Source organism: Streptomyces sp. NPDC051218, from assembly GCF_044455475.1.
Classification (GTDB): Bacteria; Actinomycetota; Actinomycetes; order Streptomycetales; family Streptomycetaceae; genus Streptomyces.
In genome coordinates, this window is the sequence record NZ_JBITEU010000012.1 from 57,672 (window position 1) to 113,740 (window position 56,069).

Here is a 56,069-nt window from a genome sequence, read left to right on the forward strand (position 1 = left end):
GGGCCCCTCCCTGCTCGAACGGAGTTGAGAGCTTGGGGGAGGTCGGGCTCGTACTGCTCCATGCGCTTGGTTGCCCTTTCGGGAGGATGGGCGGCCACTGGTCGGGCGGCCTTCCAGCTGTCGGCTATCGGTCCCCGAAGACGGTGCGGTGCCAGTCCTTGCGGACGACCGCGGTGTTGTCGAACATGACGTGCTTGATCTGCGTGTACTCCTCGAAGGAGTAGGCGGACATGTCCTTTCCGTAGCCGGATGCCTTGTATCCGCCGTGCGGCATCTCGCTCAGGATCGGGATGTGGTCGTTGACCCACACACAGCCCGCCTTGATCTCGCGCGTCGCGCGGTTGGCGCGGAACACGTCGCGGCTCCAGGCGGAGGCGGCGAGACCGTAGGGGGTGTCGTTGGCGAGCCTGATCCCTTCCTCGTCGGAGTCGAAGGGCAGCACGACCAGGACAGGGCCGAAGATCTCGGCCTGCACGATCTCGCTGTCCTGCGCTGCGTCCGCGATGAGGGTGGGCTTGTAGAACGCCCCGGGGTGGGCGAGCGCCTCGCCACCGGTGACCACGCGCGCGTAGGAGCGTGCCCGGTCGACGAAACCGGCGACGCGGTCGCGGTGGACGTGCGAGATGAGCGGCCCGAGGTCGGTGTCGTCGGCGAACGGATCACCGAGCCGCACGCTCTCCATGAGCGCGGCGACACCGTCCACGAAGGCGTCGTACAGCGGGCGTTGCACGTACGCGCGCGTGGCGGCCGTGCAGTCCTGCCCGGTGTTGATGAGCGCGCCGGCGACCGCGCCGTGCACGGCGGCATCGAGGTCGGCGTCGTCGAAGACGACGAAGGGCGCCTTGCCGCCGAGCTCCAGGTGCAGCCGCTTCACGGTGGAGGTGGCGATCTCGGCGACGCGCTTGCCGACTCCGGTGGATCCGGTGAAGGAGGTCATGGCGACGTCGGGGTGCCCGACGAGCCGCTCTCCGGCATCCCGCCCGGCCCCGCTGATGATGTTGACGACGCCGTCCGGGATGCCCGCCTCGGTGGCGGCCTGCGCGAACAGGAGCGAGGTGAAGGGGGTGAGCTCGGCTGGCTTGAGAACGATCGTGTTGCCCGCGGCGATGGCCGGGAGCACCTTCCAGGCGGCCATCTGGAGGGGGTAGTTCCAGGGGGCGATGGAGCCGACGACACCGATGGGCTCACGCCGTACGTACGAGGTGTGGTCGCCGGAGTACTCACCGGCCGACTGGCCCTGGAGATGCCGGGCGGCTCCCGCGAAGAAGGCGGCGTTGTCGACGGTGCCGGGGACGTCGAACTCCCGGCTGAGCTTGATGGGCTTGCCGCACTGGAGCGACTCGGCCTGCGCGAACTCCTCGGCGCGGTCGGCCAGTACGCCGGCGAAGCGGTGCATGGCGTCGGAGCGCTCGCCGGGGGTCGCGCCGGCCCAGCCGGGGAAGGCCTTGGCCGCGGCGGCGACAGCGGCGTCGACGTCCTTCTCGCCCGCGAGTTGGTAACGGTGGACCTCGTCGCCGGTGGCCGGGTCGACGACGGCGTGGGAGCGCCCTGAGGTGCCCTCGGTCAACCGTCCCGCGATGTACTGCGCGCCGTCCGCGAAGTGGTCCTGCGCCTGGAAGTTGTGCATGACGCTCTCCTCCGCCGTCGCCCCCGTCCCTGGGGGGCGGCGTAGCTCCAGATCGATTTGAGTGCCGATCCTGACAGAGCAGTGGTACTCCAACAAGTGATTCCGTTGTTGCCTTTTGGTTACGCGACGGAATCTGTCGACCAGGTGTCGAGTCCTCCTGGAAAACCCAGGACGAAGTGTCAGTGGTGCGTGCCAGACTCGCGTGCATGGAGAAGATCGACTCGGTGAACACGCTGGTCGCGGCGGTCCGGGCGGGCGAGCGCGTGAAGTACCTGCACTTCTGGGGCCACCGGCCCCGGCGGGACGGGACGCTCGGTTCGAGCTGCCTGAGTCAGTGGTGGCTGTCGCCCTTCACCGTGGCCGGTGTGGAGTACGGGACGGCTGAGCACTGGATGATGGCCGCCAAGGCCCGCCTCTTCTCCGACGCGGAGGCTGAGGCCGCGGTCCTCGCCGCGCGTACGCCCGCGGAGGCGAAGAACGCGGGGCGCCTGGTGCGGGGCTTCGACGAGGCGATATGGGAGCGCGAGCGCTTCGGGATCGTGGTCGAGGGCAGCGTCCACAAGTTCGCGTCGACCGAAGCACTGCGCTCGTTCCTGGTCGGCACGGGGTCGCGGGTCCTGGTGGAGGCGAGCCCGATGGACCGCATCTGGGGGATCGGCCTGGCGGCCGACGACGAGCGCGCGCAGGATCCGGAGAAGTGGCTCGGGCCGAACCTGCTGGGCTTCGCGCTGATGGAGGCCAGGGAAAGGCTCCGCTGACCACGGCCTTCGCGGCCCGCCTCAACCGGACCCACGCCATGCCTTGCGGGGCGCATCTCTGAGCCGGGGAGCATCCCTGAGCCGGCGGTTCAGGAACCCGCGGCCACGGAGGCCGAATAGCTGCCGCCCTCCGAAGCCGACCCGTCCTCCTCGAACACGTCGTCCGGCACCAGGATCAGCACCACCAGCAGGGCCACGCCCAGGACGATGCCCGCGATCCCGCAGATGATCCCGGCCAGCGCTTGGCCGGGGTTCGTCGCCTCCCCGCGCCGCGCCCTGCTGCGTCCGATCGCCCCGAAGATGACCGCCAGGATGCCGAGCACGATCGCCACGGGCCACAGGCAGAAGACGACGGCCGCGATGATCCCGAGGACCAGCGCGGTCACGCCCATCCCGTTGGCGGGGGCCATCGGCATCGCGGGCCAGCCGTATCCGGGCGGGCCCTGCCCCTGGTAGCCCGGGTAGCCGGGATATCCGGGATGACCCTGGTACCCGGGGTGCCCCTGGGGCCCGGCATGACCCTGGTACCCGGGGTGCCCTTGCGGCCCGGGGTATCCGTACGGCACCTGCCCAGGCCCTTCGGGCCCGATCGGAGGCGGCGGCACCGGCTCCCCCGAGGCAGCCGCACCCGACGGCGGCGGCGACTGAGGCGCCGCCCACGGGTCCCGCTTCTCCAACGGGACGGGCGCCCCCTGCGGACCTTGCGAGCCGTACGGTCCCTGCGAAACCTGCGAACCCTGCGAGCCGTACGGACCCGGCGCCCCATGCGGGGCCGCGTCCTCGGGCGCCGCCCAGGGGTCCCGCTTCTCCGACGGAGCAGACGCCCCCGACGCGCCCTGGGCCCCTTGCGGTCCCTGGGCCCCGTGCCAGCCCTGCGAGCCGTGCGGTCCCTGGACCCCGCTCGCTCCCTGCGCCCCCTGCGCTCCCTGCGACCCCCGCGGAGCCACGTCCTCAGGTGGTGGCGCCCACGGGTCCCGTTCGGGATGGGCGTCCGGTGCGGGCCCCTCGGACTGGGACATGGCGGGTCACCTCTTTTCTACGTTCCGTCATGCTACGGCCCCCGCCCTCGGCCGAGGGCCCGCAGCCTACGATGATTCCGACCCACCCGATCAGCCGATCAATTCCGTTCCTGGGGAGGAAACCGTGACCGACCACCGCACCGCAGAGCAGCCACGCGACCCGCATGCCTTCATCGCAGGACTGCCCAAGGCAGAACTGCACGTGCACCACGTCGGCTCGGCATCTCCCCGCATCGTCTCGGCCCTCTCCGCCCGGCACCCGGACTCCAAGGTGCCCACGGACGTCGAGGCCCTCGTGGACTTCTTCCAGTTCACGGACTTCGCCCACTTCATCCAGGTGTATCTGTCGGTCGTCGACCTGGTCCGCACCCCGGACGACGTACGCCTGCTCACGTACGAGATCGCCCGCGACATGGCCCGGCAGAACATCCGCTACGCCGAGCTGACGGTCACCCCCTACAGCTCCGTGCGCCGCGGCATCGACGACCGCGCCTTCATGGACGCCATCGAGGACGCCCGCAAGTCCGCCGAGGCAGACCTCGGTGTCGTACTGCGCTGGTGCTTCGACATCCCCGGCGAGGCGGGGCTCGATTCCGCCGAGGAGACGGTCCGGCTCGCGACCACCGACAAGCTGCGCCCCGAGGGCCTGGTCTCCTTCGGGCTCGGCGGGCCCGAGATCGGCGTGCCGCGGCCGCAGTTCAAGCCGTACTTCGACCGCGCGATCGCCGCCGGCCTGCACTCCGTCCCGCACGCGGGCGAGACCACCGGGCCCGGCACCATCTGGGACGCCCTCACCGACCTGCGTGCCGAGCGCATCGGCCACGGCACGAGCGCCGCCCAGGACCCCCAGCTCCTCGCCCATCTCGCCGAGCACCGCATCCCGCTCGAGGTCTGCCCGACGTCGAACATCGCGACGCGCGCCGTCGCCGCCCTCGACGAGCACCCGATCAAGCAGTTCGTCGCCGCCGGGGTCCCGGTCACCATCAATTCCGACGACCCGCCCATGTTCGGCACCGACCTCAACAACGAGTACGCGGTCGCCGCCCGCCTCCTCGACCTAGACGAGCGGGGCATCGCGGCCCTGGCGAAGAACGCGGTCGACGCGTCGTTCCTCGACCCGGCGGGCAAGGCGAAGCTCGTCGCGGAGATCGACACGTACACGCAGACCTGGCTCGCCCCCTAGCGCGGCACCACAATGGGCCCATGCGCACCGTGACAGCCGTGGCCCACCGAGGCGATCCCTACCGCGTCCGCGAGAACACCCTCCCGTCCCTGCGCTCGGCGTTCGACCGGGGCGCGGACGCGGTGGAGATCGACGTCCGTCTCAGCCGTGACGGTGTCCCCGTCCTGCTGCACGACGCGACCCTCAAGCGCCTGTGGGAACTCGACCGCCCCTTGTCCGCGCTCTCCGCGGACGAGGTGCGCGGCCTCACGGAGGGCGGCGTACCCACGCTCGAGGAGGCCCTCGCGGCGACCGCGGGACACCGGCTCATGGTGGATCTGCCGGGCGCCACCCCGGATACCGTGCGCACGGTCGTCGGTGCCATCGCCGACTTCGGGGCGTCGGAGCGCGCGTACTACTGCGCGGGCGCCCGGACCATGCTCGCGGTGCGCGCGGCGGATCCCGCCGCCGAGATCGCCCTGACCTGGACGACCCTGGCCCCGCCGCGCCAGGCCGTGCTCGAAGCGATCAGGCCCCGCTGGCTCAACTACCGCTTCTCGCTGCTCCGGCGTGAACTGGTCGCGCAGGTGCATCGCCAGGGTCTGCTCGTCTCGGCCTGGACCCCGGACACCAAGCGCTCGATGCGCCGCCTCGTCGGCATCGGCGTCGACTCGATCACGACCAACCGCGTCGACACGTTGCACGCCCTGCGGGCCGGTGCCGACGGCGCAATCTCGTAGCCGGGCGCCCCCTCAACTAGCTTGTGCTCCATGGGGAACAGCGACGACGACAAGCGGGAAGAGCCGCTCTTCGTGTACGAGCGCGACGAACGGGGCTACCGCGGCCACCGCCTCAATCCTCGACATCCCGTCGGCCGCATGCTGACCCTCGCCCTCATGGTCGGCATCGTGCTGGTCATCCTGCTCATGGCGAAGTGACGGCCCCGGCCCGAGGAGCGCCCGCGGCATGGGCGAGGGGTGGCGCGGTGGCCTGCGCGTCCACCTTCTCGCCCACCCAGAGGCCGATGAACAGCGCCGCTGTCGCCTCCACGAGCCCGGCCCGCTCCAGACCACCCGCGGCGAACGGCACGCACCCGGCGTCCTTCACCAGTTCCCGTACGACATCCAGCGCGCCCCCGTCGTCCCCGCACACCGGGACCGCGAGCGGCCGGCCGTCGAAGACCGGGGGGTCCATCCGCCACACGTCCTCGTGGCAGAGGTTGAAGGCCTTGACGACATGCGCTCCCGGAGCCGCGTCGGCAAGCCGCCGAGCGGCCGACGGGCCGCCCTCGGTGAGCAGGGCGAAGCCGGGCCCCACGGGGTTGGAGCAGTCGATCAAAGCCCGTCCGCGCAGGGCCACTTGCAACTCATCTGCCACCGTTGCGCCCGCCTCGTACGGCAGGGCGAGCAGGACCGCGTCCCCGAACTCGGCCGCCGCACGCGGTGTCCCGTGCCCCGCCGCGCCCATCCGAGCGGCGAGCTCCGCCGCCCGGCCCTCGCCCCGCCCGCCGATCAGCACCTCGTGCCCCGCGCGCACCCAGTGCGTACCGAGCGCGTCCGCCATGCCGCCGGTGCCGATGATGCCTATGCGCATGCCTGTCTCCCTCTCGTCCCACATCCCCGGCCGTCGGGGTACGGAACGACAGTAGGAAAGCGCTCAGGCACCATTCGGTACGTGACGAACGACGACCTGCTCGCCGACTGCCGCGCCCGGCTCGCCTTCGACCTGCTCGCCAACACCTGGAACGCGGTGACGCTCTGGGCCCTGCGGCACGGACCGCGCCGCCCCGGTGAACTGCGCGGCAGGATCGGCGGCATCAGCCCCAAGATCCTCACCGAGACGCTGCGCCGCCTCGAACACAACGGCCTGGTCTCGCGCAAGTCGTACGCCGAGTCGCCGCCCCGCGTCGAGTACGAACTCACCGCCCTGGGGCGGACGTTGCTGGGCCCGATCGAGGCCTTCGGGGCATGGGCGTTCGACCACGGCGACGAGGTGATGGCCGCACAGGAGCGCGCCGACCGTCCCGCTTCCGACGCCCCCTAGGGGACTGCCCCCCAACACCCCTGATACGCAGGGGTGTTGACCCCTCGGGAGCCACGGGGCCCTCGCCCTCCCCAGTGAGGATCCGCCCGCCCCGCGGGCTCACCAGGATGGACGGCACACCTTCCGTGCCGCAGCCCTCCTGGAGTCGCACCGTGCAGTTCCGCGCTCGTACCGCTCTCGCCGCCGCCCTCGTCATCGGCCTCACCGGCGCCGCGACCGCCCCCGCCCTGGCGCAGGCGCACACCCCGCCCGCGGCGGTCTCCGCTCGGGGGCCCGCGCCGGACGGCAAGGCCCTGCGCGCCGCGATCAAGGGCCTCCCGAACGCCGACGCGACCGCCGCCCTGGTCCGCGTCGGCGGCACGGACGGGACCTGGCGCGGGAGTTCCGGCGTACATGACCTGGCCACGGGGAGAAAGGCCGACCCGCACGGACGCTTCCGCGCCGGATCGACGACCAAGATCGTGACGGCCGCCGTGGCGCTGCAGTTGGCCGCCGACGGCGATCTGGACCTCGACAAGCCGGTGCAGCACTACATGCCGGAGCTGTTCCCGAAGCAGCAGGACCCGAAGAAGAGATTCAAGCCCATCCCCGTGCGCAGCCTCCTCAACTACACCAGTGGCCTGCAGGGCGGCTACGCCTTCGAGGACGAGTACGCCCACCGCTTCGAGACGTTGGACTACCGGAAGGTCGTCGCGTCGGCCATCGCCGAGGGGCCGCAGCACGCTCCCGGGGACGAGCAGCACTACCGCAACATCGGCTACACCGTGCTCGGCATGCTCATCGAGCGGGTCACCGGGGACTCGTACGCCCATCAGGCCGCGCAGCGGATCTTCAAGCCGCTCCACCTGCGCGACACCTACTTCCCCGGCACCGACCTGCGCATCCGCGGTCCGCACAACCGCGGCTACCAGAGCGTGAAGCAGCCGGACGGTACCACCCGGCTCGTCGATGTCACCGAGTGGAATCAGTACGACCGCTTCGCGGCGGGCGACATGATCTCCTCCACCGCCGACCTGGAGGCCTTCACGCAGGCACTGTTCGACGGAAAGGTCGTGCCCAAGCGGCAGTTGAAGGAGATGTTCACCCTGCCGGAGCTGGCGCCGGGCGTCCCCGAAGCCATGTTCGGCGCGGGGCTCCAGCGGAAGGAACTGGACGACGGCACGGTGGTCTGGCTCAAGACCGGTTCCCGCTACGGCTACACGAACATGATCGCCTCCACCGAGAACGGCTCACGGACCCTCGCCTACTCGGTGAACGCGACCGACGCCAAGGGGAAGGACATGAACCCGATCGCCGAGCGGATCGCGCTGACGGCCATGCAGCGGGGCTGAGACCGGGCGGGGGCCGAGTGCTGATCCGGCGGCGCCTACGCGACGCCCGTCATGCTCGCGAACACCGTCACGTTGTTGGGGTAGTAGTTGCGGTCCGCGTCGAACTCCCCGCCGCAGGTGATCAGGCGCAGCCCGGCGTGGTCGATGTTCTTGTACACCTCCAGGGTGGGGAACTCCTTCTTCGGATACTCCTCGACGCGGTCCACCGCGAAGGTGGCCGTCTTCCCGTCCTCGCGCGTCACCTCGATCGTGTCCCCCGCCTTCATCGTCTTCAGCTTCTTGAAGACCGCGTCCGCGCCGTTCCAGGTCACGTGGCCGGCGATCACCGCCGGGCCCTTGGAGCCGGGGGTGGGGCCCGGTTCGTACCAGCCCGCCAGATCGGGGTCCTTCGGGGTCGTCATCGCCCCGTCCCCGCCCTGCCCGAGCGTCTCCAGCGCGCTCGACACGCCGAGGGAGGGGATGGCGACCCGCTGCGGAGCCGACCTGTCCAGGGGCGCGTCGGCCTGGCCGGGCTCCTTCGCCTGTGTGGGACCGCCGCCCGGCGTGGTCTCTCCCGCCGCGTCCTGGCGTGGAGGCGCGGGCGCGGCAGCGGTGCTGTCCTGCCCCGCGCACGCGGTGAGCACCAGAGCCGCAGCGACGGCGGCGACCACGGCTGCCGATGCACGCCGAACCCCGATCCACGCCCGCCGTGCGGTGCGGCTCACGCGGCTCCCCCGGTCCTCGCGACCGCGCGGGCGGCCACCATGCGCCGTCGCGTGAGTACGAGCACCCCGGCGGCCGTCACCGTGGCGGCCCCCGCGGCGCCGGTCACGGCACCGGCGGACGTACGGTCCGCAACGCCTCCGCCGGTCTCGACCCCGCCGATGGGCACGGACCCGACGGCCGCGCCCTTGACCACACCGCAGTTGGTCGGAGCGGTGGCCTCCTGGGGCAGCTTCGGGTCGAGTTCGCTCTTGCCCGCGCCCTCGAAGTCGTACGTGCCGTTGTCGTTGGGGTCGATGCCGTGCTGCACGATGTGCAGGTCCTTGATGTGCTCGACCACGTCCTGCCCCACGGTGATGGTGCGCTTGTAGGAGACCTTGCCCTGCGCGTCGGCCACCGGCATCCGGTCCACGGCGAGGCCGCTGCCCGCGTCGGTGCCGCCGGACCCGGTCAGCGAGATATTGATGTCGCCGTAGTGAACAGTGGCTTCGGTGTTGTCGAGGACGCCGTCGCCATTGGTGTCGTCACCGTCGTCGGGGCACTGGAAGTCGTGCCCGTCGGTGGACCCGTGCAGATGCTGCGCCGACGGCTGCCCCGGCACCATGCCCTCGGACTTGATCCACACGGTCAGGGCGTTGCCGCGCAGGCTCAGGAGTGCCGTCCCCGTGGAGCCGGAGTCGTTCAGCGGGGCCAGGTCGATCTGGTAGGCAGGGGGGTCCGCCGCGAACACCGGGGACGAGACGGTCACGGCGATGATGGCTGCGGGCAGAGCGGCGAGCGCCACGAGAAGGCCGGTTCGCTTGAGCATCACGTTCGATCCTTTCGGTTACCCATGAAACGCAGCGAGACTCGTGGGTGTTCAGATCGAGCACGCGGAACGGAAAGGAGCGTGGTCGTGACGGCCGAGTGGGGTCTCGGTACGGCGGCGATCGGCCTTGCCTTCAACTGTTCACTGGCTCAGGCGTCGCCGCGGATCGTCAGGGCGACGCAGTTGCCGGACCTCGATCAGCGGGCATACGCGTTCACCGCCACCGGCACCGCCGCTCGACTCAATGGAGAACTGACGCCGGAGTTGTACGCTGCCCTGCGCGCCGAGGGGCACAACGGCCTCGCCGAGTTCGCCATCGACGACACGCTGACCTTCGTACCGTTCCACGCCCTGCCGCCATGGCTCAGGCGGCGAAAGGTGCTCACGACCGTGCGCAACAAGCTGGAGAGCTGGTGGCTGCGGTCCGGGGAGACGGTCGAGGATGCTTGGAACGTGTTGCGCCGCCGTCGCTGACGTGAGGGAGGGGGGAAGGCGGTCATGGGATCCGAGTGGAGTTGGGAGAGCGGCGAAGGTCTGCTGCGCGTCGACGACCCCGCCGAGTGGGACGCCGCGTACGAGCGCGGTGAGTCGCGTCTCGGTACCGCCGCCATCGGTCTTGCCTTCAACTGCCCGCTGGCAGACGCCTCGCCGCGGATCGTCAGGGCGATGCAGCTGGCGGACCGCGGTCAGCGTGGGTTCGCCTTCACCGCGGCCGGTGCGGCGGCGCGGGTCAATGGTGAGCTGACGCCGGAGCTGTACGCCGCGTTGCGCGCGGAGGGCCATGGTGGGCTCGCCCAGAGCGCCGTCGACGACACCCTCGACCACGTGCCGTTCCGGCGGCTGCCGCTGTGGTTCAAGTGGCGGGCGGTCGCGTCGAAGGTGCAGGACAAGCTGAAGACCTGGCAACTGGAGGCCACGTACGCGGCCGCGGACGCCCGGAAGGCCATGCGTCGACGCCGCCGCTCCTGAGCGGGAGCACCCCCATCCCCGCTACAGCCCCCCCCCCTACAGCCCCGCTATCGCGTTCCACCGCTTCGCGAACTCCGTCCGTTCCTCCGACGTGATGTCCCGCGCGATCTTCAGCCGCCCCCGCATCGCGTCGTCCGGGAAGATCAGCGGGTCCTCCGCGAGGGCCGCCAGTTCCTTGTCCTTTGACGAGGCGAGGATGTCGCGGGCCGCGGGGACCGGGCAGACGTAGTTCACCCAGGCGGCGAGCTCCGCGGCCACCTCGGGCTCGTAGTAGTAGTCGATGAGCCGTTCCGCGTTCCGCTTGTGGCGGGCCAGGTTGGGGATCATCAGGGATTCCGCCCAGAGTTCCGCGCCCTCCTCGGGGACCACGAACTCGATGTCAGGGTCGTCGGCCTGGAGTTGGATGACGTCACCGCTGTAGGCCTGGCAGGCCAGGACGTCGCCGCTCGACAAGTCCTTGATGTAGTCATTGCCCGTGAAGCGGCGGATGTGCTTCGAGGCCACCAGCTTCTCCACCCGGTCGCACACCTGGTGGAAGTCGTCGGCCTTCCACTTCGTGATGTCGACCCCGTCGCCCTGCATCAGCAGCGCGAACGACTCGTCGAGGCCGGACAGCAGCGTGACCTTGCCCTTGAGGTCGTCGGCCCACAGGTCGGAGACGTGCTTGATCTCCCGGCCGAGCCTGCGCTTGTTGTACGCGATGCCGGTGATGCCCGACTGCCAGGGCACGGTGTGCTTGCGCCCGGGGTCGAAGTGCGGCGAACGCAGCAGCGGGTCGAGGTACTTGGTGACGTTCGGCTGCCGGGTCCTGTCCATCTCCTGCACCCAGCCCAGGCGTACGAAGCGCGCGCACATCCAGTCGCTGATGACGATCAGATCGCGGCCCGTCTCCTGGTGGTTCATCAGGGACGGGCTGATCTTGCCGAAGAACTCGTCGTTGTCGTTGATCTCCTCCGTGTAGCGGACGTCAATGCCGGTCCGCTTCTCGAAGGCGTCGAGCGAGGGCCGCTTCGTCGAGTCATCGTCGTCGGTGTCGATGTACAGCGGCCAGTTGGCGAAGGTCAGCGTTCCGTCCTGCCGGGAGCGGTCCCCGGCGGCGCGCTCGCCGGGTCCTATGTACGCGGCGGGCACACCGCAGCCCGCGAGCGCGCTGACGGCCGCCCCGCCGCCGAGTGCACGCAGCAGGGACCGGCGGGAGACTGAGGAGGCACTGGGATTCGCTCGCACTCCGGCAGCATGCGCCTGCGTGTCCCGTACAGGCAATGGACGCTGCGTCGAGCCGAGCCCTCGGGAAGCGACACCCTGTCGATCCGAGGCCGGCCCGCCTCACCCCGGCTCCAGCCACCCCGCCAGATCCCCCGCGGTGACCCGCTCCAGCGGCGCGGCGTCGACCGGCCCGGGGTAGAGGCGGTACACCGTGCCGGACGCGACCCCGGACGTTCCCTCCAACTCCCCGTGCAGCAGTGCCAGAAGAGGGCGCCGACCTGACAGCTCCGCCTCCGCGCGCAGCTCGTCCGGCTCCCAGCCGTCGCGGACCCGCAGCGCGAAGTCGGCGCGCGGCTCGTCGGCGGCACGCCGGTAGCCCCACAGGACGTCGCCACGGCCGCGTACGTACACCGGTCCTTCGGTACGGGCCGCCGCCGTCCAGCAGGCGAGGTCCCACAGGGTGGCCCGACCGCACGGCTGGAAGGTGTCGAGCAGGTCGTTGCCCATGCGGCCGAGCTGCTTGCGGTGGCGCCACACGTCGTGGTTGCCGTCACCCGTGGCGAGGGTGACGTCGGCCCACCAGGCGCGGCGCGACCGCAGGTCGACGATCATCGGCACGCGCAGCGCCGCGTCACCCGCGAGGTCGAAGCGCTGCCGGACGGTGCGGGGGTCGTAGACCGCGCGCCCCGTGCCCTTCACCGCCATGAACCCCGCGAAGGCGTCCGGGAGTTCATCGAAGGGCACGTTGTTGTACGAGAGGACCGCGGGCACGACGAAGCGCACCCCCACGTGGGTAAGACGCGGCAGGTCGAGGTCCAGGTACTCGGTGGCGCCGTGCGGGGCGGGGGCCGACGTCAGGTCCCCGGAGTGCCGGGCTGCGCCGCCCGCGTACGTCAGGTGCGTGTAGTCGCACAGGCCGATGAAGCGCCACAGGTCGTCGTAGAGCGCGACGGACAGGTCGAGGTCGACGCGCACGCCCTGGGGCTGCAGCCAGTGCAGGAAGAGCCGCACGTTCTCGCTGTCCGCGGGCATGGGCAGCGAGCTGCCGCGCGGCACGGCGACCAGCGACGCCGCCGACGCCCGCTCGGCGAACGGCACCGGCAGGTCGGCAAGCGAGGCGTCCAGGACAGCCACGTCGTACCGCTCGCCCTCCCCCACCCCCGCGGCGAGCCGCCGCACGGCCTCCGCCTCGATGAGCTCACCTGCGCGCCCCGCCACCCGGGACGGCAGCGGCGGCCGCTCGTCGTCGACCGCGTAGGCCCGGGTCACGCGCCCGCGCGGGAAGAAGACGCGGCGGTGCCCCGGCACCGCACGCACCTTCATGCGGCCGTACGCACCGAGCAGCGGGCCGGGCCCGGAGCGGGGCAGGGCCTCGGCGAGCGCCTCGCCCACGGCCTCCGGCAGGGTCGCCGAACCCGAGCGGGCCAGCAACACGTCGAGCCGGCGCAGGAGTTCACCGGGGCGCTCACGCAGCAGCCCCGCCGCGGCCGTGGTGTCCCAACGGCCGATGGCCTCCTCGACGCGCCCCTGCCAAGTGGAGATTCGCAGCCGGTCGCCTTCGATACGGACGTCCTCGTGGCGTGCGGCTTCGGCGAGCAGCACCTCGGAGAGTGCGCTGTCGCCGATGCGGGTCCCGCGCAGGACGGCGAAGGCGAGCGCCACGCGCGCGTGCCGGTGGGCGTGCTCGAAGGGGTGCAGGATCTCACCGACCCGCTTCCAGGCGCGCGGGTTGCGGGCCATGTCCTCGGCGAGGCGTCGCAGGTCGAACCCGTCGAGCAGGGCCAGGAGTTCGCGGCGAACGGGACGCGGGAGCCCGCGCAGACGCGGCAGTTCGAGCAGGTCGGGGTCGCCCCCGGACCGTACGACGAGGATGCGCAGCACATCGGTGGCGGTGTCGGCGTGCCGTGTGACCAGGGGGCGCACGGCAGGCACGTCGAGCAACGGCGCGAGGGCGAGCGCCTTGCTCTCGCGCAGGGGAATCGCGTCCGGAAGCCAGTCGGCGGCGTCGGCCGGGTCCAGCTGCCCCAGGAGCAGCACCAGGTCGTCGTGGTCCTGGGGGTTCAGAGGCGTACGGCGGGCGAGCAGGGCGGCGAGCTCGGCGGCGGCGTCACCCGGCGCCGCCAGGCACAGCGCGCGCAGGACCTCGCCACCGTCGCCGCCGAGGTGCGCGCCGGTGTCGATCCAGGGGTCGGTGGGCCCGTCCGTCTCGTAGCGGTTCTCGCAGACGGGGCAGGCGTACCAGATGCAGCAGTCGTCGCAGCAGCCGGTGTCGAGCTCCTTGCGGTGGCAGTCGTCGCACAGCAGATGGGCGCACGGCTTGATCGCACGGACGCGGGCCTTGGTGCCCGCGCAGTTCATGCAGGGTTGGTGCGGCTGGGCGGCGAGGTGTTCGACGAGGAGGGAGGTGTAGCGGTCGTACGCGGGCTGGTACGGGATCTCGTCGGGGAAGCGCCGGAACAGCGGGGCATGGCGCCGGTCGGAGCCCATCAGCGCGTCGACGTCGGCGAGCAGCTTCATGCCGGTCGCAGCGAGGTCGGGGACGGACAGAGCAGTCAGCGCGCGGCGCAGCGGTGCGGTCAACAGGTGCCCGCGGTCGGCGAGTTCGGCTTCGAGGACGACCACGGCGGCGTCGGTCTCGGCGGACCTCTGGGCGCCGGAGGGGACGTACACACTCTGCCGGCGGCGCAGCAGCAGCCCGGCGAGGTCGTCAGCCGTCGTCATCATCATCAGGTCCCACCCCCGTAGGTACAGAAAAGGCGGGGGCGGAGAGTGCGTGCGCTACGGATCTTTTGCAGAGAAGAGAAAGAAGGAAGCACACAACGGAGCCGCCCCCGCACACCTGACGGTACGCGGGGGCGGCGGGGCCGGGCATCCCAATTAGTGCGGGGAGGAGAGGACTCAGCCCTCGATGGACGTCATGACGTGCTTGATGCGCGTGTAGTCGTCGAACCCGTACGCCGAAAGGTCCTTGCCGTACCCGGACTTCTTGAAGCCACCGTGCGGCATCTCCGCGACCAGCGGAATGTGCGTGTTGATCCAGACGCAGCCGAAGTCGAGGACCTTGGACATGCGCATGGCGCGCGCGTGGTTCTGCGTCCAGACCGAGGAGGCAAGGGCGTAGTCCACGCCGTTCGCGTACGACACGGCCTGCGCCTCGTCCGTGAAGGACTGGACGGTGATGACCGGGCCGAAGACCTCGTTCTGGATGATCTCGTCGTCCTGCTTGAGGCCCGAGACGACGGTCGGGGCGTAGAAGAAGCCCTTCTCGCCGACGCGCGAGCCGCCCGCCTCGACCTTGGCGTGCGCCGGAAGGCGGTCGATGAAGCCGGAGACCTGCTTCAGCTGGTTGGCGTTGTTGAGCGGGCCGAAGAGCACGTCCTCGTCGTCCGGCTGGCCGGTCTTCGTGTCGGCCGCGGCCTTGGCGAGCGCGGTCACGAACTCGTCGTGGATGGACTCGTGGACGAGCACGCGCGTGGCCGCCGTACAGTCCTGGCCCGCGTTGAAGAAGCCCGCCACCGAGATGTCCTCGACGGCCTTGGCGATGTCGGCGTCGTCGAAGACGACGACCGGCGCCTTGCCGCCCAGCTCCAGGTGGACCCGCTTGAGGTCCTTGGAGGCGGACTCGGCCACCTGCATGCCGGCGCGCACGGAGCCGGTGATGGAGGCCATCGCGGGGGTGTTGTGCTCGACCATCGCGCGGCCGGTGTCACGGTCGCCGCAGACGACGTTGAAGACGCCCTTGGGGACGATCGAGCCGATGATCTCGGCCATCAGGACGGTCGACGCGGGGGTCGTGTCCGAGGGCTTGAGGACGACGGTGTTGCCCGCGGCGAGCGCCGGGGCGAACTTCCAAACGCCCATCATCATCGGGTAGTTCCAAGGCGCTACCTGCGCGCAGACGCCGATCGGCTCGCGGCGGATGATGGAGGTCAGACCCTCCATGTACTCGCCGGCCGCGCGGCCTTCGAGCATCCGGGCCGCGCCCGCGAAGAAGCGGATCTGGTCGACCATGGGCGGGATTTCCTCGGACCGCGTGAGCCCGGTCGGCTTGCCCGTGTTCTCGACCTCTGCCGCGATGAGCTCCTCGGCACGCTCCTCGAAGGCGTCGGCGATCTTCAGCAGGGCCTTCTGACGCTCGGCGGGCGTCAGGTCGCGCCAGGCGGGGAACGCGGCGGCGGCCGCGTCCATGGCGGCGTCGACGTCGGCCTGCCCCGACAGGGGCGCGGTGGCGTAGGCGTCGCCGGTGGCGGGATTGACCACCTCGGTGGTCCGCCCGTCGGCGGCGTCCCGGAATTCTCCGTCGATGTAGTTACGCAGACGGCGCAGCTCGGTGGTCACTTCCGGCCCTCCAGTCAGATGTCCAGTGGATGAGACACCCACCCTAGTCGTTGTACCGACGCTTTCAACATACCCGGAGCCCTAGAACTGCGAAATCCGTGACGATCGAACCCCTAGACAACGAATTTCATCGATCTGACCTTGCGGAACTGTCGAGTCCTGTGCACCATGGGGTCGTGGCCAGTCGCAGCGCAGATTCCAGCAGTTCCCGACACGGGAACGGTTCTTCGTCCATCGACGCCGTCTCCCTGGCGATCATCGAACAGCTTCAGGAGGACGGACGCCGTCCGTACGCCGCCATCGGCAAGGCCGTGGGCCTTTCCGAAGCGGCCGTGCGGCAACGCGTCCAGAAGCTGCTCGACCAGGGCGTGATGCAGATCGTCGCCGTCACGGACCCGCTCACCGTGGGTTTCCGGCGCCAGGCAATGGTCGGCATCAACGTCGAGGGTGATCTGGATCCCGTCGCGGAAGCGCTGACGGCCATGGCCGAGTGTGAGTACGTGGTGATGACCGCGGGCTCCTTCGACCTGATGGTGGAGGTCGTCTGCGAGGACGACGACCACCTTCTCGACGTGATCAACAAGCGCATCCGCGCCCTCCCCGGCGTGCGCTCCACCGAGAGCTTCGTCTATCTGAAGCTCAAGAAGCAGACCTATATGTGGGGAACCCGATAGCCGTGAGCAAGGACCTCAGCCAAACCGCGTACGACCACTTGTGGATGCACTTCACCCGCATGTCGGACTACGAGAACGCACCCGTGCCCACCATCGTGCGTGGCGAAGGCACCTACATCTACGACGACAAGGGCAAGAAGTACCTCGACGGCCTCTCCGGCCTGTTCGTGGTCAACGCCGGCCACGGTCGTCACGAGCTCGCCGAGACCGCCTACAAGCAGGCGCAGGAGCTGGCCTTCTTCCCGGTGTGGAGCTACGCCCACCCGAACGCCGTCCACCTCGCGGAGCGTCTCGCCGACTACGCGCCCGGCGACCTCAACAAGGTCTTCTTCACCACCGGTGGCGGCGAGGCCGTCGAGACCGCGTGGAAGCTGGCGAAGCAGTACCACAAGCTCACCGGCAACCACACGAAGTACAAGGTCATCTCCCGCGCGGTCGCCTACCACGGCACCCCGCAGGGCGCCCTGTCCATCACCGGCCTGCCGGCCCTCAAGGCCCCCTTCGAGCCGCTCGTCCCGGGCGCGCACAAGGTGCCGAACACGAACATCTACCGCGCCCCGATCCATGGCGACGACCCCGAGGCCTTCGGCCGCTGGGCCGCCGACCAGATCGAGCAGGAGATCCTCTTCGAGGGTCCCGAGACCGTCGCGGCCGTGTTCCTCGAGCCGGTACAGAACGCCGGTGGCTGCTTCCCGCCGCCGCCCGGGTACTTCCAGCGGGTCCGCGAGATCTGCGACAAGTACGACGTGCTGCTCGTCTCGGACGAGGTCATCTGCGCCTTCGGCCGCCTCGGCACGATGTTCGCCTGTGACAAGTTCGGCTACGTACCGGACATGATCACCTGCGCCAAGGGCATGACCTCGGGCTACTCCCCGATAGGCGCCTGCATCGTCTCGGACAAGATCGCCGAGCCGTTCTACAAGGGCGACAACACCTTCCTGCACGGCTACACCTTCGGCGGCCACCCCGTGTCCGCCGCGGTCGGCCTCGCCAACATCGACATCTTCGAGAAGGAGGGCCTGAACCAGCACGTCCTCGACAACGAGGACGCGTTCTACCAGACCCTCCGCAAGCTGCACGACCTGCCGATCGTCGGCGACGTCCGCGGCAACGGCTTCTTCTACGGCATCGAGCTCGTGAAGGACAAGGCCACCAAGGAGACGTTCAACGACGAGGAGACCGAGCGCGTCCTGTACGGCTTCCTCTCCAAGGCGCTGTACGAGAACGGCCTGTACTGCCGCGCCGACGACCGTGGCGACCCGGTCGTCCAGCTCGCCCCGCCGCTGATCTCCACCCAGGAGACCTTCGACGAGATCGAGGGCATCCTGCGCGAGGTCCTCACGGAGGCGTGGACGAAGCTCTGATCCCTGGGATCCCCCTCCGGGATCCATAGTGTGATCGAGTGATCAACACCGGCCCCGGGGGCGCCCGTTCGAGTGAGAACGGGTGCCCCCGGGCCGCGTCGTTTCCAGGCATCGCGGCCTGGATCCCTAGCGTGCCCAGTGACCGATCGGCCCCGCCTTCGTTCCCCCGTACGGGGGAGGCAAACTGATCTGAACCGAGGTGTACGTGATGGTGGCTCCGCCGGACAACGACGTGCTGTGGGCACGCGCCCTACACGTCACACACAACGGCTCGCCCGCGCTCACCGGCGTATCGCTCGGTGTCCGCGAGGGCGAGATCCTCGCCGTCACGGGCCCACGCGGCAGCGGCAAGACGACTCTCCTGCGCTGTCTGTCCGGGCAGCTCCTGCCCGACGAGGGCGAGGTCTGGTTCAACAGCACGCCGGTGCACACGATGGGTCCCGTGATCCGCGAACGCCTGCGCCGCGACCGCTTCGGCTGGATCGACCCCGAGCCGCACCTCGTGCCCGAGCTCACGGGCTGGGAGAACGTCGCGATGCCGCTGATGCTGCGCGGCGCCTCGCACCGGGTCTCCAAGACCACGGCCCAGGAGTGGCTCGACCGGCTCGACATCGGTGACTGCGCCCGCAAGCGGCCGCACGCGCTGCTCCAGGCCCAGCGCCAGCGCATCGCCATCGCCCGCGCCCTGGTCACCATGCCGTCCGTGATCTTCGCCGACGAGCCGACCGCGCCCCTGCACCGCGCCGACCGCGCCCACGTCCTGCGCACACTGACGACCGCGGCCCGCTCGCACGGCATCACGGTCGTCATCGCCACACACGACACAGAGGTCGCCGCCCTCGCCGACCGAACGGTCACGCTGCTCGACGGCAGGCGCGTGAACACGGTGCATCTGCCCGGCTCGGAGGAGCTCGCGGCGGCGACGGAGGGCGGTCCGGGCGCCCACGAGGCGGCGGGTGGTGACGCGGCCGAGGGGGCCGGGGATGCGGGGGCCGAGGGGGCCGGGGCGGCGGGTGCTGGGGGCTCCGGGGCTGCGGATGCCGGGGGCTCCGGGGCTGCGGATGCCGGGGGCTCCGGGATCGCTGCCACCGAGGGCTCCGGTAGAGCGGCCGCCGTAGGCGCCGGGACAGCGGGTGCCGGGGGCGCCGGGACAGCGGGTGGCGGAGACTCCGGGATCGCTGCCACCGAGGGCTCAGGTAGAGCGGCCGCCGTAGGCGCCGGGACAGCGGGTGCCGGGGGCGCCGGGACATCGGGTGGCGGAGACTCCGGGATCGCTGCCACCGAGGGCTCAGGTAAGGCGACCGCCGTAGGCAGCGCCGGGACCGCTTCCGCCGGAGGCTCCGGGTCAGCGACCGCCGAAGGCTCCGGGACGGCGACTGCCGGGGGCTCCAGGACCGCGACCACCGAAGGCTCCGGCACAGCGGAGGCCGAAGGCTCCCGGACCGCTGCCGCCGAGGGCCTCGGTAGAGCCGCCGCCGAAGGCTCCGGGACAGCGGGGGCCGGGGGCGCCGGGATCGCAGCCGCCGAAGGCTCCGGTACGCCGGGGGGCGGAGGCTCCAGGGCGGTAGCTGCCGCGGGCTCCAGGGCCGCGGGCGCCGGAGACTCCGGTACAGCGGGCGTCGGAGGCTCCGGGGCCGTGGCCGTCGAGGGTGACTCCGACGACAAGGAAGGCCGGGCCGCGTGCTCGCTCTCCGTCTAGCCCGCGGGGCCCATCCCCTGGTCCAGCTGCGCAGGCTGCTGGTCGCCGGGGCGTCGGCCGGCACCGGCTTCCTGCTCCTGTGCACGCTGGGGTACGCGATGGGCCACCCGGACGCGTCCGGCGGAGCCCTGCTACGGCTCGCCTGGTGCGTCGCACCGATCGCCGCCACGGTGTACTTCGCCGTCACCGTCGCACGCACCGACCCTGCGACCCGGCCGCGCTCCGGGCTCTCGGCGGTGGGGCTCGGGCCGGCGAGGCTCATGGTCCTCGCCACGATCTCCACCGCGGTGGCGTGCACGCTCGGCTCGATGGTCGCGCTCCTGTTCTTCCTGCACCTGCGCGGCGACCTGTCGGGCCTGCCGTTCGACGGCGCCGGAGCCGAACTGCTCGCCGCCGGCCAGCCGTTGCCCCTCCCTGCGGCACTCACCCTGCTCGCCCTTGTACCGCTGCTCGCCTCCGCGGGAAGCGCTGCGGTACTGCGGCCCCGGACCCCGAAGTCCAACGGCAAGCAGGACGCCCACGATGCCGGCCCGCCGGACCCGAACGCACCGGCAGCCCCGCCGAGCGGCCTTCCCTGGGGAGTCGCGCTCCTCGCGGCAGGCCTCGCCGTCGAGACGTACGCGAGCCGCTCCCCCGGCGCCTCGGACCTGCGGATGCCGGGCGGTCTCACCGGCAGCCCGGCGGGCGTCCTCGCCGGATGGGCGCTCACGGCGCTCGGCCTCGCCATCGCGGGCCCCGGCCTCACGTTCCTGTGCGGGCGCATCCTGCAGTCGGCCAGGCCCGGCGCGATGCGGCTCCTGGCCGGACGCGGGCTGCAGGAGGAGGCGCGGCGGATCGGCCGGCCGCTCGGAGTGCTGTGCGTGGTGGGCTCCGGGGCGTACGCGGCGCTCACGCTCTACTCCGGTAACCGGCCCGAGGTCGGCCCGCTGACCACGCTCGGCTCGCTGCTCGTGGCGGGCTGCGCGGTACTGACCCTGGCCACGGCCGCGGTCGAGGCCAAGCACGCGCGCTCGGACACGACGTCGGCGCTGCTCCAGCTCGGGGCTCCGGCGTCGATGCTGCGCGGCACCGCCGCACTGCGGGCAGGCACGCTCGCGGCGGTGTTCGGGCCGCTGACCTGGGTGGTGGCGGAGTTGGCCGCGCTGCCTCTCGCGGGCTGAGGAGCCCGCCGCCCAACTCGCGGGAAAAGAGCCCGCTCCGGGCGATGAGTTCTGCGTCGAACGTTCGTCTACCCCTCCGTAGGACACAGACACCGAACGCACGCGCCACGCAGAACTCACCGCAACGGGAGCCCTCATGTACCAGCAGATGATCTTCGTGAACCTCGCCGTGAACGACGTCGACAGCTCGAAGAAGTTCTTCACGGAGCTCGGCTACTCGCTGAACCCGCAGTTCACGACGGACGACTGCGCCTGCGTCGTGATCAGCGACACGATCATCGCGATGATGCTGAGCAAGAGCCACTACCAGCAGTTCACGGAGAAGCAGATCGCGGACTCACGGACGACGAGCGAGACACTGCTCTGTCTGAGCGCCGAGAGCCGCGACAAGGTCGACGAGCTGGTGGACAAGGCCGTGGCGGCAGGCGGCACGGCGGGCAAGACACAGGACTTCGGCATGATGTACGGCCGCGCCTTCGACGACTTGGACGGCCACACCTGGGAAATCATGTGGATGGACGAGTCCGCGGTGGAGGGGTAGAGGGGCCGAGGGCCAGAGGTACTGGGCCGGCGAACCCGGCGGGCCAGGGGGCGATCGACGATCGGGCGGTCTGCTTAGCATGGGCGGATGCTGCCGACTCCCGAACCCGCATCCGCATCCGCATCCGCCCCCGGCCCCTCGCCCCGGCTTCCGGGCGGCGACCGCGAGATCGAGTCGCTCGACGAGTTCGACGAGATCGCCGCGGGCGGCTCGCTCGCCGGGTGCCGAGTCCAGGCCATAGACCTGATGGGACGTACGTCCGCGCTGACGGCGTGCGACGCAACGGGCACGGTGTTCCTCGGCTGCCTGATGGAGCCGAGCGCGGTGGACGCGGTCCGGGCCGCCGGAGCTCTGGTGTTCCCGCCCGTCCCCGGCCTGCCCTTCGACCCGTACCGCGGTCTTCTCCACACGCCGGACGAGCTCTTCGCCGGGCTCTCCGAGGGTGGGTACGAGGCGACGCCCGACGCCCGTGCGTACGAGTGGTTCCAGGAGACCAAGGCCGACGGTGACGTCTTCTCCTCGATGCTCCGCGCGATCCACGACGACTCGATCTCGGACGCCCTCGACGAACTGCTGGTCAGCGCCCGGGTGGTGGGCGTGATGGGCGGCCACGCGATGGCCCGCGGAACGGAGGCGTACGAGGGCGCGGCCCGGCTCGGCCGCTCGCTCGCCCGCGCCGGGTTCACGGTCGCCACGGGTGGCGGCCCCGGCGCGATGGAGGCGGCGAACCTGGGCGCGTACGCGTCGGTCTTCCGCGAGGAGATGCTGGACGAGGCGCTCGAACTCCTCGCCAAGGCACCGTCGTTCACTCCCTCGGTCACCGAGTGGGCGCGGGCGGCCTTCGACGTGCGCGAGCGCTGGCCGGACGGTGGCGCGTCGGTGGGCGTCCCCACGTGGTTCTACGGCCACGAGCCGCCGAACGCCTTCGCCACCCACCTGGCGAAGTACTTCGCGAACGCCACCCGCGAGGACGGTCTGCTCGCCCGCTCGAACGGGGGCGTGATCTTCCTGCCCGGCGCCGCGGGCACGCTCCAGGAAATCTTCGACGCGGCAACCCCGAACTACTACGAGTCCCGCGGCGAGCCGGTCCCCATGATCCTGGTGAACCACGAACACTGGACGGAACGCCTTCCCGCATGGCCGCTGCTACAGGCGCTGGCACGGGGCCGCTCGATGGAGTCCCGGATCGCATTGGTGGAAAGGGTGCAGGACGTCCCAGCAGCCCTACAAGGCTTCAACCAACCCAACTAACCCCTGGCCCACCCCGCCCCTTCTTTCCCCACGCGACGGCACCTCCCCGGCCAGGCGAAGCCCCCTGCCCAACGCAGCTTCCCCGCCCGGCGCAGTTCCCCCTGCCCTAGCGAAAATTTCATGCCGTCCGGCAAAAACCCCAGCCCGGCAGCGGGAGCTTCCAGCCCTCCCAGCGAGATCCCACCCCGCCCGCTGAAGAACCACCCCACCACGCGGAGACCCCACTGCCGGGACCCCAGCTCCCGCAGAGATCCCACTTCGCCCCGCGCAAAGCCAACCCGCCCTGCGGAGATACCAGCCCACCCCACGGCGATCCCAGTCGGCCCTGCGGGGCCCAAGTCCCGCCTCCGCAGAGCTCCCAGCCGGGCCGGTGAAAGTTCCAGCCCGCCCTACGAAGGCGCCCAGTCCGCCCGGCGAGCTCCACCGCGCCCGGCGGAAATCCACCCCGCCCAGCCCACCCCCAGCCCGTCCGGCGTTTGAGGACGAGCTCGGCGGAGCCGGCGATGACAGCGCCCCAAGGCCCCCGCGCCAGGCCCCGCGCCAGGCCCCGCGCCAGAAAACTCAGCCGAACGAAGCCCTCTCCAGCCAGAAGTCCAGCAGCTCCCGATCCCCCAGAACCTCGACGCCCCCACCGTCCAGCGGCCGCCGGCGATAGAACGCGAGCAGGACCTCAGTGAGCGGGCCCCGCAAAGCGACCGTCGCCTTCTCGTGGCCCCGCCGCCACACGAAACCGTCGTCTACGAACTCGATGACCCACTCCGCGTTCAGCTCCGCGGGCGCATCAGTCGCATGCAGATGAATACTGCGCCCCGCCCCACGCAACTCAGCGGCACTGTCGTCGGCATCGGACCGCTGCACGTACTGCACGATCTCCAGCCACTCGTCAATCGCATCGGCGGCGACATCCGGCGCGACTTCATACGGAACGCCCGCGGCGATCGCCGCATCCGCCCGATGGACGGCCACCTCATGCGTCATGCGCCGCGCCCAGAACCCGGCGTCGTGACGGTCGGACCAGGACCACACCGCCGTATCGGCCTGCGCGCCGCCCATCGTCCCCACGAAGAGCTCGGCGGTCTCCGCCAGCCACGCGTCGAGAGCAGCGGGGTCGTCGCCCTCCGGCCCGCTGATCCCCGGTATCTCCTCCTCCGGGATGTCCCCCGTGGCCCGCGTGCCCACCAGCCGCTCCGCCCAGCGCACGGCACCCCCCATATGCCGGGCGAGGTACCCGAGGGTCCACTCCGGACACGTCGGCACGGTGGCCGACAGATCCGCCCCGGCCAACGTCTCCCTCAAAAGGCCCAGCTGGACCGCGACTTCGGCGCGGTGGCGGTCGTACTCAAGTGTCGTCATGGCCCGCACCCTAGGCAGATCCCCGAACCATCCACACCCCAATAACGCCCGCGCCCCAAGCCGGCCCACCCCCACCGCAGCCAACCCCCACCTCACCCCAACACCACAACATCCCCCACATCAAACGCCACCCCCACCGTCTCCCCCACCCCAGGCGCATCCCGCAACGCACAGGCCGCCTCAAGCCGCGGCCCGACCCGAGGCTCCAGGTGGACGGCGACATGCGTGCCCCGGAACGTGCGCGCGGTCACCATGCACGCCAACCCCTCGTCGGCCGGCACCAGCCGCACCCCGGCCGGCCGCACCAACAGCCGGCGCCGCCCGTCCGCCGGGCTCCCGGCAGGGCCCCCGGCACCCTCCGGCACCGGAACCTTGCCCCAGGCGGTGTCGGCCACCTCACCGGACACCGTCGCGTCGACGATGTTGTCGAAGCCCAGGAAACGTGCGACGAACTCGTCAGCCGGATGCCGCCAGACCTCAAGTGGCGTACCGGACTGGGCGATCCGCCCCTCCCGCATCACCACCACCCGGTCCGCGAGCGCGAACGCCTCGCCCTGGTCGTGCGTGACCGCGAGCACCGTCGTACCCAACTCGTCGAACAGCTCACGGAGTTCGACGACAAGCCGCTCCCGCAGCGAACGGTCGAGCTGCCCGAGCGGCTCGTCGAGCATCAGCAGGCGCGGCCTCGGTGCGAGCGCACGCGCGAGGGCGACCCGCTGCTGCTCGCCGCCGGAGAGCGAGGCGACGGCCCGGCGCTGCGCACCCGGAAGCCCCACGAGTTCGAGCAACTCGGCCACGCGGTCGGCCTGTTCGCCCCGCGAAGCCCCGTGCATCCGCAGCCCGAAGGCGACATTGCCGGCCACGTCACGCTGCGGGAAAAGCTGATGGTCCTGGAACATCAGGCCGACCCCACGCTTGTGCGCGGGCACACCCCGCTGGTCCTTCCCGCCGAGGAGCACCTGCCCGCCGTCGAGATCCTGGAGCCCGGCGACCGCACGCAGCAGCGTCGACTTACCGCTGCCGCTCGGCCCGAGCACGCACAGGATCTCGTGCTCCTCGACCTCCAGGGCGACCTCGTCGAGGACGGCCCGCGCCCCGAACCGTACGGTCGCATCCGCCAGCGTCAGCAAGGCCATCAGAACTCCCCGGTCGTGCGGTCGGTACGGAGGCGTTCGAGCAGCAGCAGCGACACCGCGCACACCACCATCAAGATTGTCGAAAGTGCCATCGCCTGCCCGTAGTTGAGCTCTCCCGCCCGCCCCAGGAGCCGCGCCACGGCCACCGGAAGCGTCGGGTTGTCCGGCCGCGCGATGAACACGGTCGCGCCGAACTCCCCCAGGGACACGGCGAAGGCGAACCCGGCGGCGATCAGCAGCGCGCGCCGCACCATCGGCAGGTCGACCTCCCGCCACGCCCGCAGCGGCGAGGCCCCGAGCACGGCAGCCGCCTCACGCAGGCGTCCGTCCACCGCGCGCAGGACGGGAAGCATGGTGCGTACGACGAAGGGCACGCCCACCAGGGCCTGCGCGAGCGGCACCAGAATCCACGTCGAGCGCAGGTCGAGCGGCGGCTTGTCCAGCGTGATCAGGAAACCGAAGCCGACCGTCACCGCGGACACCCCGAGCGGCAGCATCAGGAGCGCGTCGAAGCCGCGCACCAGGCGGCCCGCCTTCCGGGTGAGCGCCGCGGCGGCGAGCCCGCCGATCACCAGGGCGATGGCGGTGGCGGCGAGCGCGTACTGGAGCGAGTTCCAGACCGCCTCGATCGGCGGGACGAGGAACGCCCCGCCCTCCGCCGACGTCAACTCCTTGTAGTACGTGAAGCCGTAGCCGTCGGGGCCGCTCAGCGACCGCTCGATCAGCACCCCGAGCGGCAGCAGTATCAGCACGGCGATCGTGACCATGACCCCGCCGAGCAGCGACCACTGCCCCGCGCCGCGCGGACGACGCGCGACCACGGAGGCGTCGACCAGCTTCAGCGCACTCTCCCTGCGGCGCACGGTCCACGCGTGCACGGCGAGGATCGCGCCGACCGCGGCGAACTGCACGATCGTCAGTACGGCGGCCGTCGACAGGTCGAGAAGCTGGGCGGTCTGCCGGTAGATCTCCACTTCGAGCGTCGAGTACGCGGGTCCGCCGAGGATCTGCACGACGCCGAAGGAGGTGAACGTGAAGAGGAAGACCATGAGGGAGGCCGCGGCGACCGCGGGACCGAGCGCGGGCAGCGTGACGGTCCGCCAGGCGGTCCACCGCGAGGCGCCGAGCATCCGCGCGGCCTCCTCCTGGCGCGGGTCGAGCTGCGACCAGAGCCCGCCGACGGTCCGTACGACGACGGCGTAGTTGAAGAAGACGTGCGCGAGCAGGATCGCCCACACCGTCGTGTCGAGGCGTACGCCCCACATCTCGTCGAGCAGCCCGCCCCGGCCGAGCAGCGCGAGGAAAGCGGTCCCGACGACGACGGTCGGCAGCACGAACGGCACCGCGACGACGGCCCGCAGAATCTGCTTGCCCCTGAACTCGAAGCGCGCGAAGACGTACGCGCCAGGGAGCGCGATCAGCAGGGTGAGCGCCGTCGAGGCAAGCGCCTGCCAGGTGGTGAACCACAGCACGTGCCGGACGTCGGACTGCCCGACGACCTCCGCGATCCGCCCGAACTGCCAGTCCCCGCCGACCTTCAGGCCGCGCGCGACGATCGCGGCGACCGGATAGGCGAAGAAGACGGCGAAGAACGCGACGGGCACGGCCATGAGACCGAGCCGCGTCGCGCTCCCGCGCGCGAGCCCCTTACGGGACGTGCTTACTTCAGTACGAGCGAGGTCCACGACTTGACCCACTGCTCGCGGTTGTCGGAGATCTTCTTCGGAGCCATGGTCTCCGGCTTGTCGACGCTCACGCCGTGCTCCGTGAACAGCTCCGGCAGCTTGCCGCCCTCACGGACCGGGTTCACGAACATGTTCAGCGGCATGTCCTCCTGGAACTCGGCGCTGATCAGGAAGTCGAGCAGCGCCTTGCCGCCCTTCTCGTTCCGGGCGTTGTCGAGCAGACCCGCGTACTCGACCTGCCGGAAGCAGGTGCCGGTCGCGACGCCGGTCGGCGCCTCCTTGGGCTGCGGCTTGGCGTAGAGCACCTCGACGGGCGGGGACGAGGCGTACGAGACGACGAGCGGCCGGTCGCCCTTGGCCTTCTTGCCGCCGGCGGACCCGGAGAACTCCTCGTTGTAGGCCTGCTCCCAGCCGTCGACGACCTTGACGCCGTTGTCCTTGAGCTTCTTCCAATAGCCCTGCCAGCCGTCGTCGCCGTACTGGGCGGCGGTGCCGAGCAGGAACCCGAGGCCGGGGGACGAGGTCGACGCGTTCTCGGTGACCAGCAGGTCCTTGTACGCGGGCTTGGTCAGATCCGCGAAGGACTTCGGCGGCGCGAGCTTCTTGTCGGCGAAGTACTTCTTGTCGTAGTTGACGCAGATGTCGCCGCTGTCGACGGGCGTGACCCGGTGCTTCCCCTGATCGACGCGGAACTGCGAGGCGACCTGGTCCGAGCCCTTGGCCTCGTACGACTGGAAGAGGCCGTTGTCGAGCGCACGCGACAGAAGCGTGTTGTCTACGCCGAAGAAGACGTCGCCCTGGGGGTTGTCCTTGGACAGGATCGCCTTGTTCACAGCGGCGCCCGCGTCCCCGTCCTTGAGGACGTTGACCTTGTACCCGGAGCTCTTCTCGAACGCCTTCAGCACGTCCTTGGAGACGTTGAACGAGTCATGGCTGACGAGTGTGACGCTCTTGGAGTCGGCCTTGTCGCCGCTGTCGGACGAGCTGCCGCACGCGGAGAGCGCGACGAGCCCGACGCTCACCGCGACCGCGGTGAGCGTGATCTTCTTGGTGGTACTCACTGAATTCATTCCTCCTGGAGTGACCAGGAAGAGACGCGGCCCTGCCCGCGGACCGAAGGGCCGGCGGGCAGGGCGCAACAGCTTGAGTGGTGTCCGAACTTCCTACCCGGAATGACCCGGGCAAGGTTCAGAGGGTCTGCGGCCAACCTGTCCTTGGCTGCCGCACTCTCAGCGCTGTGGCGCTCCCCTGTCGGAATATGAAGATGTGTTCCGTCCGTGCAGTTGTGCACTGCCTATGAAGTTGTGTTTCGGCCAGCCTAACGCTCTGCCGCGGCGAGCTGACCGCACGCCCCGTCGATCTCCTGGCCACGGGTGTCACGCACCGTGACAGGCACCCCATGAGCGGCGATGGCGTTCACGAAGGCCTTCTCGTCCTCCGGCCGCGACGCCGTCCACTTCGAGCCCGGCGTCGGGTTCAGCGGGATCAGGTTCACGTGCACGGGCTTGTTCTTGAGCAGCCGCCCGAGCCGGTCACCGCGCCACGCGTGGTCGTTGATGTCCCGGATCAGCGCGTACTCGATGGACAGGCGGCGCCCGGACTTTGCGGCGTACTCCCACCCTGCCTCCAGCACCTCGCGCACGTTCCAGCGCGTATTGACGGGTACGAGGGTGTCGCGGAGCTCGTCGTCGGGCGCGTGCAGCGAGATGGCGAGGCGGCACTTGAAGCCCTCGTCGGCGAACCGGTGGATGGCGGGCACGAGGCCCACGGTCGACACGGTGATGCCACGCTGCGAGAGGCCGACCCCGTCGGGCTCGGGGTCCGTCAGCCGGCGGATCGCCCCGGTCACGCGGTTGTAGTTGGCGAGCGGCTCACCCATCCCCATGAAGACGATGTTGGAGAGCCGCGCGGGCCCACCGGGAATCTCCCCGTCGCGCAGGGCCCGCATCCCGTCCACGATCTGGTGCACGATCTCGGCGGTGGACAGATTCCGGTCGAGACCGGCCTGCCCGGTCGCGCAGAACGGGCAGTTCATCCCGCACCCGGCCTGCGACGAGATACACATCGTCACGCGGTCCGGATAGCGCATGAGCACGGACTCGACGAGCGTCCCGTCGAACAACCGCCACAGTGTCTTACGGGTGGTGTCGTCGTCGCAGCTGATGTGCCGCACCACGGACATCAGCTCGGGAAGCAGCGCCTCCTGGAGCTTCCCGCGCGAACCGGCGGGAATGTCGGTCCACTGCTCCGGGTCGTGCGCGTACCGCGCGAAGTAGTGCTGCGAGAGCTGCTTGGCGCGAAACGGTTTCTCGCCGGCGGCGGCGACGGCTTCCTTGCGCTCGGCGGGCGTGAGGTCGGCGAGATGCCGCGGCGGCTTCTTGGCTCCGCGGGGCGCGACGAAGGTGAGTTCTCCGGGTACAGGCATGGTGATTCCAGTGTCGCAGACTGTGGGAGCGCCACCCGGCCACCGTGCGGCGGTGGTGCGCGGCCCAGGGGGCGGGCCCTGCCGACCCGTCGAAGTCGGTCGACAGGGCCTCTCACAGTGCGACATCATGTGGTCACACAAGGTGAGTCAGCGTGTCGAGTGACTGGCCGGCGAGGGGGACCCAGTGGAACCGTCCGACGCACCCATCGCCCTCGACCGCGATGTGTTCATGCGAAGCCTCATCCGTGAACTGGCGCGCGTCCTTGAGGACGTCGTCGGTCTCGAGGAGGCGGCGGGCTATGTCAGCCTCGTCAGTCAGACCATCGGCGACGACATCAACGGCCAGTACACCAAGGCACTGTCGGTCGACCGTCTCGACCGCGTGCAGGTGGCGCAGGTCATGGTCGACCTCAAGAAGCGGCTCGGTGGGGACTTCTTCGTCGTGGAGGAGAACGACCGGCGCATCGTGCTCGGCAACCGGGTCTGCCCGTTCGGCGAGAAGGTCCTTGGCCGGCCCTCCATGTGCATGATGACGTCGAACATCTTCGGGACCATCGCCGCCGGCAATCTCGGCTACGCCCGCGTGGAGCTGGAGAAGACCATCGCCCGCTGGGACGTGGGCTGCCGTGTCGTGGTCCACCTCCGCCCGCCTTCCGAAGCGGAACTGACCACAGGCCGTGAGTACTACGGCGATGTCCGGTGACCATCGACGACCCCCTGGCCCTCTTCCGGAAGATCACCGGGCTGCTCACGGAGCCGGTGCTGCTCGTCGCCGCCGACACGCGTGTACTGGCCGCGAACCCCTCGGCGGTCCGGATGCTTCCGGGTGTCGAGGACGCGGCGCCCCTGAGCGACATGGTCTCCGAAGCCGCCGAGGACGTCGCCCAGTACGTACGGCAGTGGATGCGCACCGGCCACCCGACCCCCGCGGGCCTCACCCTGCACGGCTACGACGGCGCACGCGTACGCTGCCGCTGCTTCGGCGCCCGAGCCCAGTGGCTGCCCACCCTCGCGGTGCACCTACGGGCCGTCCGCATCGACCCCGGCGACCGCTTCCTCACCGTCAAGGAGCGCGTCAACGCCCTTGAGCGCGAGCGCACGCTCCGCTTCCGCGCGACCGAGGACCGCCTGCGGCTCAACTCGTCCCTGACCGCCGCCCAGCAGAAGCTCGATCACCTGCACACGCTCGTCCAGGCGGTCGCCTCGTCCACCACGACCGCGGGCCTGATCCGGTCGGTGGCCGAACACGCGCCCCCGGTCCTCGGCTGCACGGAAGCCGCCCTGCACCTCACCCCTCCGTCGCCCGGCCCCGACCGCCTCCACGTCCCCGTCGGCCCCCACGCCACCCTCGTCCTCGCCACGAATAGACCGCCGCCCCCGACGGAGCACCTGGAGTCGGTGACGGCCCTGATCGGCGGCGCGCTCAGGTCCCTCTCGCTCCTGTAGCCCCTCCGGGAGCTCCGGACACGAAAAAGGGCCCGCCGCCCCATGGACAGCGAGCCCCTCACGTACAGCGGCAGGCGGGTCAGCCGGACCCCACGAAGATGACGAGCAGCAGCCAGACCACCGGCGCGGTCGGCAGCAGTGAGTCGAGGCGGTCCATGATGCCGCCGTGACCCGGCAGCAGCGTGCCCATGTCCTTGATGCCGAGGTCACGCTTGATCATCGACTCGCCCAGGTCCCCGAGCGTCGCGCTCGCGGCGACCGCGAGGCCGATGAGCAGCCCCTGCCACCACGTGCCGCCGTCGATCAGGAACTCCATGCACAGCGCGCCGGCCGCCATCGCGAACGTCACCGCGCCGACCAGACCCTCGCGGGTCTTGCCGGGACTGATCCGCGGAGCGAGCTTGTGCTTGCCGAAGCGCCAGCCGATCGCGTACGCCCCGGTGTCGCTGACGACGGTCAGGAGCAGGAACGTGAGCACCCGCATCGAGCCGTCGTCCGCGGTGAGCATCAGCGCCACGAACGTGGCGAGGAAGGGGACGTAGAACGCCGCGAAGACGCCCGCCGTGACGTCCTTCAGATAGCCCTCGGGCGGCTCGGTCATCCGCCAGACGAGCACCGCCAACGCGGTGAGTGCCATGGCGACCCAGGCGCCCTCGGGTCCGCGGACGTACCCGGCGACGACCATCGCGGCGCCGCCCACCGCGAGCGGGACCAGCGGCGCCTTGATGTCCTTGCGCTCCTGGAGCCGGGAGGTGAGCTCCCAGAGACCGACCACGACGGCGACCGCTATGACGCCGATGAAGACGGCCTTCACGATGAAGAGCGACGCGATGATCACCGCGCCGAGCCCCACGCCGACTCCTATGGCCGCCCCGAGATCACGGCCCGCGCTCTTCTTCTGCGGCGCTTGGGGCGCGCCCGGCGTCTGAGGCACCTGAGGCGCTCGCGGCGACTCGGGGGCGGGCTGTGATGCGCTGGGCATGGGCTCCCGGGGTACTTCAGGCATGTCGGGCACGATGGGCATGGGCTGCGTCTCTGCTGGATACAGGGCGTCATGCGCATCGTACGCGGGACCTGCCGGGGCAGCCCCTTGAGCAGGGCCCTGGTCGGACGGCCCCCAGTACCCGGCTCTGGGAGGCGCCCCCCAGGAAGAGTCGTTCACGGATCGGATTCCTCAGTCCTCAGACTTCGAGCCCTCAGACCTCGAGCAGCTCGGCTTCCTTGTGCTTGAGCAGCTCGTCCACCTGAGCGACGTACTTCGCGGTGGTGTCGTCGAGCTCCTTCTCCGCGCGACGGCCCTCGTCCTCGCCGATGTCGCCGTCCTTGATCGCCTTGTCGATCGCTTCCTTGGCCTTGCGGCGGATGGAGCGGATCGAGATCTTGGAGTCCTCGGCCTTGGTCTTGGCGACCTTGATGAACTCCTTGCGGCGGTCCTGCGTCAGCTCGGGGAACGTCACCCGGATGATGTTTCCGTCATTGCTGGGGTTGACGCCGAGGTCGGAGTCGCGGATCGCCTGCTCGATGTTGCGCAGCGCGCTCTTGTCGAACGGGGTCACCACGGCCATCCGCGGCTCGGGCACCGAGAACGAGGCCAGCTGATTGATCGGCGTAAGGGCGCCGTAGTAGTCGGCCACGATCTTGTTGAACATCGCCGGGTGCGCACGGCCTGTGCGAATCGCGGCGAAGTCCTCCTTGGCGACCACGACGGCCTTCTCCATCTTCTCCTCGGCCTCGAGGAGGGTCTCTTCGATCACCACTTGCTCCTGCGTGTTGTGAGTGGGCTGGGGGCGCCCCCACACGGTGAAGTAGGGGGAGTCCATGGGGTGTCGGCTGCGTCGCGTCTCGTTTCCCTGCACCGTGTCCGACCGGCAGGGCTTTGTCCATCCCTCAGGGCCCTCGGGGGACGTCCCCGAGATCAGGCGCGGGTGCCCTCGTCGCCCACGAGTGTGCCGATCTTCTCACCCTTGACGGCACGCGCGATATTGCCGCTGGAGAGCAACTCGAAGACCAGGATGGGCAGCTTGTTGTCGCGGCACAGCGTGATCGCGGTCATGTCGGCGACCTTCAGGTCGCGGGTGATGACCTCGCCGTAGCCGAGCGCGTCGTACTTCACCGCGTCCGGGTTGGTCTTGGGGTCGGAGTCGTAGACCCCGTCGACGCCGTTCTTGCCCATGAGCAGGGCCTCGGCGTCGATCTCCAGGGCGCGCTGCGCCGCGGTCGTGTCGGTGGAGAAGTACGGCATGCCCATGCCGGCGCCGAAGATGACCACACGGCCCTTCTCCAGGTGCCGCACGGCGCGCAGCGGGATGTACGGCTCCGCGACCTGGCCCATCGTGATGGCGGTCTGGACACGGCACTCGATGCCTTCCTTCTCCAGGAAGTCCTGGAGGGCCAGGCAGTTCATGACCGTGCCGAGCATGCCCATGTAGTCGGAGCGGGCGCGGTCCATGCCGCGCTGCTGCAACTCGGCGCCGCGGAAGAAGTTGCCGCCGCCGATGACGGCCGCGATCTGGGCACCGTCGCGGACGACCGCGGCGATCTCCTTGGCGATCGCGTGCACCACATCGGGGTCGACGCCAAGGCCGCCCCCGCCGGCGAACGCCTCACCGGAGAGCTTCAGCAGGAAACGACCGGCGACTTTGTCGTCGCCACTGTTTGTGTCGGCCTTGGTGGTCATGGAGTACTCGCTTCTTTTTGCTCGGCGCACATACGAAGAAGGCCACTGCCGGTGGGGTGTTGTTCGCATCCCATGCTCGGCAATGGCCTCCTCGTCAGATCTGCGGTCGTACGTCGCGTACTACGTGGGGTACGCGGGCGACCGCTGTCGACCCTAGCGGGGTCTACCGTCGATCGCGGTACGGACTCAGATGCCGACCTTGATGCGCGAGAAGCGCTTCAGGGTGACACCGGCCTCGTCCAGGACCTTCTGGACGGACTTCTTGTTGTCGAGCGCGTACGGCTGACCGAGGAGGGTGGCCTCCTTGAAGAAGCCGTTGACGCGACCCTCGACGATCTTGGGCAGCGCGGCCTCGGGCTTGCCCTCGGCGCGGGTGGTCTCCTCGGCGACGCGGCGCTCGGACTCGACGACCTCGGCCGGGACGTCCTCGCGGGAGAGGTACTTCGGCGCGAAGGCGGCGATGTGCTGGGCGATGCCCTTGGCCAGGTCGGCGTCGGCCTTGTCCAGCTCGACCAGAACACCGATCTGCGGGGGCAGGTCGGGCATGGTGCGGTGCATGTACGCGGTGACGAAGGTGCCCGAGAACTGCGCGAAGCGGTCCAGGACGATCTTCTCGCCGAGGTTGGCGTTGGCCTCGTCGACGTACGCCTGGACGGTCTTGCCGGCCTCGATCTCGGACGCGAGCAGCGCCTCGAGGTCGGCCGGGGACGTCTTGGCGACGTGGGCGGCGAGCGAGTTGGCGACGGCCTGGAACTTGTCACCCTTGGCGACGAAGTCCGTCTCGCACTTCAGCTCGACGATCACGCCGGAGGTGTTGTCGTCGGCGATGAGGGAGACCACGGCGCCGTTCTCGGCGGAGCGGCCCTCGCGCTTGGCGACGCCCTTCTGGCCCTTGATGCGCAGGGCCTCGACGGCCTTGTCGACGCTGCCGTCGGCCTCGTCGAGCGCCTTCTTGCAGTCCATCATGCCGGCGCCCGTGAGCTCGCGGAGCTTCTTGACGTCAGCGGCGGTGTAGTTCGCCATGATCCTGAAATTCTCTTTCGGAGGTCTGAAAGATCTACGGGTGAACGGCGGGGGCCTGGTGGGCCCCCGCCGTCAACTACCGAACCTGTGAAGGTCAGGCCTGCTCGGTCTCCGCGGCGGGGGCCTCGGCGGCAGCAACCTCGGCGGGGGCCTCGGCCTGCTCGGCGTCGGCGGCCTTCTCCGTCTCGGCGGACTTCTGAACCTCGGCCTCTTCGGCCTTCGGCTCGTCGGCCTTGGCCTCGTCAGCCTTGGGCTCGTCGGCCTTCTTGTCGCCCTCGAGCAGGTCGCGCTCCCACTCGGCGAGCGGCTCGCCGGCGGCCTTCTCGCCCGGCTTCTGGTCGCCGGTGGCGACGCCGGAACGGGAGATGAGGCCCTCGGCGACGGCGTCGGCGATCACGCGGGTGAGCAGGGTGACGGAGCGGATCGCGTCGTCGTTGCCCGGGATCTTGTAGTCGACCTCGTCGGGGTCACAGTTGGTGTCGAGGATGGCGACGACCGGGATGTTGAGCTTCCGGGCCTCGCCGACCGCGATGTGCTCCTTCTTGGTGTCCACGATCCAGACGGCGCTGGGCACCTTGGACATCTCGCGGATACCGCCGAGGGTCTTCTCCAGCTTGGCCTTCTCGCGGGAGAGGACGAGCAGCTCCTTCTTGGTGAGGCCGGACGCGGCCACATCCTCGAAGTCGATCTGCTCGAGCTCCTTGAGGCGCTGCAGGCGCTTGTAGACGGTCGAGAAGTTGGTGAGCATGCCGCCCAGCCAGCGCTGGTTCACGTAGGGCATGCCGACGCGGGTCGCCTGCTCGGCGATGGCCTCCTGCGCCTGCTTCTTCGTGCCGACGAACATGACCGTGCCGCCGTGGGCGACGGTCTCCTTGACGAACTCGTAGGCGCGGTCGATGTACGACAGCGACTGGAGCAGGTCGATGATGTAGATGCCGTTGCGCTCCGTGAAGATGAAGCGCTTCATCTTCGGGTTCCAACGACGGGTCTGGTGACCGAAGTGGACGCCGCTTTCCAGCAGCTCCCGCATCGTGACGACGGCCATGGCCGTACTCCTTGGTGTTCTCGGTTGTGCCGCGTCCGCCGGATGGCGGTCGCGCCTGACGCCCGCGATGCGCCGTGCCACAGAGGACCGAGAGGCGCTGGCACCTGGCTTTTCATGGCCTGATGTCGGGGCGTGCGAAGTCGACCCGGTGACCCGGATCGCCACAAGAAGTGTACGGGACCCGCGAGGCAGCGGGTGACGCCGATGTCCACAAGCGGCTGGTCATCCACAGATCCACGCCATGATCCCCACGGACCGTCTCGGCGCGGGACGGTTCTGCCATGTCTCACATGCGAAGAAGCCTGGGTCCGGTGCTGAGTCCGTTGCTGACTCTGGCGCTGCTGTGCGTGGCACTGATCACGGCGCCGGTGGTGCCTGCGGGGGCTGCCGGGAAGCCGGTGCCGGGGTCGAAGGTGCCGGAGATCGGCCGCGCCTGGCCCGTGGGGGTACGGCCCGCTGTCGTACGGGGCTGGGAACCCCCGGCGACGGAGTACGGGCGGGGCCACCGGGGCGTGGACCTCGCCGCGCCGCCAGGGGCCGTGGTCCGGGCGGCGGCCGCGGGGAGGGTCTCGTTCGCGGGGCGGGTGGCGGGCCGCGGGGTGGTCGCGGTGGAGCTGACGGGCACGGGTGACCCGCCCTTGCGCACGACGTACGAGCCGGTGCGGGGCACGGTCAAGAAGGGCGCCGCGGTCTCCGCGGGCGCGGCCCTGGGGGTGCTGGAACCACCCGGGTCCCATTGCCCGAGCAGCTGCCTCCACTGGGGCCTGCTGAGGGCCGACACCTACCTGGACCCCCTGTCACTGCTGCCCCCGTGGCTCCTACGACGCGGGACGTCCCGCTTGCTGCCGGTGATCGGGGCGCCGGGGGCGGGGCAGCGGTTGGGGCTACTGCCGGGACGGGCGGGGGTCGCGATGCCGGGGAGGGCCGGGGTCTTGCTGCCGGGCGACGCGGTGCCGGGGTGGGGCCGGGTCTCGCCGCCGGGGAGGGTGGTCGGCGCGGTGCCGGAGTGGGCGGGGACCGGGGTCGCGATGCCGAGGGGTGGCGCGGGTTGGGGGCTTAGCCCCGTACGCCCCTCAGGGCCATGGCGACTGCTGCCTCCGTGATGGCGGCCGGCTCCTCGGCGACGCCGAGCTCGATCCGCCGCACGGCCGCGTCCACGATGCCCTGCAGCAGCATCGCCGCCATCCGGGGCTGCTCGTGCCCCAGCGTCTCGAGCGCCTCGACAATGATGGCGATCAGGCCCCCGTGCGCGGCACGGATCTTCTCCCTCGCCCCGGCGTCCAGCTCGCTGGCCGAGATGGCGACGACGGCGCGGTGCCGCCGGTCCCCGACCAGGGCCAGCTGCCGCCGGACGTACGCCTCGACCTTGCCCTCGGCGGAGTCGGCCCCCTCCATCGCGGCGGAGACCTCCGCGGCCCAGACGGGGAAGTCAACCTCGCACAGCTCCTCCACGACCGCGGCCCGCGACCGGAAGTACTCGTACACGGAGGACCGCGCGAGCCCCGTGCGCTCGGCGAGGGCGGGGAAGGTCAACGCCTCCGTACCGCCCTCGGACAGCAGGGACCTCGCGGCGTCCAGCAGGGCGCCGCGCTGCATCGACCGGTGCTCGGCCACAGAGGCCGCTCGAATCCTTGGCACGCCCTCCACTCTACGGACGTGACCGCCGGGACGGGAGTCGATACACCGCTGAGAACCTCGCACCCGCACCGCGCGGCGCGGGCCGCGGGCAGGGACGATTCAGCGGGCTCAGCGGCCGAAACTCGCCAGCTTCGCCCGCAGCTGCAGCACGGATTTCGTGTGGATCTGGCTGACCCGGCTCTCCGTCACGCCGAGCACGTTGCCGATCTCGGCGAGCGTCAGGCCTTCGTAGTAGTACAGCGTGACGACGGTCTTCTCCCGCTCCGGCAACGTGTTGATCGCGCGCGCGAGCAGCCGCCGCAGCTCGCGGTCCTCGGCGACCTCCACGGGGTTGTCGGCGGCGGTGTCCTCGAGCGTGTCCATCAGGCTCAGCCGGTTGCCGCCCTCGCCGCCGACGTGCAGCAGCTCCTCCAGGGCCACCACGTTCGCCAGCGACAACTGGCTGAAAATGGCGTGCAGTTCCTCGATGGCGATGCCCATCTCGTGGGCGACCTCGCCCTCGGACGGAGTGCGCCGCATCTGCGCCTCGAGCGTGGCGTAGGCCCGCTCGACGTTGCGCGCCTTCTGCCGCACGGACCGGGGAATCCAGTCGAGCGCCCGCAGTTCGTCGATCATCGCGCCACGGATGCGGGTGATCGCGTACGTCTCGAACTTGATCGACCGCTCGATGTCGAACTTCTCGATCGCGTCGATGAGACCGAACACCCCGGACGACACGAAGTCCGCCTGCTCGACATTGGGCGGAAGCCCCACGCTGACCCGGCCCGCGACGTACTTCACCAGCGGCGAGTAGTGCAGGATCAGCTGCTCGCGCAGCCGCCCGTCCCCCGTGTCCTTGTACGACCGCCACAGCTCGTCCAGCGACGAGGGGGCGGGGGGCCGCTCCCGCTCGCCGCTACGGGCGGCGGGGGGAGCCGCCGCCCGATCGGACCCTGAGGTGTGCTGGGGCATTTGTTGCCTTGAGCCGTTCTGCCGTGAACCGGTGAGGTCGTGCGAGCCGATGGAGTGGTCCGTGCCCGCGAGGTGGTGAGTTTGCGTGAAGTGAATGAGGTTGTCCGTCTGCTTGCCTGTGGTTGCCTGTCCGCGTCGGAATCCTTGTGAGCGTAGCGTGACTGAAGTGTCGCAGTGTGCGAACAGTAGGGGATCCCGCGTACGCAGATACGTTCCGCTGGGCGCCCCACCGAGTACCGCTCGTCGCCGTGTGTGACGACCGTGAAGCGTCAACTACGGCCATTCCCAAGGCCGTCGGGGGTTCATCCAGACGGCCGAACACCGTCGGTCACCAACCGTCTCCCTTCGGCAAGACCGATGCATTCACCTGGCGTGTCAACTGCCAGCCGTCGCCGTGTCGTTCGACGAACCCCAGGGAGCGCAACTCGTACAACCGACCGATCGCCGCGTCGACCACCGTGCCCGCCCCGAGCGCGATCTCCGGGGCCGAGGCACTGCCCCGGCCGGGCACGGCAGCGAGGACCCGCGCGGCCTCCGGGGCGAGCAGATCGCGCGGCACGACGGGGCCGCGCCGCTCCGGAGCCAGCTCGCCCATGTCTCCCACCAACTCGACGATTTCCGCCGCGTCGGTCACCAGAACTCCGTCACGCCGCAGGAGTTCGTGCACCCCCGCCGAGAGACCGCTCGTCGCGGGCCCCGGCACCCCCATCGTGAACCGCCCGAGCTCCCGCGCGCTGCGCGCCGTGGCGAGCGCACCGCTGCGGTACGCGGCCTCGACGACGACACTCCCCCGGGTGAGAGCGGCGATCACACGGTTACGGAGGATGAATCTGCTCGGCGTGGGGTGATCCCCGGGCGGCAACTCCCCCACCAGCAGACCCTGTTCCGCGATCCTCCTGAGCAACTCGGCGTGTCCTCGCGGATAGGCCCGGTCCACCCCGCACGCAAGCACCGCGACCGTGGCCCCACCGGCGCCCAGCGCTCCCCTGTGCGCGGCCCCGTCCACCCCATAGGCACCGCCCGACACGACGACCCAGCCCCGCTCGGCCAACCCCGCGCCCAGAGCGGCCGCCATGTGCGCCCCGTACTCCGTGCAGGCCCGGGCGCCGACCACCGCCACCGACCGCAGGGCCCATATCCGCAGGCTGGGCCGCCCCCGCACCCACAGCCCCACCGGCCGCGCGTCCCTGAGGTCATCCAACTGGACGGGCCACTCCGCCTCCCCCGGGCACACGAACCGCACCCCGGCGTCCCGCGCCACCGCCAGGTCCCTCTCGGGCTGCGCCTTGCCTGCCCGCGCCCGCAGCCCTTCCCACCGGACCGGCGTCACCCCGTCAAGTCGCTCCTCCCCCTCGATCAGCCGCCGCACCACCTCGACGGCCCCGGTCTCACGCAGCCACCGCCCGCCCACCTCGTCCCCCGGTTCGAGGATCCGGGTCAGGGCGACCCTCGCCAGCCGCTCTTCCCCTGGGGCGGAACCCCCGAGCGCAGTCATGTCAGCGCCCCGATCGCCATCGGCACACCGCGCGCCACCCCCGTCCGCAACTGCAGCGCCAGGGCGACGTCCTGCGTCGCGGGCCGGTCGCGCCCCGCGAGGTCCGCCACGGTCCAGGCGACCCGCAGGACGCGGTCGAGCCCTCGGGCGGTCAGGAAGCCGCGCTCCAGGTCGAGTTCGGCGGCGTCCAGGGCGCCCGGCTCGGCAGGCCACCGCGTGCGCAGGGCATGCCCCGGCACTTCGCTGTTCGTCCGCCAGCCGGTGCCCGCCAGCCTGACCGCCGCCCGCTCCCTGGCTTCGCGCACCCGGTCGGCGACCGTCTGCGTGGAATCCCCCGGAGCGCCGTACCCCGCCAGTTCGGAGCGGGTGACGGGCTCCACCTCGACCTTCAGGTCGACCCTGTCGAGCAGCGGCCCCGAGAGCCGCGCCTGGTAGCGGCGGATGACGGATGCCGGGCACTCGCAGCCTTCGCCCAGCAGGGTGTGCCGCCCGCACGGGCAGGGGTTGGCCGCAAGCACCATCAGGAACTTCGCGGGCAGGCGCACCACCCCGGCACTGCGAGCGATCACCACATGGCCCGCTTCCAGTGGCTGGCGCAAAGAGTCCAGGGTCTGGCTGCTGAACTCCGGCGCCTCATCGAGAAAGAGCACGCCACGATGTGCCAACGACACCGCCCCCGGCCGCGCGATTCCCTTGCCGCCGCCCACCAGGGACTGCATCGTCGCGGAGTGGTGCGGCGCGCAGTACGGCGCGGTGTCCACCAACGGCTTGCCCGGTGGGAGCATGCCCGCCACGGAGTGGACAGCCGTCACCTCCAGGGATTCCTCCCGGGTGAGCCGGGGCAAGATCGCCGGCAGCCGCTCCGCGAGCATCGTCTTTCCGGCGCCCGGCGGACCCTGCAGGAAGAGGTGATGGCCTCCTGTCGCCGCCACCTCCACGGCGGTCCGGGCCGAGGTCTGTCCGACGACATCGGCGAGGTCCAGTGCGAGGGCATCGTCCAGGCCGCCGCTGAGCCCCGTGCCCACGCCGGTCCCGGGCACGCAGAGCCCCGCGAGCATGGGGTCCGGCCGCCCGGGTTCGTCCGGCTCCTCCTCGGGCACCGGCTCATCGGTCAGCACCGCGATCAGCTGGCGCAGGCTGCGCACCCCCAGTACCGAGATCCCCGGCACCAGCGCGGCCTCGGCCGCCGTGCACTCCGGGACGACGACCTGCTCATAGCCCGCGTCCGCCGCCGCGAGGACCGCGGGCAGCACTCCCCTGACCGGCCGCACCCGCCCGTCGAGCCCCAGCTCGCCGATCATCACGATGTCGGTGAGGGTCCGCGGATCGATACGCTCCGCCGCCCCGAGCACCGCACAGGCGATCGCGAGATCGAAGCCGCTGCCGCCCTTGGGCACCGACGCCGGGCTGAGGCCCACCGTGAGCTTCTTCTGGGGCCACTCCCCGCCGGAGTTCACCACCGCGGCCCGGACCCGGTCCTTGCTCTCCGTCAGGCTCTTGTCCGGGAGCCCGACCAGCGTGAACGCCGCCACGCCCGGCTCCAGATCGGCCTGCACCTCGACGACCACGCCCTCGACGCCCACCAGCGCCACGGAACACGTACGCGCGAATCCCATCAGGCCACCCCCCGCGCGTGCTCCACGACGGGCGCCCCGCGGCGTGGGATCAGCACGCCGACGAGGTCGATCCGCACTCCGCCCGGCGGTGGGCCTCCGCGCTCCTCGATCCAGCGCTCGGCCAGACGCCGCAGCCGCTCCGCCTTGGTCCGGCCCACGGCCGCCATCGGATGCTGATAGATCCCCGAGCCGACCATGGCTGCTCTGCGCGTCTTGACCTCACAGACGACCAGCGCCTCGCCGTCCATGGCCACGATGTCGATCTCGCCGGTCCTGCCACCGCGCCAGTTGCGCTCCAGAACCGTCATCCCGGCTTCGCCCAGCCGCCGCGCGGCCAGATCTTCGCCGTACCGCCCGAGTGCCCCACGTGCGTTCATGTCGGAACCACCTCCGAGACCCACACTGGGGCTCGGCCCCGACCGTTGTGGATCTTGGTGGATGACTCACGCGTTGTGGATAACTCGCTCACCCGTGACGGTGAAGGAGACGGGAGGCGGGCAGCCGGAGGCGGTGGACTCAGCCTCCCGGCAGCTCGAGGTCGCTCTTGTTGAGCTCCTCGATATTCACGTCCTTGAACGTGAGGACACGTACCTGCTTCACGAATCGTGCGGGCCTGTACATGTCCCACACCCAGGCGTCCGCCATGGACACCTCGAAGAAAACCTCACCCTGGACGGAGTGCACCTGCATCTCGTAGTCGTTGGTGAGGTAGAAGCGCCGTTCGGTCTCGATCACGTATTTGAACAGACCGACGACATCGCGGTACTCCCGGTAGAGCTTCAGCTCCATCTCGGTCTCGTACTTCTCGAGGTCCTCGGCGCTCATGGCATGTTCCCCTTCAGCCGTGCGTCCCCCTATTGTGCGTCAGCCTCTGGAGCCTCTACACGATTTCCGTGTCTAGGGTCTCGGGCCGGCTCGGAGGACCCTCGTCGAGCAGCTTGCGAAGCAACTCGGCGAGCCTGGTCGGATACACCGTCTCATGTGCCTCGGTCAGTTCCTGGCACGTCCACCAACGCGCTCCGGCGACACTCCGTCGTTCCAGCTCCGTCAGCCCTGCGGCCTGCGTGAACGTCTGTGACGTACGCGCCAGGAAGTACCGCTCGTCCTGGTCCCAGCGCCGTCCGGCGAAGGGGAAGGAGCAGAACCGCTGCCACAGGGCGGGGCCGAGCTCGACCTCGGTGATGCCCGTCTCTTCCATCAGTTCACGCAGTGCGGCCTGTTCATGCGTCTCGTCACCCTCCAGACCGCCGCCCGGCGTGAACCACCAGTCGTCCGCCACGTCCTCCGGCTCATGGCCGTGCAGCAGCAGAATCCGGTCCTGCGGGTCCAGCAGCACCACCCGCGCGACCCTCCGCGCCGCTGCCGCCTGCGGCTCCCCCGAGGCCTCGGGCTGCGGCTCAGCCGACATGCGCCGTAGCCCCCGAGCGTTCACCGCTCCGCGGCCGCTCACGCCCGCGCCGCATCCGCTTGGCCACCGGTCCGTACGCGGCGCCGCCCAGGACGAGCACGGCGCCCGCCACCACCGCCCACACCATGAGTCGCACGGGCCCGGGGTCCGAGATGCCGCCCGGCATGTCCGCGAAGCCCTCGGGGCGCTCCAGCGTGCCGAGCCTCTCCGTCGGCCAGGCGACCGCGTCGACCCGTCCCTCCACCGCGCTGCGCGGCACCGAGCCGTGGTTGGAGTCGCCCAGGTGCACGCTGGAGTCCAGGGAGCCGCTGCGCTCGTCACCGAGCAGGAAGAGGTTGCCCTTGGGGACCGTGGTGGCCGGTATTCCGGTGGCCGCGGCACCCTCACCCTCCAGCAGATACGGTTCTGCGACCGGCTTGCCATTGACCATCAGCTTGCCGTCCGTGCAGCAGGAGATCCGGTCGCCGCCGACGCCGACCACACGCTTGACCATCGGCAGATCGCCCCAGCTGGCCTGCTGGAAGACGACGACGTCACCGCGGCGCACATCGTCGCCGTCCATCCGCTCGGCCAGAACACGGTCGCCCGCACCGATCGTCGGCGTCATCGACCCGGTGGGAACGGTGTACGGCTGGTACACGACGGCGCCCCACACGAAGCCACCCAGGAAGAGCACACAGCCAAGGGCCACGGCCAGTCCCGACAGCACGCTGCCGAGCCGTCCGTGGCCCTCGTCCGTACGTTGTGTCCTGCTCATCCCAGTGCTCCCCCATATCGGAGACGACCCCGCGCCCCTACGAACAGGAGCGCGCAAGATCGGCGATCTGGGACGGCACCCTACCCGGCGGTACCTCCGCCAGAAACCCTCGCGGCCCGCGCAGCGGCCACCGTGAGCCGACGCCTGCGCCAGAGCACGACCGGCACCGCACCCGCAAGACCGAGGGCGGCGGGCGCCGCGCTCATCGCGGCGTTGATGCCGGGCTGGTCGAAGGTGTCCGGCTTGGGCAGCGTGGCCCAGCGGGTGGGCGGCCAGGCGATCACGATGGCGCGGCCCACGACGTTGTCCACGGGGACGGCGCCGCCGCCGGGCTGGTTCTGGTGGTAGCGGGAGTCCAGCGAGTTCTGCCGGTGGTCACCCATGACCCAGATTTTGCCCGGGGGAACGGTCTCCTTGAACTGGCCGCCCTGGTCGTCGACGCTGCACGGGGTGTTGCCCTCGAAGACGTACGGCTCGTTCAGTGCCTTGCCGTTGACCTTCACCGGGCCCGTGCCCTTGCACTCCACCGTGTCGCCGCCGACCGCGATGACCCGCTTGATGAGGTCCTTCTCGTCCGCTGACGGCATCAGGCCGACCCAGCCGAGGACCCGCTGGATCGCGTTCGGGTCGGGGGTGGGCTCCCCGTCCAGCCAGTGGCCGGGGTCCCGGAAGACGACGACCTCGCCGCGCTCGGGCTCCGAGCCGAACCACGGGGTCAGCTTGTCGACCAGGACGCGATCGCCCTGCTGGAGCGTGTTCTGCATCGAGTCCGAGGGAATCGAGAACGCCTGCACCAGGAAGGTCTTGATCACCAGCGCCAGGATCAGCGCGATACCGATGAGGAGCGGCAGCTCCTTCCAGAAGGAGCGGGGCTTCTTCGCGTCCTTGGCCGGCTTTCCGTCCTGCTCACCGGGTGCGGCCGAGGCGCCCGCGGTGTCACTCCCGGGGTTCACGCCGCCCGCCGTGGCCTCGGGCTCGTCTGATCGCCCTGGCTGCTCCTCGGGCCCACCGTGTCCGGACCGTGCGCCGACCGCCACATCCCCCACATCCACTCCTCAGTCCGTGCCGCTGCCCGCTCCTGATGCGATGCAGGCCCACCACTCCCATAACGAGCGGGAGTTCCGCAGGGGTCGGGAGTCCGGTCAATCCGTATCGATCGCCGTGTGCCACCCTATGCGACGGCCCGAGGGCCGTGTCCGACCCCGCACGCGCGTCGGGCACCGACGCGTACGTCTCCTGCTCCTCCAGTTTGCGCCAATGGTCAAAGGGCCAGGCGATGACCAGTGCGCGCCCGACCACGCTCTCCTCCGAGACAGTGCCACTGAACTTCTCGGTGCGATGGAAACGGGAGTCGGCCGAGTCGGAGCGGTGGTCACCCATCACGAAGAGGCGCCCTTCGGGGACCTTCACCTCGAACTCGAAGGACGAGGGCTCGTCCCCCGGGTTGATGTAGGGCTCGGTGAGGGGGACTCCGTTGACCGTGAGCTTCTTGTTCTTGTCACAGCACTTCACGGTGTCGCCGCCGACGCCGACCACACGCTTGATCAGGTCGCGTTCGTTGTCGGACGGCAGCAGTCCGATGAAGGAGAGGCCTTCCTTGACCTGCTTGACGACTACGGGGTCGTCCTTCTTCTTGGTCTGTTCGTCCTCGAGCCAGTTGCCGGGGTCCTCGAAGACGACGACATCGCCGCGCGCGGGCTTGGCTCCGAACCACGGGGTGAGCTTGTCGACGAGTACACGGTCGCCGATCTTGATCGTCTGCTCCATCGAGCCCGACGGGATCACGAAGGCCTGCACCAGGAAGGTCTTCAGGACCAGGGCTATCAGCAGCGCTACGCCTATGAGGAGAGGTATCTCCTTGATCGCCGAGCGCCGCCTTCGCCGCTTGACCTTCCGCGCGAGCTTGCGCCGCTCGGCCCTCCCGGGCAGGACGGGCCCTGTGGTGGGCCGGTCACCGGTGGGCAGCCGGGTGTCGACTCGGTGACTGGCGGCGCGGGTCCGCCCTCGGTTACCCATGCGCGCCGCCTGGTGACGGCACGCGCGCGTAGCTGTCGGGACGCTCCAGGGAGGTCCAGTGCCCGATGGGCCAGGCGATCCAGTCGGCCCTGCCGATCACGGAGTCGACGGGGATCATGCCGCCGCCGGGCTGCCCGAGGTGGTCGCGCGAGTCACGGGAGTCGCTGCGGTGGTCACCGAGGAGGAACAGGCTGTCTTCGGGGACGACGGCGACGAAGCGCGCCTTGGAGGGGGCGTCTCCCGGGTACAGGTAGGGCTCGTCGACGGGCTCGCCGTTCACCTTGATCCTCCCCCGCTCGTCGCAGCAGACCACGCGGTCTCCCCCCACCCCTGCGACCCGCTTGATGTAGTCGGCATCTCCGAAGTAGCCACTGCCGTCGAAGACGACCGCGTCACCTCGCTGCGGCTCGGAACCGAAACGGTACGCCAACTTGTTGACGAGTACCCGGTCTCCGACCCGGAACGCGGGCTCCATGGAGCCGCTGGGGATCTGGAACGGCTGCATCACGAAGGTGCTGACGAGCAGCAGGGACACCATGCAGATCAGCAGTGTCAGGGTGACTCTGCCGCCGGGGACCCAGGACACGAACGACACAAAAGCGGAGCGCGACCGGTCCTCCGTCCCCTCGGACTCACCCTCGCGCTCGGCGCTCGGGGAATCGGTGGGTGGGGAGGAGCGGTCGCGCTCCGTGTGCTGTGCTTCGGTGTCCATCGGGGCCAGATGCTATCCGGCTCCGCTGTGGACCCGTGCGCGAGCTCAGTTGTCGCGCTTCTCCTTGATCTTCGCGGCCTTGCCGCGCAGCTCACGGAGGTAGTACAGCTTCGCGCGACGCACGGCGCCGCGGGAGACGAGCTCGATCTTCTCGACGATCGGGGTGTGCACCGGGAAGGTGCGCTCCACGCCGACGGAGAAGGAGACCTTGCGGACCGTGAAGGTCTCGCGCACGCCGGCACCCTGGCGACGGATGACTACGCCCTTGAACTGCTGGACACGGGAGCGGTTGCCCTCGATGACGCGCACGTGGACGTTGACGGTGTCACCCGGGCGGAAGGCCGGGATGTCGGTGCGCAGCGAAGCGCTGTCGACGGAGTCGAGCAGGTTAGCCATGATCGTCTGCTTTCTTCACTGATGCCACAGGTCATCAGCGGGAGATTCGTGATGAGGATTCGATAGCTGTTCGCGTCGGGCGGGCGTCGTTCCCCCTGTGGCAGGGGCGCGCGCTGGACGTACAGCAGCGGCCTATTGTTCCACGGCCTCGGGGTCTCGCCCAAATCGGCCGTCGGGACCCGGACGCCACCCCAGGATCGAGAGCATCTCGCGGTCCTTCTTGTCGAAGACCGCGGGGTCGCAGCGCTCGATGAGATCGGGCCTGTTGCGGACCGTTCGCCGCAGCGCCTCGTCCCTGCGCCAGCGTGCGATCTTGCCGTGGTGGCCACTGATCAGCACGTCCGGAATGCCATGACCGCGCCACTCGGGAGGCTTGGTGTAGACGGGACCTTCGAGGAGGTTCGCCATGGCGCCGGGCGCGAAGGAGTCGTCACGGTGGGACTCGGCGTTGCCCAGGACTCCGGGCAGGAGCCGGGCCACGGCCTCGGTGACGACCAGGACGGCCGCCTCGCCGCCCGCGAGGACGTAGTCGCCGATCGACACCTCGTAGACGGGCATGCGGGTCGCGTACTCGTCCATGACGCGGCGGTCGATGCCCTCGTAGCGCGCCGGCGTGAAGACGAGCCAGGGCCGCTCGGAGAGCTCGACGGCGAGCTCCTGGGTGAAGGGGCGTCCGCTGGGCGTGGGGACGACCAGGACGGGCCCGTGGGCCCCCGCCTCGTACCCCTCGGCGAGCACGTCGTCGAGCGCCGCGCCCCAGGGCTCGGTCTTCATGACCATGCCGGGGCCGCCGCCATAGGGGGTGTCGTCGACCGTGTTGTGCCGGTCGTACGTCCACTCCCTGAGGTCGTGCACGTTCACGTCGAGCTGGCCACGCGCGCGTGCCTTGCCGACGAGGGAGACGTTCAGGGGTTCCAGGTACTCGGGGAAGATCGTGACGACGTCGAGCCGCATCAGGCGCCGTCCCTCGGGGACTCGTCCCCCGCAGACCCCTCGTCGTCCCTGGCGGAGGCGATCTCCGCGCGGTCGTCGATCAGGCCGGGCGGCGGGTCGATGATCGCCCGCTGCTCCTCCAGGTCGATCTCGGTGACGATCGCCTCCACGAAGGGGATCATCACCTCGCTGCCGTCGGGCCGCTCCACGATGAACAGGTCCTGCGAGGGCAGGTGCGAGATCTCGGTGATCCGGCCGACCTCGATGCCGTCCTTGGTGACGATGTCGAGGTCCATCAGCTGGTGGTCGTAGTACTCGTCCTCGTCCTCCGGAAGCTCCTGAGGGTCGACCTCCGCGATCAGGAGCGTGTTGCGCAGCGCCTCGGCGCCCGTGCGGTCACGTACGCCCTCGAAGCGCAGCAGCAGACGGCCGCTGTGCACCCGGCCGGTCTCGATCGTCAGCGGCCCCGTGGAGGCGGGGTCGGTGGCGAGGACGGCGCCGGGCCCGAGCCGCAGTTCCGGCTCGTCGGTGCGCACCTCGACGGTGACCTCACCCTTGATGCCATGGGCGCGGCCGATCCGCGCGACTACCAGCTGCACTGCTCTCTCTCCTGTCGTGTGCCTACGGAAGGGGGCCCGTAGGCGCCTACAGACGACTACGGGCCGAGGAAGGCCCAGAAGCCCTCCCCGGCCCGTGCCGGTGCTACCTGTGGTTCAGTGAACCTGGTCCACGTCGACGAGGTCGACGCGGACACCGCGGCCGCCGATGGCGCCCACGACGGTCCGCAGAGCGCGCGCGGTACGGCCGTTGCGGCCGATCACCTTGCCGAGGTCATCCGGGTGGACCCGGACCTCGAGCACACGCCCCCGGCGCAGGTTGCGCGAGGCGACCTGCACGTCGTCGGGGTTGTCGACAATGCCCTTCACGAGGTGCTCGAGAGCCTCCTCGAGCATGCTCAGGCCTCGGTCGACTCGGTGGACTCGGCCTTGGCCTCGTCCGCCTTCTTGTCAGCCTTCTTGGCCTTCTGGGTGATGGCCTCACCCTTCGCCTCGTCGCCCTCGAGGCCCTTGGTGAAGGCATCGAACGCGGCGCGCTTGTCCTTGGGCTCGGCGACGAGCAGCGGCGCCGGGGCCGGAAGGCCCTTGTGCGCCTGCCAGTCACCGGTGAGCTTCAGGATCGCCATGACCGGCTCGGTCGGCTGAGCGCCGACGGAGAGCCAGTACTGCGCGCGCTCCGAGTCGACCTCGATGCGCGACGGGTTCTGCACCGGGTGGTACAGACCGATCTCCTCGATGGCCCGACCATCACGGCGGGTACGGGAGTCGGCGACGACGATGCGGTAGTGAGGCGAACGGATCTTGCCCAGACGCTTCAGCTTGATCTTGACTGCCACTGGAGTGGTGTCTCCTGGTCTTGACGTGGTTGGGCACAACGAGATGCCACGTGGGGTTGCGGTACTCGGGGTGCCCGATGGACGCGTCAGCCGGAGGCGAGAGGGTTCCTATGCGGCTGTCGAGTACAGCTAGCCATTGTGCCATACGCCGCCGGGGCGTCCGTAACCAGGCCAGGGCACCCCGGCCCACGCAGCCCCAGCTCAGCCCGTCAGCCCGCCACGGCACCGACCACTTCCGGGATACGGAAGGGCTTGCCGCAGCCGCCGCAGACGATGGGCGCCTGGGCGAGCACCGAGGGGACCACGCGGACATTGCGTCCACAGTCGCAGACCGCCTTGACGCGGACGCCGCCCCCGGAGGAGCCGTGCCGGGCAGCCGGGCCCCGGAAGCTGCGTGCCGTGTCGGCGGCGGTCGCCGCGGTGTGCGCCTTGAGGGCACGCTGGAGCCGCTCGATCGTGGGGCGGTAGCGCTTGCGGGCCTCGGGGTTGAGCGTGACCAGCGAGAAGCCGCTGCTGGGATGCGGCTCCTCGGGGTGGTCGAGGCCCAGCTCCTCGGCGATCGCGAGGAATCTGCGGTTGTGATAGCGGCCCGCACGTGAGGTGTCGCGTACGCCGCGTGACGCGGCGATGCCATGGACTGCCTCATGGAGCAGTCGCTCGAAGGAGAGTTCGGCGCCGCAGGCGGACGACGACTCTCCGATCAGGGATTCGGGCGCGGCAAGATCGGGCAGCTCGGGGTGGTGCCGCTGAATATCGGCCCACGCCTGTGCCAGCTCTGCGGCGAGAACAGGTGGTGTCGTGCTCACGTCGTGAACAACGAGCCGGGATGCCCAGGGGTTCCATTCCGGGGCATCCCAAATAATTTGCACGTACCCGTCAGTTGCCCTTGATGTGCCATTGATGCGTCCGGACGAGGGCGGGTGCGCTGATCTGCATAGAAGCCTCGCAGCTCATGGCAAGCCGGTACGTAGTGGCGCGTACGCCCCCGCGCGTAGGCCAACCGGTCACACCGGGGCCCGTGTTGCCCGGCCGGGCGTGCGTGCCGAGAGCGAGCGCGCTTCCACCGCGGGCGCACTCGTCAGTAGGCGCGGGCCACCAGAGCGACGTTACCCGGGGTCTCATCGGCGTCCGGCACCGCCCCGTCCTCCGTGACCAGACACCGTACGGACACGGAGTGCTCGGCGAGCTTCGCCTCGCCCTCCGGGCCGAGCGTGGCCCAGGGGATGCGCGCCCAGCCGCCGGCGGCGGTGGCCTCCACGGCCTGGTCGACGGTGGTGACCTCCGAGGTGCGGGACGCACGGCGTTCGCGGGCCTGGTCGAGGAGCAGTTGCTGGTCCTCTTCGAGGACGGCGGGCAGCAGTGACGCCAGGGCGTCGATCGCCACCGGCTCCTTGCCGCCCCTGATGCGGCGGGCCACCATCGCGGTGCCGTTCTCCAGGTCGCGCGGGCCGACCTCGACGCGGACCGGCACCCCCTTGAGCTCCCAGTCGACGGCGCGGCGCCCGAAGGGGGTGTCCGTGCGGTCGTCGACCTGGACGCGCACGCCCGCGGCCTTGAGGCGGTCGCCGATCTCGCGAACCTTGGCGAGCACCGCGTCGTCGCCCTTGATGGCGAGGACGACGGCCTGGACCGGCGCGAGGCGCGGCGGGACCCGCAGGCCGCTGTCGTCGCCGTGCATCATCACCAGGGCGCCGATCATCCGCGTCGTACTGCCCCAGGAGGTCTGCCAGACGAGCTCCTGCTTGCCTTCCCTGGAGAGGTACTGGGTGTGGAAGGCCTTGGCGAAGTTCTGGCCGAGCTCGTGGCTCGTGCCCAGCTGGAGGGCCTTGCCGTCGCCCATCATGCCTTCGAGCGTGAGGGTGTTGATGGCGCCCGCGAAGCGCTCCTGGGCGGTCTTGCGGCCCAGTACGAAGTCCATGGCGAGGACGTCCCGCATGAACGCGCCGTAGACGTCCTGGTGGATGCGGGCCGCGAAGTCGCGTGCTTCCTCGTACGTCGCGTGGGCCGTGTGGCCCTCCTGCCAGAGGAACTCCGAGGTCCGCAGGAAGAGGCGGGGCCGCAGCTCCCAACGGACCACGTTGGCCCACTGGTTGATCAGGAGCGGCAGGTCGCGGTAGCTCTGCACCCACTTGGAGAAGTACTCGTTGATGATCGTCTCGGAGGTGGGGCGGATGACCGCCGGCTCCTCCAGCTCCTTGCCCCCGCCGTGCGTGACGACGGCCAGCTCGGGGGCGAAGCCTTCGACGTGCTCCGCCTCCCTTGTCAGATACGACTGCGGGATGAGGAGAGGGAAGTACGCGTTCTGGGTACCCGTCTCCTTGATGCGGGTGTCCATGTCCTGCTGCATGCGTTCCCACAGGCCGTAGCCGTACGGCCTGATCACCATCGTGCCGCGCACCGGGCCGTTGTCGGCCAGCTCGGCCTTGCTGATCAGGTCTTGGTACCAGCGCGGAAAGTCTTCCGCCCGGGGTGTGAGAACGGGTGCCTTAGCCATGGCGCGCATGGTACGGCCGGCCTCCGGAGAGGGTGAACTGAATTCTCCGCGATTCCTCCAGGGGGCGCACGACGGTGGCACGCAAGCATTGCCCCACAACCTCTGGACGCCGCGACGGATGCGGAGTTCTCTGGCATACGGGGGGAGTGCGAGCGCACTGCACGGGGGCGGACGAACCGTTTGAATACGACACTCCAGCAACTCTCGGCGGATTGGGGCGCTTTCGATGACACCAACACTCGCGCAGCCGCACCTCCCCCGCGCGGGCACGATCCCGCGTGGTGTGGACCGGTGCGCACGCGCGCGTGACTGGGCGGAGATCCAGGAACGGATGCTGGTCCCGCTCTATGAAGCGGTGTACGAACGACTCGACGTGGGCGGCGGGACACGGCTTCTCGGTCTCGGCTGCGGTTCCGGACTCGCCCTCCTGATGGCGGCTTCCCGGGGAGCGTCGGTCACCGGCGTCGACCCCTCGGCACCCGAAAGGCTCGCCCTGGCGCGTGAGCGACTGCTGCCCGACACGGGGTCGGACGCTCGGCCGCAGGGCGGCACCCGGCTTGTGGAAGGAGGCCCTGCCGACGTCTCGGGGCCGGACAGGCCCACCTTCAACATGGTGACCGCGTTCCAGCCGATCGGCTGTGTGGCGGGCGACTCCGAAGGCCTCTCCGGCCTCCTGGAGTCCACCGTCCCGCTGACCGGGCGCGGCACTCCGGTGGTCCTCGCGGGATGGGGCCCGCCGGAGCGGTGTGCGACCTCTTCTGTACTGAAGGTGGCGACCAAGCTCGCCGAACCGCTCCGTAGTACGGGGAGTTGGCGCCCCGCGCTCCGTGACGACCTGGAGGAGGTCGCCCAGCGGGCGGGCCTCAAGCCGGACGGCTCGGGTCGCGTCGCGTGCCCCTTCGGGTACGCGGACACGGACAGCGCGGTCCGCGGTCTGCTCTCGACGGGGCTGTTCGACGCGGCGGTGGGTGCGACGGATCAGGTACAGGTCGACAAGGAGCTGACGGAGGCCCTCCATCCGCACAAGCGGCGGGACGGGACCGTGTGGATGCCGAATGTCTTCCGGTACTTGATCGCGCGTACGCGGTAGAGAGCCGGCTCCAGGTTCCGCTGTGTCTGGGTGAGCCGTACGGCCGCTCCGTCACCGAAGCGGCCTAGTCGACGTCCTTGGTGAGTCGCGTGATGCCGGCGACCCGGTACGCCGCCTCCTCCTCCAGGGTCTCGTTCTCCAGGAGCGCCGCGGCCAGGGCGTCCAACTGGCCACGGTGGTCCCTCAGCTGGCGGCAGGCGCTCTCGTAGCACTCGTCGACGATCCGGCGCATCTCGTGGTCGATCACATCGAGTGTTCCGGGGGCGGCCGAGAGCCCGTAGGCCTGCTGGGCGTCGTTCGGCAGTGCGGAGAGACGGCCCACTCGCTCGCTCATGCCCCAGCGGCCGACCATGCCGCGGGCGATGTTGGTGACCTGTTCGAGGTCGCTCTCCGCGCCCGTGGTGATGACTTCGAAGACGACGTGTTCGGCCGCCATGCCGCCGAGGGCGCCGACGATCCGGCCGCGCAGATACTCCTCCGTGTACGCGTACTTGTCGGAGTCCGGCGTCGACAGCGTGACGCCGAGCGCGCGCCCCCGGGGCACGATGGTGATCTTCCGGACGGGGTCGGCGCCGGGCTGGAGCATGCCGAGGAGGGCGTGTCCGCTCTCGTGGTACGCCGTGCGCCGCCGCTCCTCGTCGGGCATGATCAGCGGCCGTTCGGCGCCGAGCTGGACCTTCTCCAGGGCCTCGGAGAGGTCGGACTGCGTCACTTCCTTCTGCTTGCGCTTCACCGCGAGCAGGGCGGCCTCGTTGGCGAGGTTGGCCAGTTCGGCGCCGGTCATCCCCGGTGTCGTACGGGCGACCTGGGCGAGGTCGATGCCGTCCGCCATCGGGATCTCGCGGGTGTGGATCTTGAGGATGGCCTCGCGTCCGCCCCGGTCGGGCGGGCTGACGGTGACGACCCGGTCGAAGCGTCCGGGACGGGTCAGGGCGGGGTCGAGGATGTCGGCGCGGTTGGTGGCCGCCAGGACGATGACACCTTCGGAGCCGGAGAAACCATCCATCTCGGTGAGGATCTGGTTCAGCGTCTGCTCGCGTTCGTCGTGTCCGCCCATCCCGCTGCCACCGCCACGCGCCCGCCCGATGGTGTCGATCTCGTCGATGAAGATGATGGACGGCGCGACTTTCCTTGCCTCGGCGAAGAGTTCGCGTACGCGCGACGCGCCGACACCCACGATCATCTCGATGAACTCCGACGCCGACGCCGAGAAGAAGGGCACCCCGGCCTCGCCGGCGACGGCCCGCGCGAGCAGCGTCTTGCCGGTGCCGGGCAGGCCCGCGAGCAGCACGCCCCGCGGCATCTTGGCGCCCATCTCGCGGTAGGCGGCGGGGTTCTTCAGGAAGTCGACGACGTCACTGAGCTCGCCCTCGACCTCGTCGATGCCCGCCACGTCCTCGAAGGTGGTGCGCTTGTCGCCGGGTTCGAGCTCCACCGGCTTGGGCGGCGCCTTGCGGCCCAGCATGCCGCCCGCGCCGCCGCCCATGCCCGAGCTCATCCGCCGGGCGATGAAGATCCACAGGAAGACCAGGAGCAGCATCGGGGCGAGCGAGATGAGCAGGTTGGAGAGGAAGCTGCGCTCCTGGACGACGGGCTCGGCGGTGACGGTGACGTCGTGCTTGGTCAGGTCGTCCCAGAGCTTGTCGTCGGCGAAGGCCGGGCGCTGGGTGATGAACTTGGTGTACTTCCCCTTCGCATCACCCGGCTTCTCCTGCTCCTTCTTGAGCTGGCCCTGGATCGCGTCGCCCTTGGAGTAGATCTTCGTGACGTTCCCGGAGTCGACCTGCTTGCTGAACTCCGTGTACGAGATCGTCGGCTCGTCGCCGTCGTTGAAGAACGAGAGGACGAGGTTGGCGATGAGGTAGACGATGAGCGCGGTGAGGATGAGCCCGCCCCACCCGCCCGGCATCTTCTTCTTCGGCGGCGGCTTGGGCTCGGGGTCGGGCGCGCCCTCGGAGCGCCATGGTTTGTCGGGCGCCCGGCGCGGCGGCACAGGGTTGCTCATATCCGGACGCTACGACACAAACCGGGGCCGGGCATCCGCTCCGAAAACGCCTGGGGCGCCCCTCTCGGCAGAGGGGCGCCCCAGGCGGCGTACGAACTACCGGGCCTCAGCCCATGAACTTCTTGAACTCGTCCGGCAGCTCGAAGTTCTGCCCCTGCTGCCCCGCGGGGAGGTTGAAGGCGCCGCCTTCCTGGGCCGCCTGCTCGCGGCGGGCGGCGGCCTCCCGCTCCTCCTGCTGGCGCTTCATCGGGTTGCCCGACTTCCGCTTGCCCTTGGCCTGCTTCTGCTTCTTCTTCTGCTTACCGGGGCCGCCACCCATGCCCGGCATCCCGGGCATGCCCGGCATTCCGCCGCCCTGGGCCATGCGCGACATCATCTTGCGGGCCTCGAAGAAGCGCTCAACCAGGTTCTTGACGGCGCTGACCTCGACGCCGGAACCCTTGGCGATACGAGCGCGGCGCGAGCCGTTGATGATGGTCGGCTCGTGACGCTCGCCCGGCGTCATCGACTTGATGATGGCGGCGGTGCGGTCGACGTCCCGCTCGTCCAGGTTGTTGATCTGGTCCTTGATCTGCCCCATGCCGGGCATCATCCCGAGCAGCTTGCTGATGCTGCCCATCTTGCGGACCTGCTCCATCTGGGCCAGGAAGTCGTCGAGCGTGAAGTCCTTGCCCTTGCTGCTCGCCAGCTTGGAGGCCATCTTCTCGGCCTCTTGCTGGGAGAAGGTCTGCTCGGCCTTCTCGATCAGCGTGAGCATGTCGCCCATGCCGAGGATGCGGGACGCCATGCGGTCCGGGTGGAACGCGTCGAAGTCGTCCAGCTTCTCGCCGTTCGAGGCGAACATGATCTGGCGGCCCGTGACCTGCGCGATCGACAGGGCAGCGCCACCGCGGGCGTCACCGTCGAGCTTCGACAGGACCACGCCGTCGAAGCCGACGCCGTCGCGGAAGGACTCCGCCGTGTTGACGGCGTCCTGACCGATCATGGCGTCGACGACGAAGAGGACCTCGTCCGGGCTTACGGCGTCGCGGATGTCCGCGGCCTGCTGCATCAGCTCCTGGTCGATGCCGAGGCGGCCTGCGGTGTCGACGATCACGACGTCGTACTGCTTGGTCTTGGCGAACTCGATCGAGTCCTTGGCGACCTTGACCGGGTCACCTACGCCGTTGCCCGGCTCGGGGGCGTAGACGCCGACGCCCGCGCGCTCGGCGACGACGGACAGCTGGTTCACGGCGTTGGGGCGCTGCAGGTCGCACGCCACCAGGAGCGGCGAGTGGCCCTGCCCCTTGAGCCAGAGGCCGAGCTTTCCGGCGAGGGTGGTCTTACCGGCGCCCTGCAGACCGGCGAGCATGATGACGGTCGGCGGGTTCTTGGCGAACCGCAGGCGTCGCGTCTCGCCGCCGAGGATGCCGACGAGCTCCTCGTTGACGATCTTGATGACCTGCTGGGCGGGGTTCAGGGCCTGGGAGACCTCGGCCCCGGTCGCGCGCTCCTTGATCTGCTTGATGAAGGCCCGGACGACGGGGAGGGCGACGTCCGCCTCGAGCAGGGCGATGCGGATCTCGCGCGCCGTGGCGTCGATGTCCGCCTCGGACAGGCGGCCCTTGCCCCGGAGGTTCTTGAATGTCGCTGCGAGGCGGTCGGAGAGAGTGTCGAACACGGCGGTCGCGAATCCTCGGGTCGAAGGGGCCCCGCTCGCGCGGAGCCGAGCGTGGGGCGGGCG

Annotated in this window: 55 protein-coding genes, 2 pseudogenes and 1 riboswitch (1 of these 58 only partly in view); of the genes and pseudogenes, 18 read left to right on the forward strand and 39 right to left on the reverse strand. The window is 70.2% G+C overall.

Going from position 1 to position 56,069, the window contains the following annotated elements; translation table 11 throughout:
• Together ACIBCK_RS32345 and ACIBCK_RS32350 are read right to left on the reverse strand one after the other, a co-directional pair.
• Positions 1-62: the 5' end (the start) of a PotD/PotF family extracellular solute-binding protein gene (locus ACIBCK_RS32345; RefSeq protein ID WP_399396043.1), read on the reverse strand. It extends 1,222 nt beyond the left edge of the window; only the first 62 of its 1,284 coding nucleotides appear in the window; its start codon is at positions 60-62; its stop codon lies beyond the left edge, outside the window.
• A 62-nt stretch (positions 63-124) separates the two neighbouring features.
• Entirely contained in the window at positions 125-1,627 is a 1,503-nt protein-coding gene (locus ACIBCK_RS32350) for a gamma-aminobutyraldehyde dehydrogenase (protein ID WP_399396044.1), read from the reverse strand.
• Between the two features lie 176 nt (positions 1,628-1,803).
• Here ACIBCK_RS32350 and ACIBCK_RS32355 point away from each other — a divergent pair, with 176 nt between their 5' ends.
• Positions 1,804-2,385, forward strand: coding sequence for an NADAR family protein (locus tag ACIBCK_RS32355; RefSeq protein ID WP_399396046.1), 582 nt, complete (start codon positions 1,804-1,806; stop codon positions 2,383-2,385).
• 89 nt (positions 2,386-2,474) lie between these two features.
• Here ACIBCK_RS32355 and ACIBCK_RS32360 read toward each other — a convergent pair whose 3' ends face one another.
• A complete protein-coding gene (locus tag ACIBCK_RS32360) occupies positions 2,475-3,404 on the reverse strand; it encodes a DUF4190 domain-containing protein (protein ID WP_399396048.1) in 930 nt (309 codons plus the stop codon).
• 124 nt (positions 3,405-3,528) lie between these two features.
• On the opposite strand from ACIBCK_RS32360, the gene ACIBCK_RS32365 reads away from it, so the two are divergent.
• The 3 genes from ACIBCK_RS32365 to ACIBCK_RS32375 are packed head-to-tail and all read left to right on the forward strand — an operon-like array spanning position 3,529 to position 5,504.
• A complete protein-coding gene (locus tag ACIBCK_RS32365; RefSeq protein WP_399396049.1) occupies positions 3,529-4,587 on the forward strand; it encodes an adenosine deaminase in 1,059 nt (352 codons plus the stop codon).
• A gap of 20 nt (positions 4,588-4,607) precedes the next feature.
• Positions 4,608-5,306: a glycerophosphodiester phosphodiesterase gene (locus ACIBCK_RS32370; RefSeq protein WP_399396051.1), complete on the forward strand. Its 699-nt coding sequence runs from the start codon at positions 4,608-4,610 to the stop codon at positions 5,304-5,306.
• 30 nt (positions 5,307-5,336) lie between these two features.
• Positions 5,337-5,504 carry a hypothetical protein gene (locus ACIBCK_RS32375; protein WP_367045240.1) on the forward strand — a complete coding sequence of 56 codons (168 nt, stop codon included), beginning with the start codon at positions 5,337-5,339 and terminating at the stop codon, positions 5,502-5,504.
• On the opposite strand, the gene ACIBCK_RS32380 is transcribed toward ACIBCK_RS32375, so the two are convergent.
• Positions 5,491-6,159, reverse strand: coding sequence for an NADPH-dependent F420 reductase (locus tag ACIBCK_RS32380; RefSeq protein ID WP_399396053.1), 669 nt, complete (start codon positions 6,157-6,159; stop codon positions 5,491-5,493). The two genes, ACIBCK_RS32375 and ACIBCK_RS32380, sit on opposite strands and share 14 nt — an antisense overlap.
• Before the next feature lie 81 nt (positions 6,160-6,240).
• Here ACIBCK_RS32380 and ACIBCK_RS32385 point away from each other — a divergent pair, with 81 nt between their 5' ends.
• Entirely contained in the window at positions 6,241-6,609 is a 369-nt protein-coding gene (locus tag ACIBCK_RS32385) for a winged helix-turn-helix transcriptional regulator (protein WP_399396055.1), read from the forward strand.
• A 152-nt stretch (positions 6,610-6,761) separates the two neighbouring features.
• Positions 6,762-7,940 (forward strand): serine hydrolase domain-containing protein, encoded by a 1,179-nt coding sequence (locus ACIBCK_RS32390; RefSeq protein ID WP_399396057.1) that lies wholly within the window; start codon positions 6,762-6,764, stop codon positions 7,938-7,940.
• A gap of 35 nt (positions 7,941-7,975) precedes the next feature.
• On the opposite strand, the gene ACIBCK_RS32395 is transcribed toward ACIBCK_RS32390, so the two are convergent.
• Both ACIBCK_RS32395 and ACIBCK_RS32400 read right to left on the reverse strand, forming a co-directional pair.
• Complete coding sequence (locus ACIBCK_RS32395) at positions 7,976-8,644, reverse strand: class F sortase (protein ID WP_399396059.1); 669 nt, start codon at positions 8,642-8,644, stop codon at positions 7,976-7,978.
• On the reverse strand, positions 8,641-9,453 hold the full coding sequence (locus ACIBCK_RS32400) for a hypothetical protein (RefSeq protein ID WP_399396061.1): 813 nt from the start codon (positions 9,451-9,453) through the stop codon (positions 8,641-8,643). Before ACIBCK_RS32400 ends, ACIBCK_RS32395 begins: the two co-directional genes overlap by 4 nt.
• An 84-nt stretch (positions 9,454-9,537) precedes the next feature.
• Between ACIBCK_RS32400 and ACIBCK_RS32405 the strand changes: the two genes are divergently transcribed.
• Positions 9,538-9,924 (forward strand): hypothetical protein, encoded by a 387-nt coding sequence (locus ACIBCK_RS32405; protein WP_399396062.1) that lies wholly within the window; start codon positions 9,538-9,540, stop codon positions 9,922-9,924.
• Positions 9,925-9,948: 24 nt separating this feature from the next.
• Positions 9,949-10,419 (forward strand): hypothetical protein, encoded by a 471-nt coding sequence (locus ACIBCK_RS32410; protein ID WP_399396064.1) that lies wholly within the window; start codon positions 9,949-9,951, stop codon positions 10,417-10,419.
• 36 nt (positions 10,420-10,455) lie between these two features.
• On the opposite strand, the gene ACIBCK_RS32415 is transcribed toward ACIBCK_RS32410, so the two are convergent.
• The 3 genes from ACIBCK_RS32415 to ACIBCK_RS32425 form a co-directional block, all read right to left on the reverse strand.
• A complete protein-coding gene (locus ACIBCK_RS32415) occupies positions 10,456-11,646 on the reverse strand; it encodes a PotD/PotF family extracellular solute-binding protein (RefSeq protein WP_399396065.1) in 1,191 nt (396 codons plus the stop codon).
• Between the two features lie 99 nt (positions 11,647-11,745).
• Positions 11,746-14,352 carry an MXAN_6230/SCO0854 family RING domain-containing protein gene (locus ACIBCK_RS32420; protein ID WP_399396067.1) on the reverse strand — a complete coding sequence of 869 codons (2,607 nt, stop codon included), beginning with the start codon at positions 14,350-14,352 and terminating at the stop codon, positions 11,746-11,748.
• A gap of 171 nt (positions 14,353-14,523) precedes the next feature.
• The gene (locus ACIBCK_RS32425) at positions 14,524-15,963 is read right to left on the reverse strand and encodes a gamma-aminobutyraldehyde dehydrogenase (RefSeq protein WP_399396069.1); all 1,440 of its coding nucleotides are present in this window, start codon (positions 15,961-15,963) and stop codon (positions 14,524-14,526) included.
• Positions 15,964-16,124: 161 nt separating this feature from the next.
• On the opposite strand from ACIBCK_RS32425, the gene ACIBCK_RS32430 reads away from it, so the two are divergent.
• The 6 genes and pseudogenes from ACIBCK_RS32430 (at position 16,125) to ACIBCK_RS32455 (ending at position 22,652) form a co-directional block, all read left to right on the forward strand.
• Entirely contained in the window at positions 16,125-16,637 is a 513-nt protein-coding gene (locus ACIBCK_RS32430) for an Lrp/AsnC family transcriptional regulator (RefSeq protein WP_367049304.1), read from the forward strand.
• On the forward strand, positions 16,622-18,001 hold the full coding sequence (locus tag ACIBCK_RS32435; RefSeq protein ID WP_399396071.1) for an aspartate aminotransferase family protein: 1,380 nt from the start codon (positions 16,622-16,624) through the stop codon (positions 17,999-18,001). The genes ACIBCK_RS32430 and ACIBCK_RS32435 overlap by 16 nt, the downstream gene beginning before the upstream one ends.
• Before the next feature lie 208 nt (positions 18,002-18,209).
• Positions 18,210-18,899, forward strand: a pseudogene (locus tag ACIBCK_RS32440) (ABC transporter ATP-binding protein); the annotation flags it as partial.
• A 782-nt stretch (positions 18,900-19,681) separates the two neighbouring features.
• Complete coding sequence (locus ACIBCK_RS32445) at positions 19,682-20,860, forward strand: hypothetical protein (protein WP_399396072.1); 1,179 nt, start codon at positions 19,682-19,684, stop codon at positions 20,858-20,860.
• Between the two features lie 136 nt (positions 20,861-20,996).
• Positions 20,997-21,401 (forward strand): VOC family protein, encoded by a 405-nt coding sequence (locus ACIBCK_RS32450; protein ID WP_399396074.1) that lies wholly within the window; start codon positions 20,997-20,999, stop codon positions 21,399-21,401.
• A gap of 87 nt (positions 21,402-21,488) precedes the next feature.
• Positions 21,489-22,652: an LOG family protein gene (locus ACIBCK_RS32455; protein ID WP_399396076.1), complete on the forward strand. Its 1,164-nt coding sequence runs from the start codon at positions 21,489-21,491 to the stop codon at positions 22,650-22,652.
• Between the two features lie 561 nt (positions 22,653-23,213).
• On the opposite strand, the gene ACIBCK_RS32460 is transcribed toward ACIBCK_RS32455, so the two are convergent.
• The 5 genes from ACIBCK_RS32460 to rlmN form a co-directional block, all read right to left on the reverse strand.
• Positions 23,214-24,005 carry a maleylpyruvate isomerase family mycothiol-dependent enzyme gene (locus tag ACIBCK_RS32460; protein WP_399396078.1) on the reverse strand — a complete coding sequence of 264 codons (792 nt, stop codon included), beginning with the start codon at positions 24,003-24,005 and terminating at the stop codon, positions 23,214-23,216.
• Positions 24,006-24,097: 92 nt separating this feature from the next.
• Positions 24,098-25,141, reverse strand: coding sequence for an ABC transporter ATP-binding protein (locus tag ACIBCK_RS32465; protein WP_399396079.1), 1,044 nt, complete (start codon positions 25,139-25,141; stop codon positions 24,098-24,100).
• Entirely contained in the window at positions 25,141-26,826 is a 1,686-nt protein-coding gene (locus ACIBCK_RS32470) for an ABC transporter permease (protein WP_399396081.1), read from the reverse strand. Before ACIBCK_RS32470 ends, ACIBCK_RS32465 begins: the two co-directional genes overlap by 1 nt.
• The gene (locus tag ACIBCK_RS32475) at positions 26,802-27,896 is read right to left on the reverse strand and encodes a thiamine ABC transporter substrate binding subunit (RefSeq protein ID WP_399396082.1); all 1,095 of its coding nucleotides are present in this window, start codon (positions 27,894-27,896) and stop codon (positions 26,802-26,804) included. Before ACIBCK_RS32475 ends, ACIBCK_RS32470 begins: the two co-directional genes overlap by 25 nt.
• Before the next feature lie 72 nt (positions 27,897-27,968).
• Positions 27,969-28,086, reverse strand: a riboswitch (TPP riboswitch).
• 58 nt (positions 28,087-28,144) lie between these two features.
• Positions 28,145-29,251: a 23S rRNA (adenine(2503)-C(2))-methyltransferase RlmN gene (gene rlmN, locus ACIBCK_RS32480; protein WP_399396084.1), complete on the reverse strand. Its 1,107-nt coding sequence runs from the start codon at positions 29,249-29,251 to the stop codon at positions 28,145-28,147.
• 184 nt (positions 29,252-29,435) lie between these two features.
• Between rlmN and ACIBCK_RS32485 the strand changes: the two genes are divergently transcribed.
• Both ACIBCK_RS32485 and ACIBCK_RS32490 read left to right on the forward strand, forming a co-directional pair.
• A complete protein-coding gene (locus ACIBCK_RS32485) occupies positions 29,436-29,954 on the forward strand; it encodes a methanogen output domain 1-containing protein (RefSeq protein ID WP_399396087.1) in 519 nt (172 codons plus the stop codon).
• Positions 29,951-30,697, forward strand: coding sequence for a hypothetical protein (locus ACIBCK_RS32490; protein ID WP_399396089.1), 747 nt, complete (start codon positions 29,951-29,953; stop codon positions 30,695-30,697). Before ACIBCK_RS32485 ends, ACIBCK_RS32490 begins: the two co-directional genes overlap by 4 nt.
• Positions 30,698-30,776: 79 nt before the next feature.
• Here ACIBCK_RS32490 and ACIBCK_RS32495 read toward each other — a convergent pair whose 3' ends face one another.
• The 5 genes from ACIBCK_RS32495 to rpsB form a co-directional block, all read right to left on the reverse strand.
• On the reverse strand, positions 30,777-31,859 hold the full coding sequence (locus tag ACIBCK_RS32495) for a phosphatidate cytidylyltransferase (RefSeq protein WP_399396090.1): 1,083 nt from the start codon (positions 31,857-31,859) through the stop codon (positions 30,777-30,779).
• 34 nt (positions 31,860-31,893) lie between these two features.
• Positions 31,894-32,451 carry a ribosome recycling factor gene (frr, locus tag ACIBCK_RS32500; protein ID WP_361401054.1) on the reverse strand — a complete coding sequence of 186 codons (558 nt, stop codon included), beginning with the start codon at positions 32,449-32,451 and terminating at the stop codon, positions 31,894-31,896.
• 161 nt (positions 32,452-32,612) lie between these two features.
• On the reverse strand, positions 32,613-33,374 hold the full coding sequence (pyrH, locus tag ACIBCK_RS32505; protein ID WP_399396093.1) for a UMP kinase: 762 nt from the start codon (positions 33,372-33,374) through the stop codon (positions 32,613-32,615).
• Between the two features lie 186 nt (positions 33,375-33,560).
• Positions 33,561-34,397: a translation elongation factor Ts gene (gene tsf, locus ACIBCK_RS32510; protein WP_399396094.1), complete on the reverse strand. Its 837-nt coding sequence runs from the start codon at positions 34,395-34,397 to the stop codon at positions 33,561-33,563.
• 94 nt (positions 34,398-34,491) lie between these two features.
• Entirely contained in the window at positions 34,492-35,442 is a 951-nt protein-coding gene (gene rpsB, locus ACIBCK_RS32515) for a 30S ribosomal protein S2 (RefSeq protein WP_399396096.1), read from the reverse strand.
• 290 nt (positions 35,443-35,732) lie between these two features.
• Here rpsB and ACIBCK_RS32520 point away from each other — a divergent pair.
• Positions 35,733-36,305, forward strand: a pseudogene (locus ACIBCK_RS32520) (peptidoglycan DD-metalloendopeptidase family protein); the annotation flags it as partial.
• Positions 36,306-36,498: 193 nt separating this feature from the next.
• Here ACIBCK_RS32520 and ACIBCK_RS32525 read toward each other — a convergent pair.
• The 18 genes from ACIBCK_RS32525 to proS form a co-directional block, all read right to left on the reverse strand.
• The gene (locus ACIBCK_RS32525; RefSeq protein ID WP_160510552.1) at positions 36,499-37,056 is read right to left on the reverse strand and encodes a TetR/AcrR family transcriptional regulator; all 558 of its coding nucleotides are present in this window, start codon (positions 37,054-37,056) and stop codon (positions 36,499-36,501) included.
• 132 nt (positions 37,057-37,188) lie between these two features.
• A complete protein-coding gene (gene whiG / locus ACIBCK_RS32530; protein ID WP_399396098.1) occupies positions 37,189-38,031 on the reverse strand; it encodes an RNA polymerase sigma factor WhiG in 843 nt (280 codons plus the stop codon).
• Between the two features lie 328 nt (positions 38,032-38,359).
• Complete coding sequence (dprA, locus tag ACIBCK_RS32535) at positions 38,360-39,526, reverse strand: DNA-processing protein DprA (protein ID WP_399396100.1); 1,167 nt, start codon at positions 39,524-39,526, stop codon at positions 38,360-38,362.
• On the reverse strand, positions 39,523-41,142 hold the full coding sequence (locus ACIBCK_RS32540) for a YifB family Mg chelatase-like AAA ATPase (RefSeq protein ID WP_399396102.1): 1,620 nt from the start codon (positions 41,140-41,142) through the stop codon (positions 39,523-39,525). The genes dprA and ACIBCK_RS32540 overlap by 4 nt, the downstream gene beginning before the upstream one ends.
• Positions 41,142-41,519, reverse strand: coding sequence for a YraN family protein (locus tag ACIBCK_RS32545; RefSeq protein ID WP_367045216.1), 378 nt, complete (start codon positions 41,517-41,519; stop codon positions 41,142-41,144). Before ACIBCK_RS32545 ends, ACIBCK_RS32540 begins: the two co-directional genes overlap by 1 nt.
• A gap of 139 nt (positions 41,520-41,658) precedes the next feature.
• Positions 41,659-41,967: a DUF2469 domain-containing protein gene (locus ACIBCK_RS32550; RefSeq protein WP_003965949.1), complete on the reverse strand. Its 309-nt coding sequence runs from the start codon at positions 41,965-41,967 to the stop codon at positions 41,659-41,661.
• 55 nt (positions 41,968-42,022) lie between these two features.
• On the reverse strand, positions 42,023-42,550 hold the full coding sequence (locus tag ACIBCK_RS32555; RefSeq protein WP_399396104.1) for an NUDIX hydrolase: 528 nt from the start codon (positions 42,548-42,550) through the stop codon (positions 42,023-42,025).
• The gene (gene lepB, locus ACIBCK_RS32560; protein WP_399396106.1) at positions 42,540-43,307 is read right to left on the reverse strand and encodes a signal peptidase I; all 768 of its coding nucleotides are present in this window, start codon (positions 43,305-43,307) and stop codon (positions 42,540-42,542) included. The genes ACIBCK_RS32555 and lepB (ACIBCK_RS32560) overlap by 11 nt, the downstream gene beginning before the upstream one ends.
• An 80-nt stretch (positions 43,308-43,387) precedes the next feature.
• Positions 43,388-44,353, reverse strand: a complete 966-nt coding sequence (gene lepB / locus ACIBCK_RS32565; protein ID WP_399396108.1) for a signal peptidase I — start codon at positions 44,351-44,353, stop codon at positions 43,388-43,390.
• Positions 44,244-45,323: a signal peptidase I gene (lepB, locus tag ACIBCK_RS32570; RefSeq protein WP_399396110.1), complete on the reverse strand. Its 1,080-nt coding sequence runs from the start codon at positions 45,321-45,323 to the stop codon at positions 44,244-44,246. The genes lepB (ACIBCK_RS32565) and lepB (ACIBCK_RS32570) overlap by 110 nt, the downstream gene beginning before the upstream one ends.
• On the reverse strand, positions 45,316-46,035 hold the full coding sequence (gene lepB, locus ACIBCK_RS32575) for a signal peptidase I (RefSeq protein ID WP_399396112.1): 720 nt from the start codon (positions 46,033-46,035) through the stop codon (positions 45,316-45,318). The genes lepB (ACIBCK_RS32570) and lepB (ACIBCK_RS32575) overlap by 8 nt, the downstream gene beginning before the upstream one ends.
• Positions 46,036-46,080: 45 nt before the next feature.
• Positions 46,081-46,431: a 50S ribosomal protein L19 gene (rplS, locus tag ACIBCK_RS32580; RefSeq protein ID WP_160507458.1), complete on the reverse strand. Its 351-nt coding sequence runs from the start codon at positions 46,429-46,431 to the stop codon at positions 46,081-46,083.
• A 132-nt stretch (positions 46,432-46,563) separates the two neighbouring features.
• Entirely contained in the window at positions 46,564-47,385 is an 822-nt protein-coding gene (trmD, locus tag ACIBCK_RS32585) for a tRNA (guanosine(37)-N1)-methyltransferase TrmD (protein WP_399396114.1), read from the reverse strand.
• A complete protein-coding gene (rimM, locus tag ACIBCK_RS32590; protein ID WP_399396116.1) occupies positions 47,385-47,963 on the reverse strand; it encodes a ribosome maturation factor RimM in 579 nt (192 codons plus the stop codon). Before rimM ends, trmD begins: the two co-directional genes overlap by 1 nt.
• Positions 47,964-48,077: 114 nt before the next feature.
• On the reverse strand, positions 48,078-48,317 hold the full coding sequence (locus ACIBCK_RS32595; protein ID WP_030361979.1) for an RNA-binding protein: 240 nt from the start codon (positions 48,315-48,317) through the stop codon (positions 48,078-48,080).
• 2 nt (positions 48,318-48,319) lie between these two features.
• On the reverse strand, positions 48,320-48,757 hold the full coding sequence (gene rpsP / locus ACIBCK_RS32600) for a 30S ribosomal protein S16 (protein WP_399396118.1): 438 nt from the start codon (positions 48,755-48,757) through the stop codon (positions 48,320-48,322).
• A 209-nt stretch (positions 48,758-48,966) separates the two neighbouring features.
• On the reverse strand, positions 48,967-49,563 hold the full coding sequence (locus ACIBCK_RS32605; RefSeq protein ID WP_344525344.1) for a hypothetical protein: 597 nt from the start codon (positions 49,561-49,563) through the stop codon (positions 48,967-48,969).
• 272 nt (positions 49,564-49,835) lie between these two features.
• Positions 49,836-51,251 (reverse strand): proline--tRNA ligase, encoded by a 1,416-nt coding sequence (gene proS / locus ACIBCK_RS32610; RefSeq protein WP_399396121.1) that lies wholly within the window; start codon positions 51,249-51,251, stop codon positions 49,836-49,838.
• A gap of 226 nt (positions 51,252-51,477) precedes the next feature.
• Here proS and ACIBCK_RS32615 point away from each other — a divergent pair, with 226 nt between their 5' ends.
• The gene (locus ACIBCK_RS32615) at positions 51,478-52,341 is read left to right on the forward strand and encodes an SAM-dependent methyltransferase (protein ID WP_399396122.1); all 864 of its coding nucleotides are present in this window, start codon (positions 51,478-51,480) and stop codon (positions 52,339-52,341) included.
• A gap of 64 nt (positions 52,342-52,405) precedes the next feature.
• Here ACIBCK_RS32615 and ftsH read toward each other — a convergent pair whose 3' ends face one another.
• Positions 52,406-54,346, reverse strand: coding sequence for an ATP-dependent zinc metalloprotease FtsH (ftsH, locus tag ACIBCK_RS32620; RefSeq protein ID WP_399396124.1), 1,941 nt, complete (start codon positions 54,344-54,346; stop codon positions 52,406-52,408).
• Positions 54,347-54,452: 106 nt separating this feature from the next.
• On the reverse strand, positions 54,453-56,006 hold the full coding sequence (gene ffh / locus ACIBCK_RS32625; RefSeq protein WP_399396126.1) for a signal recognition particle protein: 1,554 nt from the start codon (positions 56,004-56,006) through the stop codon (positions 54,453-54,455).
• Between the last annotated feature and the right edge of the window lie 63 nt (positions 56,007-56,069).

What these genes read in the sequence shown, in the direction of transcription:
- ACIBCK_RS32350 (WP_399396044.1), bottom strand. Translation starts at nt 1,627, where the DNA reads ATGCACAACTTCCAGGCGCAGGACCACTTCGCGGACGGCGCGCAGTAC.
- ACIBCK_RS32360 (WP_399396048.1), bottom strand. Translation starts at nt 3,404, where the DNA reads ATGTCCCAGTCCGAGGGGCCCGCACCGGACGCCCATCCCGAACGGGAC.
- ACIBCK_RS32370 (WP_399396051.1), top strand. Translation starts at nt 4,608, where the DNA reads ATGCGCACCGTGACAGCCGTGGCCCACCGAGGCGATCCCTACCGCGTC.
- ACIBCK_RS32375 (WP_367045240.1), top strand. Translation starts at nt 5,337, where the DNA reads ATGGGGAACAGCGACGACGACAAGCGGGAAGAGCCGCTCTTCGTGTAC.
- ACIBCK_RS32380 (WP_399396053.1), bottom strand. Translation starts at nt 6,159, where the DNA reads ATGCGCATAGGCATCATCGGCACCGGCGGCATGGCGGACGCGCTCGGT.
- ACIBCK_RS32410 (WP_399396064.1), top strand. Translation starts at nt 9,949, where the DNA reads ATGGGATCCGAGTGGAGTTGGGAGAGCGGCGAAGGTCTGCTGCGCGTC.
- ACIBCK_RS32420 (WP_399396067.1), bottom strand. Translation starts at nt 14,352, where the DNA reads ATGATGATGACGACGGCTGACGACCTCGCCGGGCTGCTGCTGCGCCGC.
- ACIBCK_RS32450 (WP_399396074.1), top strand. Translation starts at nt 20,997, where the DNA reads ATGTACCAGCAGATGATCTTCGTGAACCTCGCCGTGAACGACGTCGAC.
- ACIBCK_RS32455 (WP_399396076.1), top strand. Translation starts at nt 21,489, where the DNA reads ATGCTGCCGACTCCCGAACCCGCATCCGCATCCGCATCCGCCCCCGGC.
- ACIBCK_RS32460 (WP_399396078.1), bottom strand. Translation starts at nt 24,005, where the DNA reads ATGACGACACTTGAGTACGACCGCCACCGCGCCGAAGTCGCGGTCCAG.
- ACIBCK_RS32465 (WP_399396079.1), bottom strand. Translation starts at nt 25,141, where the DNA reads ATGGCCTTGCTGACGCTGGCGGATGCGACCGTACGGTTCGGGGCGCGG.
- ACIBCK_RS32475 (WP_399396082.1), bottom strand. Translation starts at nt 27,896, where the DNA reads ATGAATTCAGTGAGTACCACCAAGAAGATCACGCTCACCGCGGTCGCG.
- rlmN (WP_399396084.1), bottom strand. Translation starts at nt 29,251, where the DNA reads ATGCCTGTACCCGGAGAACTCACCTTCGTCGCGCCCCGCGGAGCCAAG.
- pyrH (WP_399396093.1), bottom strand. Translation starts at nt 33,374, where the DNA reads ATGACCACCAAGGCCGACACAAACAGTGGCGACGACAAAGTCGCCGGT.
- tsf (WP_399396094.1), bottom strand. Translation starts at nt 34,397, where the DNA reads ATGGCGAACTACACCGCCGCTGACGTCAAGAAGCTCCGCGAGCTCACG.
- rpsB (WP_399396096.1), bottom strand. Translation starts at nt 35,442, where the DNA reads ATGGCCGTCGTCACGATGCGGGAGCTGCTGGAAAGCGGCGTCCACTTC.
- whiG (WP_399396098.1), bottom strand. Translation starts at nt 38,031, where the DNA reads ATGCCCCAGCACACCTCAGGGTCCGATCGGGCGGCGGCTCCCCCCGCC.
- dprA (WP_399396100.1), bottom strand. Translation starts at nt 39,526, where the DNA reads ATGACTGCGCTCGGGGGTTCCGCCCCAGGGGAAGAGCGGCTGGCGAGG.
- ACIBCK_RS32540 (WP_399396102.1), bottom strand. Translation starts at nt 41,142, where the DNA reads ATGGGATTCGCGCGTACGTGTTCCGTGGCGCTGGTGGGCGTCGAGGGC.
- ACIBCK_RS32545 (WP_367045216.1), bottom strand. Translation starts at nt 41,519, where the DNA reads ATGAACGCACGTGGGGCACTCGGGCGGTACGGCGAAGATCTGGCCGCG.
- ACIBCK_RS32550 (WP_003965949.1), bottom strand. Translation starts at nt 41,967, where the DNA reads ATGAGCGCCGAGGACCTCGAGAAGTACGAGACCGAGATGGAGCTGAAG.
- ACIBCK_RS32555 (WP_399396104.1), bottom strand. Translation starts at nt 42,550, where the DNA reads ATGTCGGCTGAGCCGCAGCCCGAGGCCTCGGGGGAGCCGCAGGCGGCA.
- lepB (WP_399396106.1), bottom strand. Translation starts at nt 43,307, where the DNA reads ATGAGCAGGACACAACGTACGGACGAGGGCCACGGACGGCTCGGCAGC.
- lepB (WP_399396110.1), bottom strand. Translation starts at nt 45,323, where the DNA reads ATGGGTAACCGAGGGCGGACCCGCGCCGCCAGTCACCGAGTCGACACC.
- lepB (WP_399396112.1), bottom strand. Translation starts at nt 46,035, where the DNA reads ATGGACACCGAAGCACAGCACACGGAGCGCGACCGCTCCTCCCCACCC.
- rplS (WP_160507458.1), bottom strand. Translation starts at nt 46,431, where the DNA reads ATGGCTAACCTGCTCGACTCCGTCGACAGCGCTTCGCTGCGCACCGAC.
- trmD (WP_399396114.1), bottom strand. Translation starts at nt 47,385, where the DNA reads ATGCGGCTCGACGTCGTCACGATCTTCCCCGAGTACCTGGAACCCCTG.
- ACIBCK_RS32595 (WP_030361979.1), bottom strand. Translation starts at nt 48,317, where the DNA reads ATGCTCGAGGAGGCTCTCGAGCACCTCGTGAAGGGCATTGTCGACAAC.
- proS (WP_399396121.1), bottom strand. Translation starts at nt 51,251, where the DNA reads ATGGCTAAGGCACCCGTTCTCACACCCCGGGCGGAAGACTTTCCGCGC.
- ACIBCK_RS32615 (WP_399396122.1), top strand. Translation starts at nt 51,478, where the DNA reads ATGACACCAACACTCGCGCAGCCGCACCTCCCCCGCGCGGGCACGATC.
- ftsH (WP_399396124.1), bottom strand. Translation starts at nt 54,346, where the DNA reads ATGAGCAACCCTGTGCCGCCGCGCCGGGCGCCCGACAAACCATGGCGC.